Annotated in this window: 54 protein-coding genes (1 of these 54 only partly in view); 24 read left to right on the top strand and 30 right to left on the bottom strand. The window is 72.3% G+C overall.

What is annotated here, in order from left to right:
- From RM540_RS09450 to RM540_RS09405, 10 genes are all read right to left on the bottom strand, one after another.
- A protein-coding gene (locus RM540_RS09450; RefSeq protein ID WP_311663448.1) for a tetratricopeptide repeat protein crosses the window boundary here: on the bottom strand, positions 1-710 show its 5' portion. 613 nt of this gene lie to the left of the window's left edge; the window shows 710 of its 1,323 coding nt (coding positions 1-710); it begins with the start codon at positions 708-710; its stop codon lies off the left edge, out of view.
- Positions 707-1,240 (bottom strand): hypothetical protein, encoded by a 534-nt coding sequence (locus RM540_RS09445; RefSeq protein WP_311663446.1) that lies wholly within the window; start codon positions 1,238-1,240, stop codon positions 707-709. Before RM540_RS09445 ends, RM540_RS09450 begins: the two co-directional genes overlap by 4 nt.
- Positions 1,237-1,629, bottom strand: a complete 393-nt coding sequence (locus RM540_RS09440; RefSeq protein ID WP_311663444.1) for a TIR domain-containing protein — start codon at positions 1,627-1,629, stop codon at positions 1,237-1,239. The genes RM540_RS09445 and RM540_RS09440 overlap by 4 nt, the downstream gene beginning before the upstream one ends.
- Positions 1,630-1,709: 80 nt before the next feature.
- Positions 1,710-2,342 carry a hypothetical protein gene (locus RM540_RS09435; protein WP_311663442.1) on the bottom strand — a complete coding sequence of 211 codons (633 nt, stop codon included), beginning with the start codon at positions 2,340-2,342 and terminating at the stop codon, positions 1,710-1,712.
- Positions 2,343-2,351: 9 nt separating this feature from the next.
- Positions 2,352-2,513 (bottom strand): hypothetical protein, encoded by a 162-nt coding sequence (locus tag RM540_RS09430; protein ID WP_311663440.1) that lies wholly within the window; start codon positions 2,511-2,513, stop codon positions 2,352-2,354.
- A gap of 229 nt (positions 2,514-2,742) precedes the next feature.
- Complete coding sequence (locus tag RM540_RS09425) at positions 2,743-4,374, bottom strand: serine protease (RefSeq protein WP_311663438.1); 1,632 nt, start codon at positions 4,372-4,374, stop codon at positions 2,743-2,745.
- Between the two features lie 3 nt (positions 4,375-4,377).
- The gene (locus tag RM540_RS09420; RefSeq protein WP_311663436.1) at positions 4,378-5,292 is read right to left on the bottom strand and encodes a lipase family protein; all 915 of its coding nucleotides are present in this window, start codon (positions 5,290-5,292) and stop codon (positions 4,378-4,380) included.
- 2 nt (positions 5,293-5,294) lie between these two features.
- The gene (locus RM540_RS09415) at positions 5,295-5,957 is read right to left on the bottom strand and encodes a dCTP deaminase domain-containing protein (RefSeq protein ID WP_311663433.1); all 663 of its coding nucleotides are present in this window, start codon (positions 5,955-5,957) and stop codon (positions 5,295-5,297) included.
- Between the two features lie 31 nt (positions 5,958-5,988).
- A complete protein-coding gene (locus RM540_RS09410) occupies positions 5,989-6,501 on the bottom strand; it encodes a TIR domain-containing protein (protein ID WP_311663431.1) in 513 nt (170 codons plus the stop codon).
- Between the two features lie 18 nt (positions 6,502-6,519).
- Positions 6,520-7,308 (bottom strand): hypothetical protein, encoded by a 789-nt coding sequence (locus RM540_RS09405; RefSeq protein ID WP_311663429.1) that lies wholly within the window; start codon positions 7,306-7,308, stop codon positions 6,520-6,522.
- A 64-nt stretch (positions 7,309-7,372) separates the two neighbouring features.
- On the opposite strand from RM540_RS09405, the gene RM540_RS09400 reads away from it, so the two are divergent.
- From RM540_RS09400 to RM540_RS09375, 6 genes are all read left to right on the top strand, one after another.
- Positions 7,373-7,687: a hypothetical protein gene (locus RM540_RS09400; protein ID WP_311663427.1), complete on the top strand. Its 315-nt coding sequence runs from the start codon at positions 7,373-7,375 to the stop codon at positions 7,685-7,687.
- Entirely contained in the window at positions 7,680-7,991 is a 312-nt protein-coding gene (locus RM540_RS09395; protein WP_311663425.1) for a helix-turn-helix domain-containing protein, read from the top strand. The genes RM540_RS09400 and RM540_RS09395 overlap by 8 nt, the downstream gene beginning before the upstream one ends.
- Positions 7,988-8,860 (top strand): ImmA/IrrE family metallo-endopeptidase, encoded by an 873-nt coding sequence (locus tag RM540_RS09390; protein WP_311663423.1) that lies wholly within the window; start codon positions 7,988-7,990, stop codon positions 8,858-8,860. Before RM540_RS09395 ends, RM540_RS09390 begins: the two co-directional genes overlap by 4 nt.
- Positions 8,857-9,699, top strand: coding sequence for a hypothetical protein (locus tag RM540_RS09385; RefSeq protein ID WP_311663421.1), 843 nt, complete (start codon positions 8,857-8,859; stop codon positions 9,697-9,699). The genes RM540_RS09390 and RM540_RS09385 overlap by 4 nt, the downstream gene beginning before the upstream one ends.
- Before the next feature lie 138 nt (positions 9,700-9,837).
- Positions 9,838-10,815 (top strand): nucleotide kinase domain-containing protein, encoded by a 978-nt coding sequence (locus tag RM540_RS09380; protein WP_311663419.1) that lies wholly within the window; start codon positions 9,838-9,840, stop codon positions 10,813-10,815.
- A 13-nt stretch (positions 10,816-10,828) separates the two neighbouring features.
- Positions 10,829-11,716, top strand: coding sequence for a nucleoside triphosphate pyrophosphohydrolase family protein (locus tag RM540_RS09375; protein WP_311663417.1), 888 nt, complete (start codon positions 10,829-10,831; stop codon positions 11,714-11,716).
- On the opposite strand, the gene acpS is transcribed toward RM540_RS09375, so the two are convergent.
- A complete protein-coding gene (acpS, locus tag RM540_RS09370; protein ID WP_311663488.1) occupies positions 11,680-12,066 on the bottom strand; it encodes a holo-ACP synthase in 387 nt (128 codons plus the stop codon). The two genes, RM540_RS09375 and acpS, sit on opposite strands and share 37 nt — an antisense overlap.
- A gap of 216 nt (positions 12,067-12,282) precedes the next feature.
- On the opposite strand from acpS, the gene RM540_RS09365 reads away from it, so the two are divergent.
- The 5 genes from RM540_RS09365 (at position 12,283) to RM540_RS09345 (ending at position 18,238) form a co-directional block, all read left to right on the top strand.
- Positions 12,283-14,670 carry a DEAD/DEAH box helicase family protein gene (locus RM540_RS09365; RefSeq protein WP_311663415.1) on the top strand — a complete coding sequence of 796 codons (2,388 nt, stop codon included), beginning with the start codon at positions 12,283-12,285 and terminating at the stop codon, positions 14,668-14,670.
- Complete coding sequence (locus RM540_RS09360) at positions 14,667-15,353, top strand: restriction endonuclease subunit S (protein ID WP_311663413.1); 687 nt, start codon at positions 14,667-14,669, stop codon at positions 15,351-15,353. Before RM540_RS09365 ends, RM540_RS09360 begins: the two co-directional genes overlap by 4 nt.
- A gap of 59 nt (positions 15,354-15,412) precedes the next feature.
- Complete coding sequence (locus tag RM540_RS09355) at positions 15,413-15,943, top strand: restriction endonuclease subunit S domain-containing protein (protein ID WP_311663411.1); 531 nt, start codon at positions 15,413-15,415, stop codon at positions 15,941-15,943.
- Positions 15,944-16,002: 59 nt separating this feature from the next.
- Positions 16,003-17,835 (top strand): class I SAM-dependent DNA methyltransferase, encoded by a 1,833-nt coding sequence (locus RM540_RS09350; RefSeq protein WP_311663409.1) that lies wholly within the window; start codon positions 16,003-16,005, stop codon positions 17,833-17,835.
- A gap of 178 nt (positions 17,836-18,013) precedes the next feature.
- Positions 18,014-18,238, top strand: coding sequence for a hypothetical protein (locus RM540_RS09345; protein WP_311663407.1), 225 nt, complete (start codon positions 18,014-18,016; stop codon positions 18,236-18,238).
- A gap of 28 nt (positions 18,239-18,266) precedes the next feature.
- On the opposite strand, the gene RM540_RS09340 is transcribed toward RM540_RS09345, so the two are convergent.
- The 12 genes from RM540_RS09340 to RM540_RS09285 form a co-directional block, all read right to left on the bottom strand.
- Positions 18,267-18,578, bottom strand: coding sequence for a hypothetical protein (locus RM540_RS09340; RefSeq protein WP_311663405.1), 312 nt, complete (start codon positions 18,576-18,578; stop codon positions 18,267-18,269).
- Between the two features lie 108 nt (positions 18,579-18,686).
- The gene (locus RM540_RS09335; RefSeq protein ID WP_311663403.1) at positions 18,687-19,463 is read right to left on the bottom strand and encodes a JAB domain-containing protein; all 777 of its coding nucleotides are present in this window, start codon (positions 19,461-19,463) and stop codon (positions 18,687-18,689) included.
- Between the two features lie 199 nt (positions 19,464-19,662).
- The gene (locus RM540_RS09330) at positions 19,663-20,349 is read right to left on the bottom strand and encodes a hypothetical protein (RefSeq protein WP_311663401.1); all 687 of its coding nucleotides are present in this window, start codon (positions 20,347-20,349) and stop codon (positions 19,663-19,665) included.
- 422 nt (positions 20,350-20,771) lie between these two features.
- Complete coding sequence (locus tag RM540_RS09325; protein ID WP_311663399.1) at positions 20,772-21,953, bottom strand: hypothetical protein; 1,182 nt, start codon at positions 21,951-21,953, stop codon at positions 20,772-20,774.
- A gap of 102 nt (positions 21,954-22,055) precedes the next feature.
- Positions 22,056-23,012 carry a DUF6166 domain-containing protein gene (locus RM540_RS09320; protein ID WP_311663397.1) on the bottom strand — a complete coding sequence of 319 codons (957 nt, stop codon included), beginning with the start codon at positions 23,010-23,012 and terminating at the stop codon, positions 22,056-22,058.
- Between the two features lie 190 nt (positions 23,013-23,202).
- On the bottom strand, positions 23,203-23,700 hold the full coding sequence (locus tag RM540_RS09315) for a hypothetical protein (RefSeq protein ID WP_311663395.1): 498 nt from the start codon (positions 23,698-23,700) through the stop codon (positions 23,203-23,205).
- A 111-nt stretch (positions 23,701-23,811) separates the two neighbouring features.
- Positions 23,812-27,081, bottom strand: coding sequence for a strawberry notch-like NTP hydrolase domain-containing protein (locus RM540_RS09310; RefSeq protein WP_311663393.1), 3,270 nt, complete (start codon positions 27,079-27,081; stop codon positions 23,812-23,814).
- Between the two features lie 332 nt (positions 27,082-27,413).
- Entirely contained in the window at positions 27,414-28,520 is a 1,107-nt protein-coding gene (locus tag RM540_RS09305) for an adenylate/guanylate cyclase domain-containing protein (RefSeq protein ID WP_311663391.1), read from the bottom strand.
- A gap of 7 nt (positions 28,521-28,527) precedes the next feature.
- Entirely contained in the window at positions 28,528-29,277 is a 750-nt protein-coding gene (locus RM540_RS09300; protein ID WP_311663389.1) for a TspO-related membrane protein, read from the bottom strand.
- Between the two features lie 97 nt (positions 29,278-29,374).
- Positions 29,375-30,148, bottom strand: a complete 774-nt coding sequence (locus tag RM540_RS09295) for a SpoIIAA family protein (protein ID WP_311663387.1) — start codon at positions 30,146-30,148, stop codon at positions 29,375-29,377.
- A gap of 121 nt (positions 30,149-30,269) precedes the next feature.
- The gene (locus tag RM540_RS09290) at positions 30,270-30,566 is read right to left on the bottom strand and encodes a hypothetical protein (protein WP_311663385.1); all 297 of its coding nucleotides are present in this window, start codon (positions 30,564-30,566) and stop codon (positions 30,270-30,272) included.
- Positions 30,567-31,931, bottom strand: coding sequence for an alkaline phosphatase family protein (locus RM540_RS09285; protein WP_311663383.1), 1,365 nt, complete (start codon positions 31,929-31,931; stop codon positions 30,567-30,569).
- Positions 31,932-32,225: 294 nt separating this feature from the next.
- On the opposite strand from RM540_RS09285, the gene RM540_RS09280 reads away from it, so the two are divergent.
- Complete coding sequence (locus RM540_RS09280) at positions 32,226-34,559, top strand: TonB-dependent receptor (RefSeq protein ID WP_311663381.1); 2,334 nt, start codon at positions 32,226-32,228, stop codon at positions 34,557-34,559.
- Between the two features lie 17 nt (positions 34,560-34,576).
- On the opposite strand, the gene RM540_RS09275 is transcribed toward RM540_RS09280, so the two are convergent.
- The 6 genes from RM540_RS09275 to RM540_RS09250 all read right to left on the bottom strand — a co-directional run bounded on the left by RM540_RS09275 (position 34,577) and on the right by RM540_RS09250 (position 43,958).
- Entirely contained in the window at positions 34,577-34,942 is a 366-nt protein-coding gene (locus tag RM540_RS09275) for a VOC family protein (protein ID WP_349256312.1), read from the bottom strand.
- 555 nt (positions 34,943-35,497) lie between these two features.
- Positions 35,498-36,139, bottom strand: coding sequence for a TetR/AcrR family transcriptional regulator (locus RM540_RS09270; protein ID WP_311663377.1), 642 nt, complete (start codon positions 36,137-36,139; stop codon positions 35,498-35,500).
- Positions 36,132-36,569: a hypothetical protein gene (locus tag RM540_RS09265; RefSeq protein WP_311663374.1), complete on the bottom strand. Its 438-nt coding sequence runs from the start codon at positions 36,567-36,569 to the stop codon at positions 36,132-36,134. The genes RM540_RS09270 and RM540_RS09265 overlap by 8 nt, the downstream gene beginning before the upstream one ends.
- An 84-nt stretch (positions 36,570-36,653) precedes the next feature.
- A complete protein-coding gene (locus tag RM540_RS09260) occupies positions 36,654-40,541 on the bottom strand; it encodes an efflux RND transporter permease subunit (RefSeq protein ID WP_311663372.1) in 3,888 nt (1,295 codons plus the stop codon).
- 50 nt (positions 40,542-40,591) lie between these two features.
- Positions 40,592-42,022 carry an efflux RND transporter periplasmic adaptor subunit gene (locus RM540_RS09255; RefSeq protein WP_311663370.1) on the bottom strand — a complete coding sequence of 477 codons (1,431 nt, stop codon included), beginning with the start codon at positions 42,020-42,022 and terminating at the stop codon, positions 40,592-40,594.
- An 85-nt stretch (positions 42,023-42,107) separates the two neighbouring features.
- A complete protein-coding gene (locus tag RM540_RS09250) occupies positions 42,108-43,958 on the bottom strand; it encodes a TolC family protein (protein WP_311663368.1) in 1,851 nt (616 codons plus the stop codon).
- A 181-nt stretch (positions 43,959-44,139) separates the two neighbouring features.
- On the opposite strand from RM540_RS09250, the gene RM540_RS09245 reads away from it, so the two are divergent.
- Together RM540_RS09245 and RM540_RS09240 are read left to right on the top strand one after the other, a co-directional pair.
- Complete coding sequence (locus RM540_RS09245) at positions 44,140-44,796, top strand: response regulator (RefSeq protein WP_311663366.1); 657 nt, start codon at positions 44,140-44,142, stop codon at positions 44,794-44,796.
- A complete protein-coding gene (locus RM540_RS09240) occupies positions 44,796-46,109 on the top strand; it encodes a sensor histidine kinase (RefSeq protein ID WP_311663364.1) in 1,314 nt (437 codons plus the stop codon). The genes RM540_RS09245 and RM540_RS09240 overlap by 1 nt, the downstream gene beginning before the upstream one ends.
- On the opposite strand, the gene RM540_RS09235 is transcribed toward RM540_RS09240, so the two are convergent.
- The gene (locus RM540_RS09235) at positions 46,066-47,088 is read right to left on the bottom strand and encodes a class I SAM-dependent methyltransferase (protein WP_311663362.1); all 1,023 of its coding nucleotides are present in this window, start codon (positions 47,086-47,088) and stop codon (positions 46,066-46,068) included. The two genes, RM540_RS09240 and RM540_RS09235, sit on opposite strands and share 44 nt — an antisense overlap.
- 258 nt (positions 47,089-47,346) lie before the next feature.
- On the opposite strand from RM540_RS09235, the gene RM540_RS09230 reads away from it, so the two are divergent.
- From RM540_RS09230 to RM540_RS09185, 10 genes are all read left to right on the top strand, one after another.
- Positions 47,347-47,976 carry a LexA family protein gene (locus tag RM540_RS09230; RefSeq protein ID WP_311663359.1) on the top strand — a complete coding sequence of 210 codons (630 nt, stop codon included), beginning with the start codon at positions 47,347-47,349 and terminating at the stop codon, positions 47,974-47,976.
- Between the two features lie 41 nt (positions 47,977-48,017).
- Complete coding sequence (locus RM540_RS09225; RefSeq protein WP_311663357.1) at positions 48,018-48,614, top strand: ECF-type sigma factor; 597 nt, start codon at positions 48,018-48,020, stop codon at positions 48,612-48,614.
- Between the two features lies 1 nt (position 48,615).
- Positions 48,616-49,908 (top strand): serine/threonine-protein kinase, encoded by a 1,293-nt coding sequence (locus RM540_RS09220; RefSeq protein ID WP_311663355.1) that lies wholly within the window; start codon positions 48,616-48,618, stop codon positions 49,906-49,908.
- Positions 49,909-50,022: 114 nt separating this feature from the next.
- Positions 50,023-50,808: a ParA family protein gene (locus RM540_RS09215; RefSeq protein WP_311663353.1), complete on the top strand. Its 786-nt coding sequence runs from the start codon at positions 50,023-50,025 to the stop codon at positions 50,806-50,808.
- 28 nt (positions 50,809-50,836) lie between these two features.
- Entirely contained in the window at positions 50,837-51,178 is a 342-nt protein-coding gene (locus tag RM540_RS09210) for a hypothetical protein (protein ID WP_311663351.1), read from the top strand.
- Positions 51,179-51,226: 48 nt separating this feature from the next.
- Positions 51,227-51,751, top strand: coding sequence for a S26 family signal peptidase (locus RM540_RS09205; protein ID WP_311663349.1), 525 nt, complete (start codon positions 51,227-51,229; stop codon positions 51,749-51,751).
- Between the two features lie 224 nt (positions 51,752-51,975).
- Complete coding sequence (gene trbB / locus RM540_RS09200; RefSeq protein ID WP_311663347.1) at positions 51,976-52,941, top strand: P-type conjugative transfer ATPase TrbB; 966 nt, start codon at positions 51,976-51,978, stop codon at positions 52,939-52,941.
- Positions 52,942-53,043: 102 nt separating this feature from the next.
- A complete protein-coding gene (locus RM540_RS09195; RefSeq protein WP_311663345.1) occupies positions 53,044-53,406 on the top strand; it encodes a TrbC/VirB2 family type IV secretion system protein in 363 nt (120 codons plus the stop codon).
- Positions 53,403-53,768: a VirB3 family type IV secretion system protein gene (locus RM540_RS09190; protein ID WP_311663343.1), complete on the top strand. Its 366-nt coding sequence runs from the start codon at positions 53,403-53,405 to the stop codon at positions 53,766-53,768. The genes RM540_RS09195 and RM540_RS09190 overlap by 4 nt, the downstream gene beginning before the upstream one ends.
- Positions 53,769-53,799: 31 nt before the next feature.
- The coding region (locus RM540_RS09185) for a VirB4 family type IV secretion/conjugal transfer ATPase (protein ID WP_311663341.1) at positions 53,800-56,025 on the top strand (2,226 nt) is incomplete at its 3' end.

Raw genomic sequence — 56,025 nt, 5'->3', positions numbered from 1 at the left:
TGGGCCTCAACCGCGCCGGGCCAGTCGCCAGTGTCTCGGAGGAGAATGCCCGCCTCGAGGTGGAGGGTAAAGTTCTCGGGGTCCAGCCTGATCGCCCGACGGTACGCCTGCACAGCGCGGGGCCGGTCCTCAGCGCGAATCGCGTTCTCGGCCTCCATGAGCGCCCGGTCGAGAAGTCTGTCGGCGCCCTGCCCCTCTCGCTGCGCCCGGAGCGCGGCGGCCACGGGACTGTCGAGGCGGTTCCGCCGGAGGGATTCGGTGACGACACGTTCGATGAGCGAGCGAGCCTCGGCATCGGCGGCGTCCGACCCCTGTGTGTATGGGAAGACGCGGACGTGGCTTACGTCGAACGGAATGGGATCGCCGATCTGCTGGAAGATGGCCGTCCCCGACTCTCGGGACCTGTGGCGGACGCCGAGTTCGTAGAACACGTTCGGGTTCTGGCCCGAGATGTCGGCGAGTACGAACCGCGAGTACTCGAGGTATCGGTACATGTCCTCGTCGATCACGCCAGCGTAGAAGTCCCTGTCGGCCCGGTGGGGGACGAGCCGACCGCCCTCCGGGAGGGAGACCCCAGAGAGCGCAGGTTCGAACACGGCGTCGTAGAGCCGGTCGAAGTCGACCGGTTGGCCACCAACGTCTTTCACCCCGAAGGGCATCGCGACGAAGCAGAGCTGCTCGTAGAGGGCGGGGCCAGACGATCCCGTCATAGCGTCGGCACCTCCACGACATCGGCCCCGGACGCGGCGGACGTGTGGATCAAGTGCCGGGTGAGATCGCCGTCTCCACGTGGCTCGCCGTCCCAAACGGCCACGGCCAAGATGTCGAGACCGAGCGCCTCGGCGACGGATTGTAGCTGGTCGTTTGTAGCCGCGTAGGCCGCGTCGTCGCCAGGGCTTTCGTTGAGGATGGTCAAGTCAGCCCTGGCTTCGACCTCCGACACGAGCCGGTCGAAGAGCGGACCCCAATGCCCGGGCCGGTCGGTCACTGACATCTCCCGGAACGTGGCGATGGAGAATGGGAGGACGACGTGACGACGGATATCGAGGTCTCCGGCAATATCAAGGGCGAGGAGGTCGGCCCCGCACGCGGCCGAGCACACGAGATGGTCTGGCTGGCGCTCGGCGAACAGGTCGCGGAGCCGCTCGCGGACGAGGAGGACGTTCTCTATGGGGAACCGACGTGCGTCGGAATCTGGAGGGTCCGGCCGGCGGCCGGCGAGGAGGACCGTGGTGCTCACTGGGTCGCGAGGCTCTGGAGCGTGGCTTCGCTCCAAGCGTGGAGCGCGATCCCTTTGTCTGTCAGAGCCTTTGGCTTGGGTCCGGCCGTGCCGTTGAGACGGACAGCGAAGAGCTTCTTCCCGTTCGCGAGCGTCTTCTCTACCTCCTCGGCGACCCAGTTGCTCTTGTACGTGCTCTCCCCGACGAACACGATGGTCCGCGACGTCCCTTGCATGGCCTGCGTGATCGCCTGTCTGATTCGCCCCTCGTCTTCCGTTTTCCAGCGCTTCAGCAGATCCTTGACGCGGAAGCTGAGCCCGGAATAGTTGGGGTTCACGGCCTTCCCTTTGATCGTCGCGACGACGCCGTGGTCGGGAATGGTGAAGCTGAAGAAGCTAACGTTGGCCATGACGTGTAGAGAAGGTGAGAGCGGCTCAACTTAGGGCGAGGAGGCTGACACCTCTCCGTCATACCTTCACACATATACTTCTAGCGGTTCTCCAAGATCCACTCGACGACGATCGTGGTGTAGTCGTTGTAGGGGAGCTTGGCCGGGTTGAGTTCGAGCTCTTCGCAGATGGCGGGGAGGTCCGTGAGGAAGCGCCGGTACCGCTCGTAGACCTTCTCGCCCCCGCGCATCCGGACGCCCTTCTCCCCCCTCGCGACGAGCGCGCTCCGCAGCCAGTCCCGAACCGTCTCGACGGCTTCGGCGACGGAGCCCCCGTGGCCGTGGACGTCCTGGCCCGAGATGTCCGAAATGAACCGCTGGTACCGATGCTCCTCCGTGTCCAGGATGAGGGCGTTTTTCTGCTTCTGTCGGCGCCCCCCGAAGCGGGACGCTCCGAGAAACAGCCCGAGCTCGAGCGGCATGTTGAACCGGGGCAGCCCGTGCTCGACGTCGAGCTCGGTCCGCGAGAGGTCGTGGACCCCGTAGCGGCAGCCCTGGATGATGCCGACGATCTTCTCGAAGCGGACCTGGGTGCCGTCGTCGGCTTCGAGGGCGCACCGGGCGCGGAAGCCGCAATCATGGACGGCGAAGACGATGGCGTCGAAGAGGTCTCGGTACTCGTCGTCGAACGGGCAGTTGACGAAGACGTCCTGGTCGTACTGGGCGACGGGCACCGGCCGCCTCTACTTTTTCGGGTGGAGCTGGGGGGCCACCCCGTCGCGCCGCTGGCGGGACTCGTCGGCGAGCACCTTCTTGACGGCCTTCCGGACCTTTGAGCGCGAGACCGTCCCGGTCGAGTACGACCGCTTCACGGCGGTGGCGGACTGGAGGGCGGTGGCGGGCATGGTGAGGAGCGGAGAGTGTGAGTCCGAGTATACGGGTGGTGTAAGACGTTCTTACGGGGTGTATTGTTTTCTTGCCTCTGCGTGAGGAGGTGAGCTCCTGCGCAGTCTGCGGAGAGGGGTGGGACCTACGGGACGCTTGGCAAACGACGTGCCCGGTGCTCCGTGCCCATCATGGGGCCTCCGCTGCCCCGCGGTGGACGGGAGCGTCGAGGCCGTCAGGGGAGATTCGTCACGCCGCGATCAGTCCTGCGACGGCCTGGATGAGCACCCCCTCGTTGGCCGGGTAGTGGCCGTCGCCAGTGAGGCGGCGGAGCCGCCCGCCCGCGCGGTGGATGCCGACGACGGTCCAGTCGTGATTGAGGACGGGGCTCCCTGAGCTCCCCTTATCTGTCGGCGTGCGGTAGTGGAGGACGGGCGCGCGAACGTCGAGGAGGAGGTTGTCCTGGATAGAGAAGGCGAGCCCGCCCCCGCGCGGGTGGCCGATGGAGTAGAGGCGGACGGCGGCGGGGTCGTTGAGGGGGACGGTGATGGCAGGCCGGAGGGGTTCGACGCCGGGAGGGAGGTCATGGAGGACCGCAATGGAAACGTCGAGTCCGGGCGAGGGCGGGTCCTCGAAGGCGACGTGTTCGACGCCCGTCGCGAAGCGGCCGTCGGGAGCCGCCTCGAAGACGACCTCGGCGTAGTCGGGCGAGGCGGAGTGGGCGACCGCCGTGCGCTCGGAGAGGACGTGGTTGTTGGTGACGAGGACGGGGCGGCGGGGGGCGGGGAGGCCGAGGGCGTCGCTCCACATAAGGAAGCCGGTCCCGAGCGGGTCGGTGCCGACCCGGACCTTGGCGACGGCCTGGGCGGTCGTGAGGCCCCGGCGGTACCACTCGATGGTGACGTAGGCGTCGCGGCCGAGGACCGCTTCGAGGCGGCGGTCCTCGGCGTCGGGGGCGTGGGCGCCCTCCTGGGTCTCGGCCGGGGAGATCTGGAGCCCGCCGCGCTCCATGTCGAGGAGGTGGGCGCGGAGGAGGTCGACGATTTCCTGTCGGGGTCCGCCGTCGTCGCGGTCGAGGTCCCAGACCTCGATCATCTGGCGGAGCGTGCCCGCGAGCATGAAGGCGTCGGTGGCGGGGTGCCGGACGTAGCGGTAGGCGAGGCCGAGCGCTCGGTCGAGGTCGCCAAGCCCGACGGCCGCCTCCATCGCCGTGGCGAGGTCCCACGGGGCGGTCGGATCAGACGAGAGCGCGGCGTCGAGGAGGTCGGCGGCGAGGGCCGCCCGGTCTGGGTAGCCCTCGACCGCCACCGCGTCACGGTTGGCCCGGCAGAGCAGGGCGAGGGCGTTGACGCCCTGCCATTGGTGCTGCTGGGGGGCCTGCTGGTAGATGCCGAAGTAGGCGCCGACGGACTGTCGGAGCCGGTCCTGGTACCGGGGAAGCGTGGGGTCGGGGGCGGCGAGGTACGCTTGTTTGTGGACGCGGCCGATGAGACCCTGGGCCTGCGCGTGCTCGTCAGGGTGGGACCGGGCAGTGTCGACGGCGAGGGCCTGGAGGACGCTGAGCGCGGCCGTCAGCTCCCCGGCCTCGATGAGCGCCTGGCCGTACTGGCGGCGGGCCTCGGGGAGATCGGGGGTGGCCTCGATGGTCGCCTCTGCGAGGTCTCGCATGGCGTCGAAGAGGCGGAGCCGCCGGAGGCCCCGGAGGACGGGGCCGAGTCCGGGGCTCGGGTGGAGCGCCGGGGCGGAGCGGACGGCGTCCGCCAGCGCGGCGGCGAGGTCGTAGGCCGCCGGGCGGTCAAGGGCCTCGATGGCGACGTCGAGGCGGGCGACGTGGGCATCGGCGACGCGGCCGTCGAGCGTGAGCGGGGCGTGCGTGTCCACGGGTCAGTCCCGGAGGAGGTCGGCGAGGCGGGCCGTGAGCGCTGGTTGGCCCGCGTACTTCTCGTAGCTGTGACGCCACGACCCGGCATTCGTGACGGAGAGGTCCTCGACCACGGCGGCCCCGTCGCGGCGGAAGTCGTTGGAGAGGCGGGGGTCGAGGAGGCAGACGAGGTCGATCGGGTCGAACACGTTGACCCAGCGCGTGCGGACGGTGCGGGTGGGGAACCCGTCGGCGCGGGTCCACCCGGGCTGGAGTCGGTCTTGGACCTCGTCGATGCCGAGCGGGCTACCGAGCGTGAGGAGCGCGTCAATGGCCGGGGCGTCGGCGACGCGCTGGAGGACGTCGTAGGCGATGACGGAGCCGAGGCTGTGGGCGACGACGACGTGGGGGCCGGAGGCCGGGGCACTTTGGAGGGCGTCGAGGGTCCGGCGGCGGATCTCGGTCTGGACACGGTAGCGGGTGCCGGGGCGCGGCTCGTGCTCAGCGTCAAAGAGGTAGTGGTGGGCGTCGCGAAGGAGCACTCGCATCATCCGCTGTTTGAGGAGCCAAGGGATGGGGATGCGCTCCAGCGCCGGGTCGGCGGGGACGAATGCTGGGGCGTCCTCGTCGTCGGCGAGCGCCAGCTTGGCGGCCAGCCCCTCGACGAACGCGCGCTCCTCGGCCGAGTCGAACTCGTGTGGGATCTCTGGGCCGTGGGTCCCCTCGCCCAACTCCGTCTCCGAGAGCGATTCATCGGTGGGCGCGAACGGGTCGCGCGGGGCGGCGTGGAGGACGTCGGCCCAGTAGACCATCGTTGAGGTGACTCCCTGGCCGGGGAGGTTGAGCCCGCCGAGCGAAAGGCCCCGGAGCCAGAGGTCGTGGAGGGCCCCAGCGGGCGGTTTGTTGGCGATGCCATGGATGAACGTGACGTGAGGCATCGTCAACCGAGCAAGATCCTGAGCAACACGACGAGAACCGCTGTTGCCACAGTGATGATGATGGGGGCGTACAAGAGAAGCCGGTTGAGCTTCTTTTCTAGATCTATTGGAGAGGGTAGCCGCTTCGTCAGCTTCTGTGCGTCGTCTGCCCCTATCTGAGTCTGACCGTAGTGAGCCCCCCCCTTTCCGTAAGGGTCACTAACCTCTCGGTCGAACTCAGAAAACCATATCATGAACAGAGGCTCGCCTATTCTTACAACGTACTCTTCTGACCCCGCATTGTATACTGAGAACTTCAGCCTGCCAAACCACCCGGGGTCCACGTGAAATCCGGAAACGTTGACCAGTCCCTCTAGCTTAGATCCAGCTTTTACAGATATGAAACCAATCCTATTGCTGGGCATTCGGATGATTTCTTCAGTGATCATTATGGCTAACTGACCTGGCTTCACGACGAAGGACTCGCCGAGCGGCCATCCCTCCTTCGCGCTCCGGTGGCTGAGTGTCTTGATGCCTTGGTCTCCGGTAGACACCATCTCAGGCCCTACTGCTAGTTCGTAAGCCCCGTGCTTGACCTTCTCCTCCCTAAAGGGAGAGATCCACCAGTTATCACTGGAGTTCGCTCTGTGAGCGGCTTTAATCGTCTGTGACGAGGCGAATGCCATATGGAGGAGGCTGAGAGTTCAGAGCGTGAGTCTACCGATTGCACCCTTGCCCGCCGCCGCCAGCGAGGGCACCTCCGGACCGGGCGGTGCGCGAGGAGCGGTTGGCGATGGCGCTCGCGCGGCCGGAGGCGCGGAAGGCCCGCTCGATGGCGCGGTCGACGCCGTGGGGGTTCCACGGGAGGACCTCGGCCCCCGCTTGGCGGAGGAGTCGCGAGACCTCGGAGTTCGAGGGGAGCGGGGCGTGCTGGTCCTTGAGCCGCATGGCGACGACGCCGTTGCCGCGCTTGATGCTCTGGGCGATCTCCCAGGCGACCCAGTTGCTTTGATGCGTTTTCTCGCCGAGGAGGACGACCGTGACGGAAGTCCCGTGCATCTGCTTGTTGACGCAGCTCTTGATGTAGCTGGGGTTCCGGGAGTTGACCGGGGTGAGGAGGTGTCGGCCTCGGAAGTTGACGTCGACGTACTGGCTGTGCTTCATGAGGTTGAAGCCGCGCGCGCGGTTGACGTCCTGGCGCTGGTAGGAGATGAAGATGCCTCGGGCCATCGGTGTGTGTGGGGGGGGTTAGGAGTCGGGAGCCTCTTCGAGCGGGGCGAGAGTGCCCGCGGCGTCGCACGAGGGGCAGACGCGGAGGCGGGAGCGGTTCTCGAAGGCGTGGGCGCAGTTCGAGGCGGTGCAAGCCCACCAGCCCGAGGGCGAGGCGTTCGAGACCGTGCTGGCTCCAGTCGGGGGACCGTCGGCCAGGCGGGCGTCGGCGGCGGCCCAGGTGAAGGGCTCGTCGCGGCCCCAGCCGTTGTAGCGGTGGCCGCCGTAGCAGCGGTTGAACCGTTCGAGCCGGTCGATCTCATCGAGGTAGTGGTCGGTGCCGTCGGGGCGGCCGTCGAGGAGGTCGGCGAGGCGGGCGGCCTCGTCGCCGGAGAGGGTGCGCGTGCTCCGGAAGAAGCGGTTGTAATCCGTGCCGAGCCGGTCGTCGATGGTGGCGAGGGAGAGCGGGTCGGCATCGAACCGAACGGTCTCAGCCGCGAGGGCGTAGTCGCGCGTTGCCTGCGACGTGGTGTAGGCGTACCAGCCGAGGCGGTAGTACCCGGCCAGCACGCGCCCGCCGCCCCAGGCGGAGGTAAAGAAGAGGAAGCGGCGGCGGTCGCGGACGATGCCTGAGCGTGGGCGACGCCCGCAGGTCGAGAAGAGGCCGTAGGTGCCCGTCTCGATATTCGGGTCGGCCTTGTTGTCGCCGAGGCGGGTGATCTCGCGGACGGGGACGGCCGCGAGGGCGTCGGCGTAGTAGACCGAGAGCGTGCCGCCCGCGTCGGGAGCGGGTGCGAGGGGGAGCCAGCGGGCGTCGTCGGGGGGCATGGGCTTGACAGGGGCGTTGACTGCGCGTAATATAATCTGACCAGATGGTAAGACAAGTCATCCCGTGACCCGTTCCACGATCCGCGCATGTGTAGCCGACGTCGTCGGCGAGGTGGCCGAGGCCAACGGGGCCTCGGTGCCCTCGTCGGGCTCGGTGCGGCCTGCGACGGACCTCGCGGGCGTGACGAGCGCCCAGCTCCTGTTCTCGACGAGCGAGCTGGCGTACCGGTTGGGCCTGCCGATCCCGACGTCCGAGAACGTGTTCGTTCGGGGGCGGCGCGGAGCGACCCTGGACGAGGTCGCCGAACGGCTCTTCGAGATCGCTCAGTTGCCCAGCACGAACGGCACCGCTTCCCCTTCTCTCCTCCCCAATGCCTGACACCTCCCCTCTCCCCACTCAGCTCCGCACGGCACGAAAGAGGGCCGGGCTGACCCAGAAGCAGGCCGCTGAGCGGCTCGACATGCACCGGCCGACGATCTCCGAGATCGAGGCGGGGCGTCGGCGGGTCTCGGCCGAGGAGCTTCGACGGTTTGCCGAGGCCTACGATGTGAGCACGTCGTGGCTGCTCGGGGAGGAGGCCGACGAGCGCGTCCAGCTTGCGGCGCGGGCGCTGGGCAAGCTGGACTCGGACGACCTGGACCGGGTGATCGCCGTCCTCACGAGCATGCGCGCGGGGACGTGAACCGGACTGCCCTCGCCCGCCAGGCCCTCGAGGCCGCTGTCCAGGTCCGCCGCGACGCCCGAGTGGGGGCCTGGGACCCGGTGTGCCCGTTCGACGTGGCCGCCGCGCCGGATGTCGGCGTCAAGGTCCGGTACCTCGCAATGCAGGCGGAGGGCTTGTACTCGCCAAACAGAGGGGTCCCGTCGGTGCTGGTCAACGCCGAGCGTCCGGGGCCGCGTCAGCGGTACACGTGCGCGCACGAGCTGGGGCACCACGCCTTCGGCCATGGCGTGCGCGCCGACGACGTGGTGGGGCGGCGGCCGTTCGACGACCCGGACGAGTTCCTGGCCGACGTGTTTGCCGGGCACCTGTTGATGCCTGAGGTCGGGGTGCTCCAGGCGTTCCGGGCGCTGGGGGCCGATCCGGCGGAGCCGACGGTCTTTGAGGTCTACGCGGTCGCGAGCGAGTTCGGGGTGGGGTACCGGACGCTCCTGACGCACCTCGTCTACTCGGCCGGGGTGCTTTCGCGGGACCGTGCGGATGGGCTCGCGCGGCATACCCCGAAGCGCATCCGGGGACAGATCGCGCCTGGACACCCCGCCCCTGAGCTGACCGTGGTCTCGGAGAGCGGGCGGAAGCGGGCGTACGACGTGGTCGCGGGCGGACTAGTGTTGACGTTGGGCGAGGCGGAAACCGAGGCCGACGGGCTGGACGTCGAGGGGCGGACCGTGCACGGGCCGCTGGTCCGGGCGCTGTACCCCGGAGAGTGGCCGCTGGCGGTGGGAGGGTGCGAGGTGTCGGTCCGCGTGACCGCGCCGGGGTACGAGGGTCTGGCCGCCGACCGGCACGGCCCGAAGGGCGAGCGGGCTCCGGCCGGGGTGATCCGATGACCGGGTCTGATTTCGCTGAGGGCCACGTGTTTACGGGGGGCACCGTCGGGGCCGTGTGGGGCCGGGCGCTCCTGGCGCTGTCCGAGCCGGGGACCGGGGGAGAGCGGTCGCCGCTCTTGTTCGTGGTGGATGGGGGCGCGGGCGAGGACCCCGCGATCCGAGAGGCCCTCGACGACTTTCTTCGAGCAGAGAAACAGACGAGCGTCGAGGACGTGGCGTGGACCGTATTTCCCGAGTCGATCTGGCGGATCTACGGGTCCAAGGGAAGGACTGCCTTCTTCGCTGGGTACCGGCGGGCGCTGCCGCGGTTTGTCAAGGCGAGCCCAGCGAACCGGCGGGGGATCTACTTTGCCCGCATGGTCGGGTTCGACCTCGATCCCGCGACGGGCGAGCCGACTGTCGGGGGCCTCCCCGACGAGGGGAACCAGCTCGAGACCGTGCTGCGGCTGTACGAGCGGGGCCTGGAGGTCCGCGACGGGCGACGTCAGGGGGTCCAACGGATCAAGCTCCAGGTTGGGATCTTCGACCCGGTGCGGGACCACACGCCGGGTCCGTACCTGCCGTTTCCGTGCTTGCAGCACATGACGTTCGAGCCGGACGTTCGGGCGGGGGTGCTCCACACGAGCGCGTTCTACGCGACGCAGCAGCTTGTTCGGAAGGCGTATGGCAACCTGCTGGGGCTCCGCCAGCTCGCGGCGTTCATGGCCGGGGAGATGGGGCTGGACGTGGGACGGCTCTCCGTGTTCGTCGGAGTCGAGAAGCTGGGGAACACGACGAAAACGCGCCTGCGGCCCCTTGTGGAAGCGGTCGGATCGGCCCTGGGCGAGGTGACGACATGACGCGCGCGCATCTTGAGCCGGGCGTCGGCGGGGACTGGCTACCTTGGGGAGCCCTTGCCGTCCCCCCCTGTGCAGACTGCCCTCGACCTGTCCTCTCGCCCCGTTCTCTGCTCCGCCGAGCGGGGGGCACCTACGGTCATGGTGTTTTCCGAGGCCCCTCGGCCGACGGAGGTGTTCAGGACGTACTGGCAGTTCGCGGCGGAGCGCCAGGCCGTGTTTTTCAGGCGCTGGCGGGGCGAGACGGCCCCGTGGACGGCCGACGCCGTCTTGCGCACGTACAAGTTCACGAACGCCTACCGCGCGTCGGACCGGACGAGCCAATACCTCATCCGCCACGTGATTTACCGGGGCGACCTGCCGGAGAGCGCCGAGGAGGTGGTGTTCCGGGTGCTCCTGTTCAAGCTGTTCAACAAGATCGAGACGTGGGAGGCGCTAGAGGGCGCGCTCGGGGCGGTCACGTACGCGGGGTTCTCAGCCGAGCGCTACGACCGCGTGCTCACGGAGGCCTCGGCCCGGGGGAGCATCTACAACGGGGCGTACATCATGCCGCCGGGGGGCCGGTCGTTCGGCTACGTCCGGAAGCACCGGAACCACCTCGCGCTCTTGGAGGCGATGATGGACGACGGGATCGCGCGGAAGCTCCAGGAGGCACCGGACCTGGGAGCGGCGTACGCCCTGCTCCGCGGGTACCCGACGATCGGGGACTTTCTCGCGTACCAGTTTGTGACCGACGTGAACTACAGCGAGGTCGTGGACTTCAACGAGATGGAGTTCGTGGTGCCCGGTCCAGGCGCGCGGAGCGGGCTCCGGAAGTGTTTTGCCGACGCGGGCGACTGGGACGGGGCCGACCTCATTCGGTGGACGGCCGATATGCAGGAGGAGGCGTTCGAGCGGGCGGGCGTCGCGTTCGAGAGCCTGTGGGGCCGTCGGCTCCAGCTTATCGACTGCCAGAACCTGTACTGCGAGGTGGACAAGTACGCCCGGGTGGTCCACCCCCGCGCCGAGGGCGTTGGGGGGCGGACCCGGATCAAGCAGAAGTACGCCCCGACCCCGGCCCCCCTCGACTACTTCTTCCCCCCGAAGTGGGACCTCAACGAGCGGATCGCGTCCGCCTAGACCCCGACGAGCGATGACCCTCTCTGACTACCAGCGGCGAGCCGCCGAGACCGACTTCGTGGACGACGACGAGCGCGGCCTGTTGGTGGCGCTCCTCGGCCTGGCCGGGGAGGTGGGCGAGCTCGTGACCGAGCAGAAGAAGCGGCTCCGCGACGGCGAAGCGTACGGGGCGTTCGAGGGCCGCGTGGCCGAGGAGCTGGGGGACCTCCTGTGGTACGTGGCCGGGGTGGCGCGTCGCCACGGCCTCGACCTGGGTGAGGTGGCGGCGCAGAACCTGGAGAAGAACCGGGCGCGGTGGTCCGAGAGGCGGGTGCCGCCGTCGCCGCTCGACGAGGGATACGAGGAACACGAGCGGCTCCCGGCCGTGGTGGAGGCGGTGCTGGAGGACGTCGAGACGCCGGACGGCCCCGCGATGATGGCGCACGTGGACGGGGAGCAGATGGGCGCGACGCTGACCGACAACGCCCGCGATGATGACGGGTACCGTTTCCACGACGTGTTCCACCTTGCGAACGCGGCCGTGCTGGGGTGGTCGCCGTGCATCCGGGCGATCCTGGGCCGGAAGCGGAAGAGCGACACGCTCGCCGACGAGGTCGAGGACGGCGGGCGGGCCGCGGCCATCGAGGAGGGCGTCGTGGCACTCGTGTGGTCGCACGCCCGCGACCGCAACTTCTACGAGGGCGTCGAGAGCGTGGACGACGACCTGCTTCGGACGGTCCGGGCGATGACGGCGCACCTGGAGGTGGCCGACCGGACGGCGGCCGACTGGGAGCGGACGATCCTGTCGGGGTTCGCGGTGTGGCGACAGGTCCGGGCCGCGGGTGGCGGCGTGGTTACGGCTGACCGTCGCCGGGGGACGATCTCTTACTCTCCGCTCCCCGAGGCTGAGCTCGCCGCCTGAGCCGGGCCGAGCGCGATGGCTGTCGCGGTCGCGTAGTCGCCGTCGTGGGAGAGGCTGAGGAGCCAGCGCGCGACCCCGCGCTCGGCGGCGACCTCGTGGGCGCGGCCGGAGAGGGCGACCGTGGGGGCGCCGGAGGGGGCGTGGACAATCTCGACCTCAATCCAGGCGACGCCGTCGCTCCAGCCCGTCCCGAGCGCCTTGAGGACGGCCTCTTTGGCTGCAAAGCACCCTGCCAGGCGGACGGCGAGGTCCGGCCCCCGCCGGGCGTCGATCTCACTCGGCGTGAAGGCACGGCGCTTGAACTCGTCGGTCAGCATGGGCTCGAACCGCGAGACCTGGACAAGGTCAATGCCGAGAGAGAGGGGGACGGTAGAAATCAGGATGGGTCAAAGGTCGCTCAGTCCCTGATGAGTGTACCAGAAAGGACAGGCGTCGGAGAACGAGGCGTCGGAGAGCTCTCAGGAGGGGCTGGCGGACTCGGGACGGGACCCGCTAGTGAGGCGTTCGAAGTGGACTGTGTCGACAGCGCGAGCAAGCCTCCCGACTCGGCGGCATAGTTTAGGACGATGAACGAGGCTGAGACCCGGGCGAAGCTGATCGACCCGGCCCTGCACGCGCGGGGCTGGGACGAGGACCTCATCCGCCGTGAGGTCACGGCGGGGCGCATCACGATCCACGGCGACTCGGCACGCCAGTCACGCAAGGGACGGGCGGACTACGTGCTCCGCGTCAAGGCAGAGGGCGGACCGCAGCCGGTGGCCGTCGCGCTCATCGAGGCCAAGAAGGACACACTGCCGCCAGGGCACGGGCTCGACCAGGGCAAGGCGTACGCGAGAGCCAAGCGGATGAACGTCCCGTTCGTGTTTTCGTCCAACGGTCACCTCTTCGTCGAGTACGACCGGACGACGGGCGTGACGAGCGAAGCCCGCCCGATGGACGAGTTCCCGACGCCCGACGCGCTCCGAGCACGGTACGAGGAGGCCGTCGGGTTCGGGCTGGACGACGCCGTCGCCAAGCCGCTCCTCGTTCCCTACGCGGGCGGTGAGACGAGCCGACGGTACTACCAGGACGCCGCGATCCGCTCGGTCCTGGAGCAGGTGGCCCGGCAGCAGACCGAGGGCGAGCCGCCGCGCGCGCTGCTCTCGATGGCGACGGGCTCGGGGAAGACTCGGATTGCGGTCAACCTGCTCCGCCGATTGGCCGACGGCGGCCAGCTCCGACGGGCGCTGTTCGTCGTCGACCGCGACGAGCTCCGGACGCAGGCACTCGGCGCGTTGCAGGCCGCGTTCGGGTCGGACGTGCGGATGGTGACGGCGCAGAAGCCGGAGACGAACGCGCGCGTACTGGTGGCGACGTACCAGACGCTCGGGATCACGCGCGACGAGGCCCAGGAGATCACGTTCCTGCGCGAGCACTACGGCCAGGACTACTTCTCCCACATCGTGATCGACGAGTGCCACCGCTCGGCATGGGGGGCGTGGAGCGAGGTGCTGGAGCTGAACGCGGGGGCCGTCCAGGTCGGGCTCACGGCGACGCCCCGGCGGCTCGTCGAGGAGGGCGACGCAGCGGGGGACGTGCCCGCCGAGGACCGCCAGATCACGGCCGACAACCGGGCCTACTTCGGCGAGGCCGCCTACGAGTACACCATCGGCCAGGCCATCGCCGACGGGTACCTCGCCGCGTGCGACATCCGCAAGGGCCGCGTGGACCTCGACGAGACCGGCGTGACGGTCGAGCAGGTGATGGAGCTCGGGCCGAGGGACGCCGTGACGGGCCGCGAGCTGACTACGACCGAGGTCCGCGACCTCTACGAGGCGAGGCAGTTCGAGGACCAGCTCCTGCTCCCCGACCGCGTCGCCGCGATGACCCGGGACCTGTTCCGCTACCTCGTCGAGACGGGCGGGGCGGAGCAAAAGACGGTCGTGTTCTGCGTCCGCGACCACCACGCCGACCAGGTGGCCGTCGCGATGAACAACCTGTACGCCGCGTGGTGCGCCGAGCACGGGCTGGAGCGGAAGGAGGCGTACGCCTTCAAGTGCACGGCGGCGGGCGGCAAGGACGACCTGGCCTCGCTCCGGGGCTCGCGGACAAGCCACTTCGTCGCGACGACCGTGGACCTGCTCTCGACCGGCGTGGACCTCCCGTCGCTCCGGAACGTGGCGTTCTTCCGCTACCTCAAGAGCCCGATCCTGTTCTACCAGATGGTCGGCCGGGGGACACGACTGGACCCAACGACGGGGAAGCTGATGTTTCGGGTCTACGACTACACGAACGCGACGCGGCTGTTCGGGCAGGACTTCGTGACGGAGCTGCGCGGGACGACGGGCGGGGACGGCGGGATGGGGACCGACGACGGCGGAGGCGGCGACGAGCCAGACGAGGCCGCGCCGCTGGTCTCCGTCGAGGGGTTCGATGTCGAGATCCGCGACGAGGGCCGGTTCGTGCTGGCGGAGGTGGACGGCGAGGAGCGCCCGGTCTCGCTGGAGGACTACAAGGCGCTGGTGGCGAAGGCGCTCGTGGAGGAGGCGCCGACGGCCGAGGCGCTCCGCACGGCGTGGGTGGACCCGCGCGCCCGAGCGGAGCTGCTGCGCGGGCTGCCGCAGGAGGGCCAGAGCGCCCGGCTGGTGCAGCGGATGGATGAGCTCGAGGCGTGCGACCTGTTCGACGTGCTGGCCGAGCTGGGCTACGGGCTCGCGCCCAGGACGCGGCGCTACCGCTCGGGGGCCTTCGAGTTCAAGCACGGCGAGTGGCTCGACGCGCTCCCGGCCAAGACGGCGGCGACGCTTCGGGCGCTGACGGGCCAGTTCACCGACGGCGGAATCGAGGCGCTGGAGACGGCGTCGGTGTTCCAGTCCCCGGCGGTGGTCCAGGCAGGCGGGCTCCCTGCGCTCCAACTGGCGGACACCCCGGCCGCGCTCCTCACCGAAATGAAATCCCGGATCTTCGCTCCATGAATCCCCTCCTCTCTGTCGAAACCGCCGAGCCGCCGGTCGAGTGGCCGCGCGTCGCTCTCGGCGACGTGTGTACCGTCGTGAGCGGCGCGACGCCCAAGACAAAGGTGCCCGAGTTCTGGGACGGCGACATCGTGTGGATCACGCCGACGGACCTCGGGAAGCTCGACGGGCGCGACATTGTCGAGTCCGAGCGGGTCATCACGGAGGCCGGGTTCGCCAGTTGCAGCACGACGCTCATGGAGCCGGGCGCCGTTGTCATGTCGAGCCGCGCACCCATCGGCCATCTCGGGGTCGCCCGCGTCCCCCTCTGCACCAACCAGGGCTGCAAGAGCTTCGTGCCGGGACCCAACGTGGACACCGACTACCTCTACTACGCGCTCCGCTTCTCCGTACCGGCGATCCAGGACCTCGGAACGGGCGCCACGTTCAAGGAGGTCTCGAAGTCGAAGTTGAGCCGGTTCCAGATCCCGCTCCCGTCTCTCGACACACAGCGCGAGGTAGCCGCTACGCTCCGGTCTCAACTCGAACTGGCGACGGAGGCGCGCACGAACCTGGAAGCTCAACTCGCGGCGGCTCAGTCCCTGCCGGAAGCGTATCTTACGCAGGCCTTTAGAGGCGTCGAGGCGTCGAGGCGTCGAGGCGTCGAGGCGTCGAGGCGTCGAGGCGGCCGACGGTCCGCCTGAGCGAGATCGCTGATCTGATCCCCGCACGGTCGCTGAGCAAGAGCGGCGACACCGAGGTGGTGGCCGCGACGTCGGCCTGCCTGACCGAGTCAGGGTTCAGCGCCAACGGGTTGAAGGCGGCCCAGATGGACGCGGCGGACGCGGTCCAGGCGACGCTCGAGCCCGGCGAGGTCTTGATCGCCCGGAGCAACACGCCGGACCTCGTGGGGCGGGCCTCGGTGTACGAGGGCGGTCCGCCGGGTGTGGTCGCGTCGGACCTGCTGATCCGGGTCCGGGTCGGCCCCCGCGCTGAGCCCGCGTACGTCGGCTACTACCTCTCCCACCTCTACCTCTCGGGCTACTGGGCCGAGCGGGCGGGCGGGGCGAGCGGGACGATGAAGAAGGTCCGGCGGACACAGGTCCGGGCCGTCGAGATGACCCTCCCCCCTCTCGACGTGCAGCGCCGGGTGGCAAGCGAGCTCCGCCAGCGCCAGGCCGACGTGCGCTCGCTCGTCGGCGGGCTCCGGGCGCAGGAGGACGCAGCGGGGTCGCTGCCGGGGGCACTGTTGCAGGCAGCGTTCGAGGGCGCGGCGGCGCCGGTCGCGGCCTGACGGGGAGGCGGTCGGTACCTTTCGGAGCCGTCTCCGAACCCGTACTGACCTCGTCGCTCATGCCCTCCTCGTCCCCGACCCTCGCCACCCAAAGCGCCGTCAACGGTGCCGTCGAGGCCGTGGCGAAGGTGCTCCGCCGGAGCAACTGCCAGAGCGTGCTCCGCTACGTCCCGGAGATGACGTGGATGCTGTTCCTCCGCATCCTCGACGAGCGCGAGCAGATCGAGGCAGCCGAGAGCGCCGTGCTCGGCGTCCCGTTCGAGCCCTCGCTGGCGGCCCCGTACCGCTGGCGGGACTGGGCCGCTCCGCCCGAGGAGGGAGCGGACGGCGAGTTGGTTCGAGGCGCGAAGCGAGCAGAGCTGGACGCGAAGGCCGGTGCGTTCATGGCGTTCGTGAACGGGGAGCTCCTGCCGCACCTCCAGTCGTTCGCCGGGTCCGCCTCGGCCACACCGCGCCAGAAGGTGATCGCCGAGGTCGTGAGCTCGACCGAGGAGACGCGCGTGGACACCGAGGCCAACCTCAAGGACGCGCTCGACCTCGTCGACGGGATCACGGCGGGCGGGATCGACCAGACCCACGTGTTCCCGATCAGCCAGGCCTACGAGGGCCTCCTGCTCACGATGGGCCAGGCCAACCGCGACGGCGGCCAGTTCTACACCCCGCGCGACACGGTCCGCGCCATGATCCGCGTCGTCGACCCCGCCCTCGACGCGACCGTCTACGACCCGTGCTGCGGGACGGGCGGGTTCTTGGCCGAGGCGTTCACGCACCTCAAGGCCAAGTGGGAGACCGAGGGCGCCTCGGGTGAGGTGCTCGACCGACTCAAGACCGAGGCCATCTACGGCCGCGAGAAGGACGACCTCGCCTACCCGCTCGCGCTCGCGAACCTGGTCCTCCACGGCGTCGACGTCCCCCGCGTGTGGCACGGGAACACGCTGACCGGCGACGCGACCTACGCCGACCTCTTCCTCTACGAGAGCGCCGAGGAGCCCGGCCCGTTCGACGTCGTGCTCACGAACCCGCCGTTCGGCGGGAAGGAGGGGGCAGCGGCCCAGGGCCGGTTTGCATTCAAGACTGGGGCCACCCAGATCCTCTTCCTCCAGCACGTCGTCGATAGCCTGAAGGACGGGGGCCGCGCGGGCGTCGTGATCGACGAGGGCGCCCTGTTCCGGACGACCGAGAAGGCGTTCGTCCAGACCAAGAAGAAGCTCGTCGGCGAGTGCGACCTGTTCTGCGTCGTGAGCCTGCCCGGCGGCGTGTTCTCGGCGGCCGGGGCCGGGGTGAAGACGAGCCTCCTGTTCTTCGACAAGGGGCGGCCGACCGACCGGGTCTGGTACTACGACCTGTCCGACGTCAAGGTCACGAAGACGAGGCCGCTCACGCTGGCCCACTTCGACGACTTCTTCGCTTTGCTCCCCCACGCCGGGACCGAGGCGGGCGACTCGGCCCTGAGCTGGACCGTGGACCTGGGCGCCCGGAAGAAGGCGGCGGCCGAGAAGGCCAAGGGGCTCCGGCAGAAGGCGCAGGCGCCGAGCGCCGAGGCGTCGCGGCTCGACGACCAGCTTACCGCGATGCGGAAGGCGGCCAAGACCGACGCCAGCCTTAAGGCGAGCATCGCTGAGGTCGAGGAGCGGCTGGCGGCCAAGCGCGAGGAGGCCAAGCGGCTGCTAGACCGGGCGCAGAGGGTCGAGGAGGCCGTCTACGATTTGAAGGCCGTGAACCCGAACGCGCCCGAGGGCGGGGACACGCGGACACCGGACGACCTGCTCGACGAGATCGAGGCGGCGGGCGAGCGGGTCGCGAGCGCGCTCGACCGGCTCCGCGCACTGACGGCCAGCGGGGACGGCGTGGCGGACGGCTTCCCCGTCGCGGGCGTGTCCGTCGACGACTGACGCGGAGGACGGAACGGCAGTCCCTGAGGTCGGGGAGGCGGTCCGGGAGTGGAAGGTGTGACAGAGACTCGTCGCGCCGCCAGGCGACGTTCGGGCGACACCCTCGCCCGCCTACCACACCGACGCTCGAATCGGCGTCCCCCGAGGTCGCAGCGCCGACGGCCACCTCCTGATGGAGATGGCCCCGTTCGTTGTCGCCGTCGTCCAGGCCGAGATGACGGCGCAGGAGGACCGACCGTGGGACCTCGGCGGCGCCTACGTCCTCCCGCTCCCGAAGGGCTGGCGACCCGCGCAGTGGCGGCGGACGGGCATCCGGCCGACGTGCGCGTTCATGCCCGCCGATGTCCGGCCCGACGGATCGGCGCGGGGTCCGCTCGTCGTCGCCCTGTTCAGTCTGAACTGAGCCTGGGCGAGCGGGCTTCCGGCTGGGCTCAGTACTCGGAGGGCAGGAGCACCGTCGTCGCCGAGCGGTCGGCCTCGGTGATGATCCAGAGACGACCCCCGGCGGTCTCGTAGGCCGAGAGCACGCGGGCGCCGTGGGCGGCGGCGTGGTCGTTGGCCTGGGCGTCGTGGTCAGAGACGGCGCCCCAGTCCCCGTCTCGGTGGCGGTGGAGGAGCCCGACGACATCGAGCCCGTGGTCGCGGACGACTTCGAGGGCGCCCGGCGTGGCGACCACGTGCCCGAGCGAGAGGTGAATGGGGCGGGTCTGGCGACGTTCGGTCTTGGCAGCGGTCGTGCTCATGGCAGCGGTGGTCGAAACGGAAGGATCCCCCGGCATGGGGGCGTTCGCCACGCTTGGCGCCCCCACGCCGGGAGACACCGTCTTCGCTCTGCTGCGGCCCGCGCCCTGCTACATCAGCCCGCGTTCCGCGAGGCTCGTGTGCCCGTGGTCGGTCAGGATGAGGTGGTCGTGGACCGGGATGCCCATGACCTTCCCCGCCTCGACGAGTTGGCGCGTGACGGCAACGTCCTCGCGGCTCGGCTCCGGGTTGCCCGACGGGTGGTTGTGCGCGAGCAGCACGGCTGCCGCGTTCGCGAGCACCGCCGCCTTGAACACCTGCCTCGGCTCGACGATGGAGGCCGCCAGTCCCCCGACCGAGGCCACGTGGAGCCCGGTCAGGGTGTTGGCGGTATCGAGAAACGCGACGACGAACTCCTCCCTATCGCGGTCCGAGAAGTACTCGGCGAGCACGACGGCCGCGTCGGCGGGCGAGCGGACCTGGTCCCGCGTGGGGAAGGTGAACGTCCGCTCACGGACGAGGCGGGTGGTGTAGAGCGGGACGCCGGAGAACAGGGCGGCCCGATAGGCCACATGGACTTCGGGCTGTCGGGGGACGTGGACGGGCTCCCGAACGACGGATTGAGGGTCGTCTGCCGCCTCGGCCACGGAGCCATAGAGCACGGTCCGCCGAGCGAACCACGGCGCGTCGGTCTCGACGCGGCGGAGTCTGCCGCGCACGGCGAGCCGCCGGGCGTGGTACCGCTCGCGGCGGTCGAGCGCGGGCTGGGGGACGGCGGGCTCGCCGTCCACGCGGTCGCCGCCCTCGGGCATCTTGGCCTCGATGTCGCGGAGCACGCGGAGGTTGAGCGACGTGAGACGTGGGTTCTTGGTGTTCTGGATTGCCACGAGAGATCAGACATCGCTCCGCACAGACACACGTCAGCCGTGGTGGGAGCGCCCCCGTCGGCCGACGCGCTCTGCGGTCGGCGGGGGCGCTCCCCCTCCTCGTGTCTCTGGCTTCCCCCTGCCTCACACTCCCGGTCGTTGCGGCAAAAAAGAAGCCCGGTGACCCCGTGGGCCACCGGGCTGATCGTCTCAGCTTGGGCTACTCGTCGTCCCAGTCGGTCTCGCCGTAGGCGTCGGTGCCGTAGAGGAACTCGCCGTAGCTCGCACCCGGCGCCACCGTGTCTCGGTAGCTCGCCCGGTAGGCGTACGGGCTCTCCTCGGCCACCGCGTGCGCCTCGGCCCAGGCCTTGCGGTCGTCGGCCCAGTCGAGCCAGGCCGCCGCCGCTTGGTGCGCCCGGCTGATTGCGACGTGGACTTGCGTGTCCTGGCCTCCGGTCACGTGGTACCGGAGAACGGTGCCGGTGCCGTAGGCGTCGGACTCCAGCCGGATCAGGGGGGCGACCCACAGGGCGTCCTCCGGCGGGAGCTTGCCCAAGAGGTGCTTCTCCGTGTGCGTCCCGGTCCGGTCGGCGACTTCGAGGAAGAGATGAACCTCGTCGGCCGTCGAGTCGTCGGGATCGACCTGGGCGATCCGGGCCACGAGCTCCGGGTACTTGTCCCCGGCCTCGGCCCGAGCGGCGAGCCGGGCGAGCCCGGCGGCTTCGCAGTCTTGCAAGAGCGACGGGAGGATGAGGCTCTTCGCGCGGAGCCCGAAGCTGGTCCTCAAGGCGTCCTCCTTCATGAGGTGCGGATGGAACTGGGGGCACGACGTGCGCCGGAGCCAGCACGCGAAACGGTACCAGGTCCGGGCCTGAGCGTAGTGCGGACGGTTGTAAGTGCGGATCATAACAGGGCCTCAAAGGGGCTCGTGAGAGCCACTGCACCCAGGGGACCCGAGTGGTCCCCGCAGCCAGCGGCTAAAAAGCCAGCAGGCGTAAGGCCGGACTACAGGGTCAACAGGGCCGTGGTCGGTAATCCGTCCTCGGCCCGAGGTGGAGCGCCCCCGCGCGGAGCGACCGTCGTGGAAATCGGTCCTCAGATTTCCTCGTCGCAGCGCGAGCACGGGGCGAACGACCTTGACGCTGTCCGGCCGTCGCCTAGATTGCTAGAAACCGCTGCCAACACCCCGCCCCCTTCCTCCCGACGCCGCCCGGTCGGCGTCGGGAGGGGCACACGTCGGAGCCCCCGCTCCGTCCATCCTCGGCATCCTTTCGTTGCGTCCGAATCACACCGCCAGCGGGAATACCCGCTGACGGCGCGAACTCAGACTCAGGCGTCACCCTGGCTCTGAGCGCAGCGGTCTTCGTAGAAGTGGTGGTAGCAGAACGACGCGATCCGCCGGAGCTCGGCGTCGCGGTACCGGTTCCAGGCGTCGGGCGAGAGCCCGGACCCGGCCGCGCTCAGCGCCGTGCTCGCCTGGAAGTCGCCGAAGAGCCGCGCCGCGATGTGGAGGTCCGCATCTCTCTGGTATCGCTCGGCGATGGCGCCCCGCATCCAGTCGTAGAGGTCTTCCACCTGGGGTTCGGTCAACCGCTGGGCGGCGTCGAGGCAGGCGTGGTGGCGCACGACGCGCCGGGTGTGGTCCAGCATCTCGGCCTTTCGCATCGACGAGTAGAACCGGTCCCCGAACTGCGCCCACAGCCCGATCCCGAAGCGGTCGACGACCGCGCCCAGCTTCGCCTTGGTGAGCCCAGGCAGCAGGGTCCACACGGAGTCGAGACGGACGTCCGGGAGATCACACGTCGCCTCCTCTGCCTCGGGCACCTCATCGTCCGGCGTGGAGACCAGGACGACGGCCTCCTCTGGCGTCACGGCGCCGTCTCCGTCGTGCTGGCTGGCGTCGGCCTCCGGTTCGTCGAGAGCGGGCACGACCTCGGCACATGACTCCTCCACGCTCGGGTCGTCGTCCAGGAGCCCGATCTCGGCCGCGAGACGCCGGGCTTCGGCCCAGATGTGCCGGTGGGAGATCCCGCGTTTCGAGAGCACGCGCCGCTGGCGCTCGCCGTAGCCCGCCGCTGACGAATCGGCCTCACGGTCACAGAGCGCGAGGAAGTCGGCCTTGGCGCGGAGACGGTGGAAGATGCCGGGGCATCGGTGCGCTTCGTGCAACTGGCGGAAGGCTTTGAGGACGCGCCACTCTCGCGCGAGACGCCGGAGGCGCGTGCTCGTGCGATCTGGGATGCGCGCGTCGTCGGGCTTCTCGCGGAGCCGTTCCACGAGCGACTCCGCCGCTTCGCGCGTCTCGTCCGTCCACGCCGCGAGGCGCTCGGCCGTCTGCGCGTTTCGGCCCGTGACGCGCTCCGGAAACGGGTCGTCCGGGAGCACCGGCGTCTGGAAGGCGAGGGCGACCTCGGCCCGGAGACGATGCTTCGCCTCGGCTCTCTGCTCGGGGGTGGGACGCGAGACGTGAGAGCTCGCGTCCGCTGCTGGGTTTGCTTGGAGAGTGGGCATGGGAATCGTGGAGTTGGGGTTCATTGCGGCGTCCGACCGAGTGCCGGGGCCGCTCCTCGCCTTCTGGGGAGCGTCCACCGGCACCGAGCGCCGGTCGCGGTCTCAGCGAGCCCGCTGGACCCACCGCCGGACGTCAGCCGCTCGGAGCACGCCGCCCTCGTCGGGGACCGCGGCCACGACCTCGTGCTTAAAGCGGTGGTAGAGCGTGTTCGCTGTCTGCTCGTCGGTGAGTGCGAGCAGCACGCTCAGCGCGAGGTCCGCCGGGCCGGACCCGCCGTAGCCCCATTCGATGCCCGTCGGTGAATGTCTCGCGGCGTGGGGCACCGAGGCGTGGGCCTTGCCCTCCAGCGTTCGCCACAAGACCACGTCCTCCGCGTCTCCGGTGAGCGCCTCGTACTCGGGCCGTACGGGCACGCCGATGGGCCGAGCCTCGCTTGGCACGACGAGCCGGAGCGGGCTCCGGCCGTCTACCGACGGCGCCGTCGAGGCACCATCTCCGCCGCTGGCGCCATCCGCCAGTCGGCGGAGTGCCTCGCCGACGTGGCCGAAGGCGACGTTGCACCCGAGCCGGTAGCTCCCGCCGCCAGCGGCGGCGGGATTGCCCGTGCCCGTGACGCGGGACAGGTACACCGTGAGCCCGAACGGGATGAGCGGCCGGACCCACCCGAGGTGCTTGGTCTGGACGAGCCCGAGCGGTGCCCCGCCGTGGCTGGCCCGCAGGCCGTCCTCGACTGCGTCGAGGTCGAGCGCGGCCCACCGGGCCTCGGGGTCGTTTGCCAGCGCGCGGAGCCTGGGCTGGTGCCGCGAGGTGCCGGTGAGCTTCGAGGGCACGGCCAGGCTCGAGGCCTGCTTCTGAACGCTGAACGCGCAGGCGCCGAGGGCCTTGGCCGTGAGGGTGCCGGGCTTCATCCGGGTCCGCTCGGTCGCGAACGCGAGCCAGCGCTCGGCCTCGCGCGCGATCTGTCGCGCGTGGACGTCGGCCGCGGGGATGTGCGTCCCGGCCTGGGTTTGGATACCGCTGGTGCGGCTCGGACGATGGGCGAGTGCATGAGTCGTCATGGTGATCGGGGCGGGGGTCTCGGTGGTGCGCCGCGCTCAGGGGAGCGCGGTCGCGATGGATGAGCGGACGGAGCCGTCCCCAAAGGGGCGCTCCCGTCTGCTCGCGACGAGACTTGGCTGTCAGGTCTCGCGTGTGATGGCATCGGGTCGGCCCTGAAGCCACACCCGCAGTAGCGGGCTAGGGCGACGCCTAGAACGGCATCCAGTCGTCGGCCTCGACCGCCTCGGGCGGCGACTGGATCGCCTCGGGTTCGGGCTCTGGGATCGGGCCGTAGGCGTCGAGGGCCACCTCGCACCGGGCGTGGTGCTCGGACTCTTCGACCGCAGACGGCAAGCCTGATCCCGCGTCGTCGTAGCCCGCGAGGTAGCTCTCCAGCTCGTAGCCGTATTGCCGCTCGAACCACCGACCGTAGGCGTGGACGCTCGCGTGGTGGCTCCGCCAAGTGAGCTCGGCGAACCGGAGCGGCGCCATGTGGTGGCGCAGGCGCTTCGCCTCGCCGTCCCACGTGACACGCGAGCCCGTCCGGTAGACCCACTCGGTCAGCGGGCGCTCGCAGTAGCCGTCGGCGAGGCAAGCGCCGTAGCCCGCCTGGTACGACGCCTGGTAGGTTGCGTCGAAGTCAGGCTCCGGTTGGCACCGGCAGCTGAGTCGGTTGCACCCGTGGCAGAAGTCGCTGGGGCCGGGCATGGATCTCGACATGAATCTTGGAGCGATGGATTTCCGAGCGACTTCCAGCCGAGTGCCGGGGCCGCTCCTCACCGAAGGGGAGCGGCCTTGGGCGCAGGCTCACCCCGCCGTTCAGGCGGCTCGGCGGTAGCTGTCCCTTCCTCGGATCTCGACCACGGGCCGGTGCTCCGTCACCGCCCGCAGCACTCCCGCCGCCCGCTCGCCCGTCGGGACGAAGAACCGGGTGCGGAAGGCGTGGACCTCGGCGAAGACCCCGTCGGCCTCCAGCTCGCGCATGGCCGCGAAGTCCGGCCCCACGAGCTCGATTCGGGGCTCGTTCGCCACCCGACGCCGTCGGAGTTGCCAGCCGCCCGCGAGGTCGGCCTCGGCCCCGGCCATCAGGCGCTCCGCCAGCGTGTCCGGCGTGATGTCCACGCGGTCGCCTGCGGCGCCCAAGGCTTTAAGCGTGCTGCCCAAGTGCTCCGGCATCACGGCCCGCCCGATCATGCGCTCGCCGCCGTCGGTCTGCGCGCGGTAGATCCGGGGGTGCCCCGCGATCCGGTCCCAGATGGGCAGGATCGTCCCGGTCACCAAGTGGACCGGCTCGACGAAGAACTCCGGCGCCTGCTGCACGCCCGCATCCCAGAGCGCCCTCGCCTCGACCGTCTGGATGGGACGGTGCCCTCCCTCCTCCCCTGCCCCGCTCCGACCACCGGAGCGATGGATCTCGGTCTCGTCCATGAGCCGGTTGGACCGCACGCCGACCCGGCGCAGTCTCTGAACGACTCGGCCCGTCTCCGTCGTCCGGCTCCCAGCGCGGAAGAGTGCGTAGGGCTGCTCGCTCCGGCGGTTCTGCACGAACCCGACCCAGGTGCCCAGGCCCTGTGCCTCCTTCGCCCACCGCCAGATCGCGTCCCAGTCCACGATCTCCGTCCGGCGGGTCAGCTCCAGCGTCACGACCTGCGTCGTGGCCCCGGACCGCTCGTGCGTGTAGACGAGCCGCTCGTCGGTCTTGACCGTGCGCTCGGCCCGGATCGTCTCGACGCCCACGTCGAGCGTCCCGGCCTCTCGGGCCGCTTCGGTCGCCTCCTCCAGGTAGCCGTACCACGAGTCGAACACGGCGTCCATCGCGCCCGTCTGGAGCGAGAGCAGCCGGTTCAAGAACTTCGGCACCTCCGGCACGGACCCGACGTTGAGTTGCCCGTCGGCGTCCAGGACCTTGATCCCCATCTGCTCCTCCACGAGCGTGGGCGTGACGCCTGCGCGTGCCGCCCGACCCTCGCCCCGGTACAGGTCCACGAACCAGTTGTGCAGGCTGGCACGCGAGAGCGGGGTCTCCAGGTTGAACTCGGACGACAAGAGCCCCTGGCTCGCGGTCTGCCGCTGGCCCTTCGTGAGCGCGCCGAGTTGGTCCAGCCGCCGCGCGATGGTGGACAGAAAGCGGCGCTGGGCTTTGAGGTTCGTGGTCACGAGCACCAACTCCGGCGGGCACGCCTGGTTGGCCCGGTGGACCCGTCCCATGCCCTGCACGCACCGCGCGCTGCTCCAGCCCGGCTCGACGCAGTAGAGGACGCGCCGCTCTTGGTTGTCGGCCGCGAGATCGGAGTGGTAGCTCCGGCCGGTGCCTCCGGCCTGGCTGAACACGAGCACCCGGCGCTTGCCTGCCATGAACTCGTCGGCTTCGGCGTTGCACGTGCGTCTCGTGCGGCGCTCCTCGACGGTCTGCTCCACCCCGTCCACCGTCTTGGTGACGAACCGCCGTCCTCGGCCGGTTACCTCGGCCACGGCGTCGGGTCCAAAGTGAGCCACGACCTGATCGAGCACACCGTGCGGGACGGACACGGCCCCCACCTCCAGCATCAGCCGGTTGCGCGCCGCCACGGCCTCTGGCGATTGGACGAAGTCCCCGGCCGCGTTCTTGACGGGACGCGAGCGCACGCGCCCATCATCGTCCTCGTACTCCTCGTAGAGGGTCGTCGGGAAGCTGGCCTCGACGAACTGCAAGAGCTGGTCGCGCGGAGTCACGTCGAGGTCCCGGAGGTCATCGCCACGCTTGACCGCCTTCGCGTAGGCTCTTTCGGTGGCCGCCTCCATCGTGGACACCAGTTGCACCACGCAGGACTCCTCTGCTGCCAGCCGCGCCTCCATGTCCCGGATCAGGCTCGGCGCCGACATCGACACCAACACATGAAGGAAGAACCGCTGGTGGGCGCCCCAGAACTGGCTGTAGGCTGCAGCACGCGCCCGGCCGCACTTGTCGGCCTTCGTGACTTCGAGCGCGGACTGGATGTTGCGGAGCACGACCTGCCACGCCTGAGCGCAGCGGTCGTAGGTCTGAGCCTGATGGGATTCGAGGTCGTGAACGAGGGTCCGGTAGTCGACGCCGTCGTAGGAGACGGACCGCGCGAGGTAGAGGCCCATCGACTTGAGGTCTTTCGCCACCAACTCCATGGCCGCGATGCCTCCGGCACTGACTTTCTCGACGAACGCCTCGACGCTCGGGAATGGGGTCCCCCGGCCCCAGAGGCCGAGCCGCGCCGCGTAGGCGAGGTTGGCGACCTCGGTGGCGCCGGTCGCGCTCGCGTAGACGATGCGGGCGTTGGGGAGCCTCGCCTGGAGGTCCACTCCGACGAGCGCTCGCTGGGAGGCCTTCTGGATGCCCCGGCTGCCCTGGCGGTCGAGGGCCGAGGCCATGTTGTGGCTCTCGTCGAAGACCACGACGCCTTGGAAGTCTGCCTCCTCTCCCCCACCGGCGAGCCAGGCGACGACCTGCTCCAGTCGGTCGATGCCGGACTCCACGCCGTCTTTCTCACGAGGCTTGCCCTTGAGCGTGTCGTAGCTCGCGAAGCAGACGCCGTCGGCGCGCGGGATCGGCCCCTTGCACGCGCCCAGGTCGAAGACGAAGTCCGCCGGACCGCCCAAAGCGGTCCAGTCGCGGACGGCGTCGCGCATCAAGTTGCGGTTCTCGGACACCCAGAGGGCGCGGCGCCGCCCCTGGAGCACGTTGTCGAGGATGATCGCGGCCGACTGGCGCCCCTTGCCGACGCCTGTCCCGTCCCCCAGGAAGAACCCCTGACGCGGTCCCACCTCTTCGCCGGTCCCCGGCAGATGCTCCTCGTGCACGGAGCCCGCCCGGCAGACGGTCTCCAACTGGGCGTCCGAGAGGATGCCCTGGGTCACGAGGTGATCGGGCAGCACCGGCTGGTAGTCGCACTCAGGCGCCGTGGCCGCGGCCATCGCGGCTGACTCGACGAGGCGCGTCGGGTGGGGACGCGCGCCGGGCACCCGGACGCTCGGGCGGTAGGCGTCGAACACGGAGGCCGTGAGCGCGCCGGTCTGGGCGATCTTCTCGGCGGCCTCGACCGCCAGCGGAAGGGCGTCCGCGAAGGGCCACGCAGCCACGGATTCTCGGCGCGGTGTCACCGTCGTCCTCGGGCGGGGTGGTGCGGCGCCCAGGCTGGCAATGCGGGGCGCGAGGAGAGCGAAGAGGTCGAGCTGCTCGACCGGGGTGTTGGTCGCGCTTCGGGCGACGTGAGATGCAGAGGGGGCCACGGGATTTCCGGTTGGCTGGACGTGCGGAGCCTCAGTCCAGGACTTTCCCCCGGTGGGCTCCGGCCCGCCGCGTTGACGGGCTCGCCCATCGGCCCGGCATCGCGGCCGGCCGCGTCCCGCCCCTCTACCGTCTCCGCCAGACCGTCCTCGCGACTGACCGCCGCGTTACCGACGTGGCCCTGTTACGCGGCCACCGTCGGGGCCTCGTCGGAGGGATCGGCCGGGGTCCGCGGCGCGTCAGCGGAGCCCGCCGTGACGCGGAGCAGGCGGACGGCTCCGTCGCGGCCCCGGAGGTCGATCTCGCCGACCGGCTCGGCCTCCGCGTCGTCGGGGAGCGGGGCGAGCCCGAGCGCGGCCTCCGACACCAGCAGCCGCGCGCCCAACGCGTGGCACCGGCCCTCGATCCGGGCCGTCACGTTGACGGCGTCGCCCGAGTGGACGATGTCCTTCTTCAGCTCGCCCACCTCGGCCGTCGCGACGGCCCCGCAGTGGACGCCCGCCTTGTAGACCGGGACCTCGCCGTAGCGCTGGCGGTAGCGGTCGGCGTTGCGGTCGATGGCCCGGTCCAGGAGCAGGAACGTCTCGACGGGGCTCCGGGGCAGGCGGCCGTCCCGGACCCGCCACGTGACCACGACCTCGTCGCCGACGTACTGGTAGATCTGGCCGCCCGTCGCCAGGATCGGCCGGGCGACGTCGCGGAAGAAGTCGTTCTTGAAGTCGTTGAACCGGGCCGGGCCGAGCCGCTGGGCCGCGCCCGTCGAGCCGGTGAGGTCCAGGAACATGAACGCGCGCTCCTCCGCGACCGGCAGGCGGTAGCGCCCCACGAGCAGCGCCCACAGCGTGCCCGGCCCGAGCACGAGCCGGACCTGGCGCACGAAGTTGATCGCGAACGAGGTCAGCGTGAGCCCCGCCAGCCCGCCGATGAAGCGCGGGCCGACGAAGAACGCCTGCACCTCCGGGACGCCCAGGGCCGCGAGGGGGCCGATCCCGAGTCGGTCGTGGGTCGCCCACGCGACCAGCGCGACCAGCGAGACCGCGCCCGCGACGGTGTAGAACGCCGTCCGCGCCGCGATCACCGCCAGCGCCGTCAGGCGGCGGCCGTAGCGCGGCAGGAAGCTCAGCTCGAACCAGACGCTGTTCGCCCCCATCGCCACGCCCAGGACCAGGCTGAGGCCGAGGTTGGCGGGCTGGTCGGCGGGCGCGGAGACCAGCGACAGCAGGAGCGTCGCCGCGACCCACCCGGACACGAGCGCGGTGGCGGCCTGGAGCGGTCGGGTACGGAGGCGCACGGGGCGGTCAGCGGGCGACGGGGAGCGGCGAGGCGCCGCCCCGGAGCGCGAGGGCCGTCGCGACGGCGAACGCGGCCACGCCCAGCGCGAGCACGGACGTGAGCGCGGGGGCGCCCGCCCCGTTCTCGGCGTAGACCGCAGCGAAGGCCCACGTGAGCACCAAGGCGAAGGCGACGTCGCCCGTCCGCCGGAGGAGCCCGGCGCCGACGGCGGCCACGAGCCCCACGACGACCGGCGGCCAGGCGGCCCCGCCGGTCCACCCCGCCGCCGCGAGCGCGACCGACACGTTGAGGGCCGTCGCGACGGAGACCCAGGCGAGGAACAGCGACGTCGGCACGCCGAGCGCCCACCGCTCGGCCGTCGTCAGGTCGAGCCGGTCGAGGCGGACGTAGAGCCACGCCAGGCTCGCCAGGATGCCGACGATGACGACGGCCGCGACCCCGGGCAGGCCCGCCAGCCACGGGACCTGCCACAGCCCGTTGAGCACGTTGGCCGCGACGAACGGGGCCGCGAGCCGGTCGTAGCGCGGCTCGCGCGCCGACGGCCGCGCCTGGTACCCGGCGAAGACGACGGCGCCGACGAAGATGACCGACCAGACGGAGAACGCCCACCCGGCCGGCGTGACCCCGGTCGGGACGGCGTCGGAGACGGCCCCGGTCGTCGTCCCGAACAGGAGGCCCGCGCCGGCGAGCGCGTTCATGCCGACGTTGAACAGGGCCGCGGCGACGACGGCGATTTGGCGAGGGAGTCCGGTCATGTCAGGGTTTGAGGAGGGGACTGTGGCGAGGGTCGGGCCGCCGAACGGACCGGTCGGGCGCTCGGGGGCCGAGAGGCCCCGGGCCTACGGACGGGGCTCAGGCCGAGGCGTCGCCGAGCCAGGCGCGCGCCGGCGCCTCGTCCTCGAACGTATCGACCTCGACGGGGACCAGCTTGCCGACCGTGTCGGCGACGGCCGTGAGCCATCCCGGCGCGCCGACGAGGGCCATCTTGCGGAACCGGCCGAGGTGCGCCGCCAGCGCCGCGTCTTGGCGCGCCGCGCCCATGCTGAGCCCGTCGAGGTGGCCGATGCGGACGAGGAGGTCCACGGCGTCGTGCTCGGCGAGGGCGGACCGGACGGCGGGGTCCACGACGGACTTGTAGTCGGCCGCGGTTAGGGTGCCGTCCACGTGCAAGGCGACCAGGTCCGAGCGGTGCGTGGGCAAGAGCGCGACGGCGGGCTCGGCTTTCTGGGCAGCGTCAGCGCGGTCTTCGATCTCGTCGGCGGTGGCGGGGCCGGAGAGCCAGCCGCGGGCGGCGTCCTCGCCCTCGAAATGTCGGACCGGGAACGGCGCCAGCGCGCCGACGGTGGAGGCCATGCGGGCAATCCAGGCTGGACCGCCGACGACAGCGTAGCGCTCGACCTTGCCCAGCGCGCCCGCCTTCATCGACACGAACCGCCGGGTGAACGTGCTGGCCTCGGGCATCTCGACGTCGTCGACGCGGACCAGCAGGCGGACGCGGTCGTGGCCGTCGAGGTCGGACTGGATGGCGTCGACGTCGGCGGACGTGAGCGCGCCGTCGAGGGCGTAGGCGAGGACGGGGACGCCGTCGGCGGCGGGGGCGTCGAGGCGGGTGAGGGCGGAGGTCATGGGGATCGGGGAGAGCGGGGGGCGGCGCCCCACGTCGGGCGTCTAGGGGAGTACGGCGCCGACGCCCGCCGGTTTGTGCCGGGGGCCACCCCGCGCGCGTGGTGGCCCCCACCACGGCCCGTCAGCCGCCGCCGGGGAGCGGGCCGCCCTCGGCCAGGAGCGCCAGCACCAGGGCCGTCACGTCGAGCTGGGTCGGCGTCTCGCCGACGGCCGCGCGCACCCGCTGGCGGAGGTCGGCGCCGGTGCGTTCGGCGTGGGCGACGACGAGCGGGATCAGGCTGTCGAGCGGGCCGGCGCCGCCGTGGCCCGAGGGGCCGGGGTCCGCGAAGTAGAACCGGCCCTCGATGGGCACGCCCGAGTTGGCCGTCGAGAGGAGCAGGACGTCGCCGGCGCGGTGGCCGAGCGGGCCGCTCGTCATCTAGTCCAGCCGCTCCGCCAGCCGCACCAGGTCGGGCCGCGGCGTGTCCGCGAGGTAGTCGGCGATGGGCACCAAACGGTCGTCGCGGAGCACCTGGAACGGGACGGCCGCGTCGGTGCGCGAGGCCCGGGCCAGGACGAGGTCGATGGTCGGGCCGCCGGGCGCGTCGTCGGAGGCCCGGCGGAACAGGCGCGCGATGGGGAGCACGTCGCCGTCCAGGCGCGGCGGGCGTGACCAGTCGCAGGCGTCGCCCAGCTCGGGGCACGTCGATCGGTCGGCGAGGGTTACGAAGGCGGCGACCTCGTTGTAGCCCAGGACGGCCTGGTAGGTCGCGGGTCCGTCGTCGGCGCCGATGGAGACGTCGCGCGTGCGGATGCCGAGCGCGTTGAGGGCGGCGGCGAACTCGGCCTCGGCCTCCATCGCGTGCTCGTCGTCGGCCAGCCGCGGCGTGTGGCCGTGGTCGGCCACGACGACGACGTAGGTCGAGTCCAGCAGGCCCGCTTGCCGGTAGAGGTCCATGATCTGACCGACGCGGCCGTCCACCTCGTCGCGGAGGTAGTCGCGGGCGGCGTCGGCGCCGTAGCGGTGCGCCGTCAGGTCGGCGCCGGGGAAGTAGGCGACCTGGAGGTCGGGGAGCCCGTAGCGTCGGGCGGCGGCGCGGACGCCCTCCTCGGTGTCCTCGTCCAGCTCCGCCAGCAGCGCGCGCGGCCCTTCCAAGACCGAGTCGAACAGGCCGTCGAGCAGCTCGCCGGCGTCGTTCGCGTCGGGCGGCGCGAACACGTCGGCGCCGCGGTGGACGAAGCCGAGCGAGACGTGGGAGCGGAGCCCGGCCCGCTCGAACAGCGTCGGCGTCTGGATCACGTCGCCCAGGAAGTCGCGGCTGAACACGCGGACCGTCTGCTCGATGGACGACACCGAGCCCGGCACGGGGGCGTAGAGCGCGAGCGAGTCGCGGTCGAACCACTCGTTGCCGACGACGCCGGTGTCGGACGGCCGGCGGCCGGTGAAGACGGCGGCCCACCCGGCGGCGGTCTCGGACGGGAGCACGGCCGTGACGCCGGGCGCGGCGTAGGCGTGGGCGAACACGTCGGGGTCGCCGGTCGGCGCGCCCAGGAGCGCCGCGAGGTGGGGCGCGTCGCCGCCGGCGACGGCCTGGCGCAGGGCGCCGTCGCCCAGGCCGTCGATGGCGATCACGAGCACGCGCGTCGTGCCCCGGACGGGGCGGAGCGGGTCGCGGAGCGCCTCGGTCTCGCCCATCATGGCGACGTCCCAAACGCCATCGACGGTCCGGCCGAACGAGCCGCAGCCGGCGAGCACGACGGCTGCTAACGCGGCGGCCAGGGCGGGGCGGGGGGTCGGGGTCATGGGCGGGCGGGGGCCGCGTCGGGGAGCGGGCGCATGGATCAGAGCGGGCGCCCGGTGCGCAGACGGCGGACGGCCGAACGGCGGGGCCGGCGGAAGGGGACGGTGAGCGCGAGCGTGATGAGGGCGGACATGGGGCGCGGGGGCACTACCCGAGTCAACGGGCGGCCGCGCCGACGGGTCGTAGCGCTGCCCACCCAGGCGCCGTGGTGGGCTCCACCACCGGCGTCCGGTGGGGCGGGTGACGGTCCGCGACGGTCCGGCCGCGTAGCCTGCCCGCACACGTCCCCCCCTCCGATGTCCGTCTCCTCCCTGGCGCGCGCGAGCGCCCTCCTCGCCCTCGTCGTCGCCAGCGCCCCGCTCTCGGCCCAGTCGGTCACCGGCCGCGTCGTCGACGCTGTGACGCAGGAGACCCTGCCCAGTGCCACCGTCGCCGTGCTCGGCCCCGGCGACGCCCTCGTGACCGGCGCCGCCACCGACGCCGACGGCGCGTTCACGGTCTCGGGGCTGGACGCGGGGACGTACCGCGTCCGCGCGAGCTTCGTCGGCTACGACGCCCGCCTCCTGGCCGACGTCGTCGTGCAAGGGAGCCGACCTACGTTCCTGCTCTTCGAGCTGCGGCCGTCGGCCGTCGTCGGCGACGAGGTCGTGGTGACGGGCGGGCTCTTCGAGGACGCGCCCGACGCGCCGGTCTCGGTCGCGACGCTGGGTCCGGAGGAGATCCGCCGCACGCCCGGCGGCCAGAACGACATCTCGCGCTCCCTGCTGGCGCTGCCCGGCGTGACCGGCGCCGTCGACAACCGGAACGACCTGCTGGTGCGGGGCGGGGGTCCGAGCGAGAACGCCTACTTCGTGGACGGCATCGAGATCCCCCAGATCAACCACTTCGCCACGCAGGGCGCCGCCGGCGGCGCGCTCGGCCTGCTCAACGTCGACTTTATCCGCGAGGCCACGTTCTACACCGGCGGGTTCCCCGTCCGCTACGGCGACGCGGCCTCGAGCGTGCTGGTCGTCGAGAACCGGCCGGGCAGCCCCGGCGTGCTCTCCGGCGACGTGACGGTCGGCGCGAGCGAGGCCGGCGTCTCGCTCGACGGCTCGTCCGGCCCGGACTTCAACTGGACGTTCTCGGCGCGGCGGAGCTACCTCCAGCTCTTGTTCGAGCTCATCGACCTCCCCATCCGCCCGGCCTACTGGGACTTCCAGAGCCGCGTCGAGTACACGCCGACCGACGACGACCGCCTGGTCTACTTCGGGCTCTGGGCCGTCGACGACTTCGACATCGCCCAGCCCGACGACCCCGACGACTTCGAGGGGATCGAGACGGCGTCCCGCGTGCTCGACAACGACCAGCGGAGCTACACCCAGGGCGTCTCGTGGCGCCGCCTGTTTCCGAACGGCGTCGTCACGACGGCGGTGTCGCGGAGCTACCAGGAGTTCTTCTTCGACGACCTCGACGAGGCCGGCGCCCCGCTCCTGTCCAACGACGCCGAGGAGGCCGCGTGGCGGCTCCGCTCCGACGCCGACTTCCGGGTGTCGCCGACGCTGACGCTGGGGGTAGGCGGCGGGGCCTCGCGCGAGACCGTCGCGTCGGAGTTCTTCCAGCGCGCCACGCCCGGCACGCCGTTCGACCAGGACCTGCGGTTCGACACCGACCTCGGGCTGTGGAAGGGGTTCGGCTACGCCCAGCTCACCGCCCGCGCCGTCGGCGGGCGGCTGGCGGTGACGGCGGGCGTCCGGGCGGACGCGACGGACTTCCTGGACCAGGCGGCCGTCGCCTCGCCCCGGCTCAGCGCCTCGTTCGACGTCACCGACGCCGTCGAGGTCTCGGCCGCCGTCGGCCGGTTCACGCAGTCGCCCGAGCTGGTGTCGCTGGCGGTGCAGCAGGACGGCGCCTACGTCAACCGGTCGCTCGACTGGATCGACGTGGGGCAGCTCGTCGGCGGCGTCGCCGTCACGCCGACGGCGAGCGTCCGGCTCTCCGCGGAGGGGTACTACAAGAGCTACGGGAGCTACCCCGTCTCGGCGAGCGACCCGCGCGTGTCGCTCGCCAACCAGGGCGGCGACTTCGGGACGGTCGGCGCCGAGCCGCTGGTCTCCGTCGGCGGCGGCCGGGCGTACGGCGTCGAGGTGTCGGCGCAGAAGCGGCTGACGTCGCGGTTCTACGGGCTGGGCAGCTACACGCTGGGGTGGAGCGAGTTCAGCGGCGCCGACGGGGTGTTCCGGCCGAGCGCGTGGGACGTCCGCCACAACGTGTCGCTGACCGGCGGCGTGCGCCTGGGCGGGTGGGAGGTCGGGACCCGGCTGGCGGTGCTGTCGGGCCGGCCGTTCACGCCGTTCGACCTCGCGGCGTCCCGAGAGGAGTACGCGCTGTCGCGGCGCGGCGTCCGCGACCTCGACCGGCTGAACGCCGAGCGGACCGGGGCCTACGCCCGCCTCGACCTCCGCGTGGACCGCCGGTTCGCGCTCGGCCGCCGGGTCAACGGCGTCGTCTACGTCGACGTGCAGAACGTGCTGGACCGCGAGAACGTGTTCTCGGTCCAGTACACCGAGGACCCGGCCGAGCCCGACTTCCTGCGAGACCAGACCAACGTCGGCCGCCTCCCGACGGTCGGGTTCAGCGTCGAGTTTTAGGCGCCCTTCGTCGGCCGTCAGAGCTCCCAGAGCCCGACGTCGATACCGCCTTGGACCACGATGGCGCACGTCCCGTGCCCCTCCAGTTTCATCGGGGGGACCGCGACCTCGGCTCCCGATTCGGCTGCGGCGTCGACCGCCGCCTTGATGTCCTGAACCCGCACGTAGGGCCGAACGACAGGCTCCTCCGTGTCCCGGAGGGGAGGACGGACCCCGACCATCCCACCACCGGCCAACCCTGCCGTGCGAGCGCCTCCCAGAGCTGGATCGCCGGTGCCGAAGGTGACCCCGTGCGTCCGCTCGTAGGTGGCACACACGGCGTCCACGTCGGGGGTTACGATCTCCAGGTAGTGAACGGTCGTGGCATCCGGGACGAGTGGCAGGAGCTCAGAAGCTAGCGGGACCGTGGGTACAGGGCCGACCCGTCCCGCTGGCGGCCCGCGTCGGCGGGGCGGTCCGAGGGGTGGCGGCGGTCCTCCTCGCGGTCACGCGAGCGCCCACGCCACGCCCAGCAGGAGGTACACGCTCGCGGCCCCGGCCAGCTCCTCGGCCGTCACGCCCCGCGACGGGGCGAGGTGGCGGAGCACGGCGACCGCGGCGTAGCCGTAGAACGCGACGCCCGCCCCCAGCCCGACGTGGAGGAAGACGTCGGCCGCGCCCGACGTCCAGGCCCAGACGGGGACGAGGTGGGCGGCGGCGAGCGCGAGCGCGGCGGCCTGCTCGCCCCGGTTCTGGCCGGCACGGCGCGGACCACGCCGAGCACGACGAGCGAGAGGAACAGCCCCAGCCCCCCGCTGGCGTCGGCCGCGAGCGGGTACACGAACAGGAGCCCGACGAGGGCCGCCAGCAGGACCGAGAGCCGGAGTCTGGGCACGCTCACTGGGGCCGGCCCCCCGCGAGGCCGAGCGCGCGGAGGGCGGCCGGAGGCGCGGGCGTCGTCATGGGCGAACGGCGATGCCGTCGAAGACGAGCGCCGTGAGGGCGTCGGCGACGGCGGGCGGGTCGGCGTCGAGGGCGAGCGCGCCGGCCTCGGTGTCGGGCTGGAGCCCGAGCGTCGTGAGGTGGCCGAACAGCGTCGCGAGGAGGTGGTGGGCCGCGACCGCGCTCGGGACCCCGCCCCCGCCCAGGGCCGGGGCCACGACGCCCACCAGTTCGTTGGTCAGGCGGCCCAAGCGGGCGGCGGCCTCCCCGCCCTCGCCGCTGGCGAGCAGCCGGGGCAGCTCGCGCGCGTGGATGCGCAGCAGGTCGGGTTGGCGGCGGAAGTAGCTCGCCGCCGAGAGCGCCAGCACCCAGAACCGGTACCGCGCGGGCCCCTCGCTGCACGTGAACGCCTCGACCACGAGCGCCTGGAGGGCGCGGAGGTGGTCGTCGAGGACGGCCTGGAGGAGGCCCGCCTTGCCCCCCGCGAAGTGGAGGTAGACGGTCCCCTTACCGACCTCGGCCCGGGCGGCGATGCCCTCGACCGTGGCCCCGGCGTAGCCGTGGGCCGCGAACTCGGCCCGGGCGGCGTCGAGGAGGTCGGCGCGGCGAGCCGTGCGCTCGCGGACGCGCCAGGCGGGGGGGGCGGCGGCGTCAGGCATTGGGGCGGAGGGCGGGGCGGGGGCGGTCGGGAGAGGCGCCGAGGGCGGCACGCGCCCCCGGCGTCGGCGCCGGGGGCGGAGCGGCGGCGGGCGGGCGGGGCGCGCGGAGCCAGCGCTGGGCGCCGTGCCAGTCGTCGCCGAAGTGGCGGACGTCGAGGGCGCCGGCCGACGCGCAGGGCCGTCCGGCGCCGGCCACGGCCACGCGGTCCACGACCGCCGCCAGCCCGCCGAGCGCGGTCCGCACCCGGCCCCGGACGGCGTCGGTCACCCCGACCACCGACTCGTCGGCGACGACGAGCAGGCGGAACGGGCCGCCCTCGGCCCACGCCTGCAGGTCGCGGACGAACGCGGCCCCGTGCTCCGGCCCGACGACGCGGGCGAAGTAGGCCGTGAAGATGCGGGGGCTGGGCTCGGCGGTCGAGGCGTACATGGCGGTGGGGGGTGGGGGCTCCGAGGCCCGGAGGGGCGGGGCCGTGAAGGGCGGAGCCCCCACCGTGGGGGTAGCGTGCGGGGGTCAGCGGGCGTCGGAGGGGAGCGGCTCGCCCTGGGCGCCGTCGCCGCCGGCGGTCGCGAACGACGGGAGCCCCGGCCGGCCCCGCGCGCCGCCGGCCGTCCTCTTGCGCTTGGCGAACACCTCGCCCGCGCGCACGCCGAGCGAGTCGAACACGCTGTACAGGACCGGCACGATGACGAGCGTCAGGAACGTGGCGAACGTGAGCCCCGAGATGATCGTGGACCCCATCGGCCCCCAGAACTGGGTGTTCTCCGAGCCGAAGGCGAGGTTCGGGTCCAGCTCCGTCACCAGGCCGACGAAGTCGATGTTGATCCCGAGCGTGAGCGGGATGAGCCCGATCACGGTCGTGAGCGCCGTCAGCAGGACGGGGCGCAGGCGCGTCGCGCCGGCCTCCAGGATGGCCTCGGTCTTCTCCAGGCCGCGGTCGCGGAGCTGGATCGCGTAGTCCACCAACACGATGTTGTTGTTGACCACGATTCCCGCGAGGGATATCAGCCCGATGAAGGTCATCAGCCCGAACGGCGTCCGGAGCAGCACGAGGCCCAGGAGCACGCCGATGAGCGACAACCCGAGCGCGACCATGATCAGGAACGGCGGCGCGACCGAGTTGAACTGGGCGATCAGGACCAGGAAGATCAGGGCCACCCCCAGGAGCAGCGCCGTCGTCAGGAAGCCGAAGCTCTCGGCCTGGTCCTGGGCCTCGCCCGTGTAGCTCACCTCGTAGCCGGCCGGGAGCGCCGCGATGCGCTCGCCCAGGAGCGCCTGGACCCCGGCGAGCACCTCGCCGCCGGCGAAGCCCGACGCCGCCTGGCCCTCGATGGTCACGACGGGGTCGAGGTCGATCCGGGTGATCGAGCCCAGCCCGGCGCCGGTCTCGAAGCTGGCGACGGAGACGAGCGGGATCTGCTCGCCCTCGTGGGGGATCGTCAGGCTGCGGAGGGCGTCGAGGCTGCCGCGGTCGTCCTCTTCGAGGCGGACGCGGACGTCGTACTCGTCCTTGCCCTCGCGGTAGGTGGTCACGACCTGGCCGGCGATGGCGGTCCGGATCACGCTCGCCACCAGCTGGGTCGAGAGCCCGAACGCCGCGGCGCGCTCGCGGTCGATGACCACGCGCTCCTCGGGGCGGCCCGCGTTGAGCGTGCTCGTCACGTCGACGAGTCCGGCGACGGCCCCGGTCTCGGCGGCCTGCTTGAGCGCGGCCTCGAACTCGCGTGCGATCTCGCCCAGCCGGTCGAAGTCGGGGCCGCTGACCTCGAGGTTGACCGGCGGGCCGGTCGCCGGGCCGGTCGTGGTCTGGTCGATCTCGACCTCGACGCCGGTAAAGCGCCCGAAGGCCTCGCGGACGCGGCGGAGCGTCGCCGCCGACGACTCCTCGCGGGCGGCGTAGTCGACCATGTTGAGCGTGACGCGCGAGCGCTCGGCGCTGGCCTGGCCGCCGCCGAAGTCGCCGCCGCCGCCCACGCCGACGCCCACGAGCACGTTCTGGACGTTGCCCGCCACGTCGGCCTGGTCGGTGAGCAGGGCGTCGACGCGGGCCTGGGCCTCACGCGCGAAGTCGTCGGAGGCCTCGACGTTCGTCCCCAGCGGGGCCTCGAGCGTGATCTGGATCTGGCTCGGGTCGCTCTCGGGGAAGAACTCGACGCCCGTCGGCGCGACGGCGAACATCACGATGACGCCGAAGAAGGCGCCGAGCGTGCCCGCGAGCAACCGCGCCCGGTTGTCGGTCAGGATGAGCGTCCGGCGGCCCCGCCCGAAGACGGCGCCGAGCGCGCCGAGCGCGACGATGGCCCCGGGGAAGGCCATCAGCACCGCGATGGTCCCGAAGGTCTTGTTGCCGGCGGCCAAGACCGCGAGCTGGATCCCCAGCATCACGGCGCCGAAGGCGAGCCCGGCCTTGACCGTCGTCCACCCGCCCAGGAACAGGCTCTCGCCCGTCAGCACGAACACGCCGACGACGCCGAGCGCGAGCAGGACCCCGCCGGGCACGACGAGCGCCAGCCCGGCCGTCCCGGCGAGCGCGAACGCGAGCCCGCCCAGGACCAGGAGCACCAGGCCGGCCGTGAGCGCGAAGAAGACGCCCGTGTTGCGCAGGAACGCCCGCTCGACGGTGTAGTCGCGCTCGAGCATCCAGGCCAGGAAGCGGCGGTACGCCGCCGTCAGGCGCGGCAGGCCCGACGACACGAACCGCGTGGCGACGGGCTTGAAGGCGTAGCGGTAGAGCACGACCGAGCCGACGACGGCGACGGCCAGCACGAGCAGCGAGACCGGGTTGACGATCCCGACGAAGACGCAGAGCAGCACGACCACGGCCGCGGCGGCGCGGCGCGTCCACGGGCTGGGCTCCCACTGCTCGGCCCCGTCGCCTGGGTCGCCCTCGACCTGGACGAAGTAGCCCGTGATCACGGGGTTGATGACGAGGGCCACGAACAGGCTCGACGTGAGCGTCACGATGAGCGTGAGCGGGAGGTAGCTCATGAACTCGCCGATCAGGCCGGGCCAGAACAGCATCGGCCCGAACACGCCCAGCGTGGTCGCGGTCGAGGCCACGACGGCGCCGCCGACCTCGCCGACGCCCAGCCGGACGGCCTCCCACCGCTCGTAGCCCTCCTCGACGAAGCGGTAGATGTTCTCGACGACCACGACGGCGTTGTCGACCAGCATCCCGAGCGCGATGATGAGGCTGAACAGGACGACCATGTTCAGCGTCGTCCCCATGACCAAGAAGACGAGGAACGAGACGAGCATCGAGAGCGGGATGGCGATGCCCACGAGCGCCGCCGTCCGCACGCCCAGGAAGAACAGGAGCACCAGGACCACGAAGAGGATGCCCGCGATGATGTTGTTCTCGAGGTCCTTGACCAACGTTTCGACCTGCTCCGACTGGTCGCCGGTGATGAGCACCTGGGTCCCGCTCGGGATCGGGGCGTCGTCGAGCAAGGCCCGGACGCCGTCGGCGACCTCGATGACGTTGCCGCCCTGCTTCTTCTTGACGCTGAGCGAGACGACCTGGCCGAAGCCGGTGTCCTCGACGGCGGCGAACTCGCCGCTCTCGACCTCGCGCTGGAGCACCTGGAGGCGGCTGTAGCTCTCGGGGTCCTCGAACCCGAACGTGACGGTCGCCACGTCGCGGACGTAGACGGGCGTCCCGCCGGGCGCCTTGAGCACGAGGTCCTCGATGAGGGCGGGGTCGGTGATCTGGCCGTCGACGCGGACGAGGTAGTTCTCGCGCCCGACGTCGATGGAGCCGCCGGGGAGGTTGACGTCCTCGCCCTGGATCGTGCTCGTGAGGTCGCTGAGCGTGAGGTTGTAGGCCTGGAGCGCCGTCCGGTCGACGTCGACCTGGACCTCGCGCTCGAGCCCGCCCACCAGGTCGACCTCGAGGACGCCGGGGACCGTCTCGATCTCCTCCTGCAGGTCCTCGGCGACGGCCTTGAGGCGCGAGACCGGGTACTCGGCCGCCAGGTTGATCGTCATGATCGGGAAGGCGTCGAGGTCGATCTCGGTGATGACCGGGTCCTCGGCGTCGGCCGGCAGCTCGCTCTGGGCGGCGTCGACGCGCTCGCGGAGGTCCTGCTTGGCGTCGTCGATCTCGGTGTCGGTCGTGAACTCGGCGACGACCGACGAGACGCCCTCCGACGAGGTGGACCGGATCTCGTCGATGCCCGAGATCCCCTGGAGCTCCTGCTCGACGGGCCGGGTCACCAGCTCGGCCACGTCCTCGGGGCTCGCGCCGGGGTAGACGGTCGTGACGATGAGCTGGGGGATCGAGATCGACGGGTTCGACTCCTTGGGGAGCGCGACGTAGGCGTAGAGCCCGCCCGCGAACAGGAGCAGCGTCAGGACGACGACGGCCGTGCGGTAGGCGACGGCGGTGTTGGTGATGGTCATGCCGGGGGGCGGAAGCGGGGGGCGCGGGGGGGGGAGGGCGGGGCTCCGGTCTATCGTTGGGGCTCGACGGCGGCCGTGGCGTCGGCCACGAGGCCGGCGGGGGCGTCAGGCGCGGCCGGGGCGCGGCGGCGGGCGACGCGCGCCTCGACCTGGAGCGCGTCGCCGTCGGCCAGGCTGCTCTGGCCGCTCACGACGACGCGGTCGCCGACGCGCAGGCCCTCGGCCACGACGACCTCGCCGCCCGAGGACGCCCCCAATCGGACGGCCCGGCGCTCGGCCACGAAGACGTCCGCGGTGTCGGCCGGGACGGCGACGAACACGCTCGTCCCGCGCTCGTCGCGGACGACGGCGTCCTGGGGCAGCACGAGGGCGTCCTGGATGAGCGCGCGCGTGACGGTCAGCTCGACGACCATCTCGGACCGGAGCGCGCCGTCGGCGTTGTCGACGGCGACCTCGATGGGGAACGTCCGGCTCCCGGCGTCGACGGCCGTGCCGACGAAGACGACGCGGCCCCCGCGCGGCTCGGCGCTGTAGGCCGTCGGGCGGACGGTGACCTGGGTGCCGACCTCGATCTCGCCGCTGTAGCGCTCGGGCACGCCGGCCTCGACGCGGAGGCCGCCGCCGCCGACGAGGCGGACGACGGCCTGGCCGGGGCTCGCCAGCTCGCCGGGCTCCGCGAGCTGGGCCTCGACGACGCCGCCGAACGGGGCGCGGACGGTCGTGTTGGAGAGCTGGGCCTGGGCGCTCTGGACGCCGGCCTGGCCCGCCTCGGCGCCGGCGCGCGCGGCTTGGACCCCCTCCTGGGCCGCGGCGAGCTGGCCGCGCGCCTGGGCGATCTGGGCGTCGGCCTGGGCCACCTGGGCCTGGGCGGACGCGAGCTGGCCCTCGACCTGCTCGAACTCGAGCGGCGAGATGATCTGCTGCTGCAAGAGCGGCCGCTGGCGCTCGACCTGCTGCTGGGCCAGGCGGAGCTGGGCCGTCGCCGCGCGGCGCTGGGCCTGGCCGGCCTCGATGCCGGCGCGCGCCTGGGCCACCTGGGCCTGGGCCTGGTTGATCCCGGCCCGGCTCTGCGACGCCTGCGCGCGGGCCTGGGCCACGCCCGCCCGCTGCGTCCCGGCGTCGACGCGCGCGACCACGCCGCCGCGGCCGACGCGCGCGCCGACCGGGGCCACGTAGGTGAGCACGCCCGAGGCGCTGGGCGAGAGTTGGGCGTCCTCGCCCGCGTCGACGGTCCCGGTCAGCTCGATCACGTCCTCGAACGTGGTCCCGCTCACGGCGACGACCTCGACGAGCGCGGCGTCGGGCTGGAGGATCTCGAAGTCCTGGGCGGCCTCCGGCTCGCCGCCGCAGCCCGCCAGCGCGACGGCTCCGAGGAGCAGGCCGAGCACGGCGAGGGCGATCCCGAGGAGCCTCGGGACTGCGGAGGGAAACGGGTGGCCCGCGCGTTTGCGCGGCCGGGGGGCGAAGTCGGGGTGCATCATGGGTCTCGAGGTCGGGGCCGGGTCGGCGTCGGGGCAAGGGGGTGGGGCGGCCCGCCATGCGCGGTCAGGCCGCCCCGGCGCGGTGTCAGCGGGTGGTGGACTGGCTGACGACCACGGTCTCGGGGTCGGCGGGCGTCTGGGCCGGCGGGTCGAGGGCGGGGAAGGGCTCGGCCGGGCGGATCGCGCCGGGCTCGATGGCGCCCGTGGCCCGCTCGTAGTCGCTCCGGGCGACGAGCGCGTCGTAGGCCGCCTGCAGGAGCGCGAGCCGGGACTGCTCGAGGTTGTCCGAGGCGCGGCGGACGTCGATGAGCGGGGCGGCGCCCACGTCGAGCCGCTCGGTGGCGAAGTAGTAGGCGACCTCGGCGGTCTCGACCGTCTCGGTCTGGGCGCGGAGGCGCTCGCGCGCGCTCTGGAGCTGGCGGGCCGCAGCCGTCACCTCGAGCGAGGCGGCGTTCCGGGCCTGCTCGAGCTGGACCTCGGCCCGGTCGATGGCGATCTGGTCCTGCTGCGCGCGGCGGCGCGTCTGGAAGCCGTCGAACAGCGTCCAGTTGAGGCGGAGCCCGACGGCGAGCGCCGGCTGCCAGTAGTCGTCGGAGAAGAAGCCCGGCGTGCTCTCCTGGAACGTGAACGGGTCGCCGGGCGCGGCGAACACGCTCGTCCGGTCGTCGGGGACGTTGCCGGAGTAGCTGAGGTTGGCGAAGGCGTTCAGGCCCGGCCGCGTGGCCGCCTCGGTGATCCCCTTCTGGACCTCCTGGAGCCGGACGGCCAGCGCCGCCTGGCGGATGTCGGGGCGCTCGTCGAGCGCCAACCCGGAGAGGTCGACCTCGGCCAGCTCGCCCGGGACCGGCCCCTGGTCCACGGACTCGAGCGCGGCGACGCGGAACACGTCGTCGCTGGGGACGGCGAGCGCCGTCGTGAGCTGGACCGGCGTCTCGACCGGGAGCCCGAGCGCGACCAGGAGCCGGTCGGTGGCCGTGGCCGCCTCGGTCCGCGCCGTCGCCAGCTGGGTGCGGACGTTGGCGACGTCGACGCGGGCGTTGAGCTCTTCCAACCGGGGCCGGACGCCTTGGGCGACCAGGAGCACGGCGTCGTCGTAGGTCGAGCCCGTCCGCTCGAGCGACCCTTCGAGCACGCCGACCTGGGCGAGCGCGAGGGCCGCCTGGTAGTACGCCTGCCGGACCTGGTGGATGGTCTCGTCGCGCTGCTGCTCCAGCCCGGCCTCGTTGACCTCGACGAGCGCGCGGGCGCCCCGGACGGCTGCGAACGCGGTCGGGGAGTAGAGCGGCTGGGTGACCGAGAGCGTGTTCGTGAACTGGTTGTCGGTCCCGAACGGGTTGCCCTGGTCGGTCGCCGGGTTGAACCCGATGGCGTCCTGGCCCGCGCCCACGCGCCGGTTGTACTCGGTGAGCGTGATGGGCTGGGTCGCCGGGTCGCCGTCGGTCCGGGCGACCTCGTTGAACTGGAGCCAGCCCGTCGCGGCCCCGCCCGAGAACAACGACGCGGCCGAGGAGCCGGCAAAGGGGTTGGCCTGAGCCACGTTCCGGGTGTAGCTCGACGAGCCCTCGACGCGCGGGAACAGCCCGCCGTAGGCCTCGCGGACCTGGGCCTGGGCCGTCTCGACGTCGAGCGCCGCGAGGCGGGCGCTGTACCCGCTCTCGAGCGCGATCTGGACGGCCTCGTCCAGGCTCATCGGGAGTGCGCCGGGCCGGGCCGGCGGCGTGTACGGCAGCGACGCCGCCGACCGCCGGACGTCGGCGGGGATGTCGGGCAGCGGGGGGAGCACGGAATCGGACACCACGACGGGGGCCGCGTCCTGGAGCACGAACGCCGAGTCCGCGCGCTGGGGCGGCCCGGGGACCTGGGCGGCGGCCACGAGCGGGAGCGCGGCGATCGTCGCCAGCGCGGCGAGGTCGAGGAGGCGGGCGAGAGGGCGCATGGGCGGCGGGGCCGGTCCGGGTGGGTGCCCAGTAAACCCGCCCGGCGGCCGTGTTGGTCGTACCGGGGGCCACCCCCCGGGCGTGGTGGACCGGTCCCGCGGCGCGTGGTGACCCCCACCACAGAGGCGGGCTCCCCCGGCCCGCGTGTCTATCCTTGGGGTCCCCCCCCCGCCCCGCTCCGTGTCCCTCACCCGCCGCGTCTTCGTCGTCGACGACCACGCCGTCACCCGCAAGGGCTACGTGTTCCTGATCGGCGAGGAGCCCGGCCTCGAGGTCTGCGGCGAGGCCGAGAGCGCCGAGCACGCGCTGGCGACGTTGCCCGACGACTGCGACGTGGTCGTGACCGACGTGTCGATGGACGGGATGAACGGGGTGGAGCTGGTGAAGTCGCTCCAGGCCGCGCGCCCCGAGCTCCCGGTCCTCGTGGTGTCGATGCACGACGAGAGCCTGTACGCCGAGCGCGTGCTCAAGGCGGGCGCGCGGGGCTACCTCATGAAGAGCGAGGCCGGCGACCAGATCGTCGAGGCCGTCCGCCGGGTCCTGCGCGGCGGGACCTACGTGAGCCCGTCGATGGCCGAGGCCATCGTGCGCCAGTTCTCCGGCGGCGCCGCGGCCACCCCTGAGACGGGCGTCGACGCGCTCTCAGACCGCGAGCTGGAGGCGCTCGAGCACCTGGGCCGCGGGCTCAAGACGTCGGAGATCGCCCGAGCGATGGTCGTGAGCCCGAACACGGTCGAGAGCTACCGGGCGCGGATCAAGAAGAAGCTGGGGCTCGCGTCCGGCGGCGACCTCACGCGGTACGCCATCCGCCACGCCCAGGAGCGGGGGCTGATGTAGTGGCCGCCCGCACGTCCACCGCGCCCCGGTCCGACGCCCAGGCGGCGCTCGACGCCGTCCTGCTCCGGGCCGAGCGGACGCGGTCGGGCCTGGTCGGCGCCTTCTTCGGGGTCCTGACAGTAGCGCTGGCGGTCCGCATCGGCGTCGGGGCGCTGGCGGGACGGCTGGCGGAGCCCGGCGCGGCGGGGCTCGGGGCGGCGGTGGCCGTGGTCACCTTCCTGGCCGTCATGACCGCCATCGAGTGGGCGATCCGGCGCGACGCCGAGTCCCGGTTGCGCGACGGCCGCGCGCCGTCGGACCTCGCCGCCTACGGCGTCGTCGTGGTCGAGGTCGGCGCGTTCGCGCTGGGGGCCGGCCTGGTCACCCGGGGGGGCGACGGGGTGGTCGTGGTCCTGATGGCCCTCGTCGGCCTGTCGTCGTTCCGGATGGTGCCCGGCGCGACGGCGCTGGCCGGCGCCGCGGCCGGCGCGGCCTACCTCGCGCTCGCCTGGGGCCGCCCGGCGCCGAGCGCCGAGAGCGTGGTCTGGACGGCGGCCCTGTTCCCCAGCGTCGGCGTCGCGTTCGCGCTCCTGGCCCGGGCCGTCCGCCGGGCCGCCGTCCGGCTCGCCGTCGGCGTCGCCGAGCGCCAGCGGTTGGAGGCCGACCTGCTCGCGTCGGTCGAGGCGACGCAGGCGCTCGTCGGCCGCGAGCTCCACGACGGCGTGGGCTCGCACCTGACCGGGCTCGCGCTCTACGCCCGGGGCCTGGTCCGGCGGCTGGAGCGGGGCGAGCCCGTCGAGGTCGCCGAGATGGCCGACGCGGCCGGGATGGCGGACGACGCCGTGGGCCAGGTCCGGCGGTTGTCGCGCGGGCTGACGCTCTCGGTGATGGAGCCGGGCGAGCTGGCCTCGGCGCTGGCCGACCTGGCGCGGACGGCGACGAAGGCGTCGGGCGTGACGGTCACGTTCCGGGCCGACGCCGACCTCGCGCCGCTGGCGGCCCAAGCCGAGCGGCACCTGTACCGGATCGCCCAGGAGGCCGTCACGAACGCGCTCCGGCACGCCGCGCCGGGGCGCGTCGAGGTCGACCTCTCCGTCGAGGGCGCCGCCGTCGTGCTGTCCGTCGAGGACGACGGGGCCGGGCTGGTGGACGGCGCCCGTCGGGAGGGGGCCGGGCTGCGGACGATGGCCCACCGGGCGCGCCTGGCGGGCGGCGCCTTCGAGGTCGGGCCGGGGATCGAGCGGGGGACGGCGGTCCGGGCCGTGGTGCCGGCGGGGGGGGACGGGCCGCTCAGAGAGGCCGGGGGGCACGGGTCGCCGCGCGGAGGGGGGTGAGGGCGTCGAGGGCGGCGGCCACGCCCTGGGCGACGGCCTCCACGCGCTCGCTGGCGGTGCCCGTCCCCAGGGGGAGCGCCCGGTCCACGACGAGCAGCCGCGTGCGGACGGAGGTCCCGTAGGGGCGGTAGACGGCGCCGCCGACCTCGACGTCGGCCCGGAGCTGGTAGGGGGCCGCGTCCAGCGCTTGGAAGAACGGCCGGTGCGTGGGCCTCCCCCGCCGCACGCCCGCGCTCAGGATGGCGACCAGCCGCCCGCCGGGCTCCAGGCGTTTGAGGGCCTGGAGCACGTGGTTCGTCCCGACGGTCACGACGCGGCGGCGGCCCAGGCGCCCGGCGGTCTGGGAGAACGGGGGGTTCATCAAGACCACGTCGGCGCGCACCGACGGCGCCAGGATGGCGTCGAGGTGGTCGGCGTTCTCGCGCGTGAGCGTCTGCGACGGGTCCTGGCCGGCCTCGTCCAGAAGGACCGCCAGCGTGTCGGCGCGGCGGCCGGAGAGCTCGTTGGCGTAGACCGTAGCACCGGCCGCGAGCGCGAACGCGCACAGCGCGCCGGTCCCGGCCGAGGGCTCGATCACCCGGTGCCCCTCCCCCACCCCGCTCACCCACGCACAGAGGCCCGCGTAAGCGGCCGGCGTCGAGAACTGCTGGTAGTCGTTCTGCTCCGCCGTCCGACGCGTCTGGCTGGGCAGGAGCGCCGAGAGCCGCTCGACCTCGGCGAGGGCCTCGCGGGCCGCCCCGGGGTCAGACGGGAGCGGCCCGACGGCGCGGAGCAGGTGGAGGTGGAGCCCGAGCTCGGCGGCGTCGTAGGCGTCGCGGGGCGTGAAGGCGCCCTCGGCAAGCGTGCCGCCCCAGGCGTCGGCCGCCAGCGCGAAGAGGTCGGCGGACGACAGGGGGCGGGAGCGCTCGACGGAGCGTTCGACCGCTCGGGCAAGGTCGAGGCTGGCTGTGGCGTCGGGCGTGGTTGGAGCGGAAATCATCGGGGGAGCGGGCGGGGTCCGGTTCGTGGGGGGGCGACGACGGCGTGTCACCGGGGGTCACGCCGTCGGCGCCCCCCACGGGGTCCGAGGCCGCGGAGTCCGACTTTTTTCCTGGGCTCCATCCCTCTGTCCACGTTCGGCTTACGCGGCGCCGAGCGTCCCCCTCGGGACCGGGCAACGGGCTTTTCTGGGCGCCCGGGTCGCATATTGACACCAGAAGGTGTAAACTGACAGTCTCCCTGTCACACCCTCCCTACAATGCTCTACCCCCGACAGAAAGAGCTCCTCGGGATCATCCACGACGCCCTCCGCCGGACGGGTGAGGTCCCCAACGGGCTCGAGCTCGCCGGGCGGATGGGGCTCAAGGGCGTCTCCGCCGTCTACGCCCACCTCCGCAAGCTGGAGGCGGCCGGGTTCGTCCGGCTCACGTCCGGCGGCCGGGGCGTCCCGCTCCAGATCGAGCTGACGGCGGAGGGCGAGCGGCACGGCCGGGCGCGGCCGTGGCCCCGGCTCGGGACGATCCCCGCGGGACCCATCACCGACGTCCAGGCCCAGGCCGACGACTTCGTCGCGACGCTCCCCGACCTCGTCCCGGTCATGCGCCGGGGCGACTACCTCCTGGTCGTCGACGGGGAGTCGATGACCGGCGCCGGGCTCCTGCCGGGGATGACGCTCGTGATGCGGCCGGACGTGGACCCGACCGAGGCCGACGTGTGCTCGGTCTACGTCGAGGGCGAGGGGAACACGCTCAAGCACGTGGTCGAGGACGGCTCGCACGTCCGGCTGGTGGCTCGGAACCCGGAGTACCCCGACCAGCGCGTGCCCAAGAGCGCGGTCTGCATCCAGGGCGTCTTGGTCGCCGCGCTCGCCATCGAAACCTTCCGTTGAGCGTCCCGGCGCGCTCACCGTCCACCCTCCCACCACGACCCATGACCAACGTCCCATCCCCCTCCGCCACCGGCACATCCTCAGAGGCCGACCAGGCCCTCGCCGAACGGGCCGTCTACGCCGAGCTCCGCCGGGCGGCCCGTTGGCTCCGGGCACGCGAGCGCCCGGAGCTCACGGTGCGGACGACCGGGCTGGTCCACGAGGCGTATCTCGCGCTCCGGCGGACGGGGACCCCGTTCGCCAGCGCGTCCCCGGACCTCTACGTCCGGGCCATGCGGCGCGCGCTCGTCGACGCCGCGCGCCGACGGGGCCGGGACAAGCGCGGCGGGGGCGTCCGCCCCCTGTCGCTCTCAGACCGAGACGTGCCCGCTGGCGATCGAGCGCGCGAGGCCGAAGACCGAGTTCACCTGTCGCTCGACCTCGACGACGCCATCGAGCGACTCCGCCGCGTAGACGCGCGGGCTTGCCGGGTAGTCGAGCTCAAGTTCTACGGCGGTCTGGAGGACACCCAGATCTCCGAGACCCTCGGCGTGACCACGAGAACGGTCCGGCGGGACTGGGTCAAGGCGCAGGCCCACCTCCGCGTGTACGTCGGAGAGCGGGAAGCCGCCACCATCTCTCGCCCACTCGCCGCGTGACATGGCCCTCCCCTCCCCCACCGGTCACGGCGGTCCGGCCCGAACCGGGCGGCCCCCGTCCGACGCCGACGGCTGGCTCGTCGAGCGCCTGGTAGACCTCGACCCCGCCGGCCGTGCCCGGTTCGCCGAGCGGCTCCGGGCCGAGGGACACCGCCTGGCCACGCGCGCCGAGCGCTACGTCCGGGCCTTCGACGGGAACGTCGGCGCGGGCGTTTCTATGCTCCTCAGCCGACCGGCGGCCGTCGCCGCCGCCCGCCTCGACGCGCCGGACCACCCCGCCCTCGCACCCGGCGACGTGGTCGGCGCGTACCGGGTCGTCCGTGAGATCGGCCGTGGGGGGATGGGCGTCGTCTACCTCGCGGAGCGGGACGACCTCGGGCTCCGCGCGGCGCTCAAAGTGCTCGGCGAGCACGAAGGGTCGGTCCCCGACGCGAGCGAGGCCCCGCAGTTGGACGCCGCGTCAGAGGAAGTCCAGCGTTTCTACGTAGAGCGGCGGCACCTCGCGCAGCTCTCGCACCCCGGCGTCCCTCGGATCTACGACGCGGGGTGGACGGGGGCCGGGGTCCCGTTCTACGCGATGGAGCTCGTCGAGGGCCTCCCGCTCGACGAGTATGCGAACGAGCGCGGGCTCGGGCTCGTCGCGCGGACCCGGCTGTTCGCCCAGCTCTGTGAGGTCGTGCGCCACGTCCACGACCGGGGCCTCGCGCACGGCGACCTCAAGCCCGCCAACGTCCTCGTCCAAGACGGCGAGCCACCGGTCGAGAATCGGGGGTCCCGGCCCGTCGTCCGGCTCGTGGACTTCGGGGTATCGGAGGAGATCGCCAGCGGCTCGCTGGGTGACGGCCCCCGCCCGTTCACGCCCGCTTTCGCCGCCCCCGAGATCTACGTCGGCGGCGCACCCTCCGTCGCCGCCGACGTGTTCGCGCTCGGCGCGGTCCTGGGCGACCTCGTCGCGTCGTGCCCCGAGGGTCCCTGCAGCGGCGGCCTCCGGCGGTCCCAACCCCGGGAGGTGGCCGCGGTGCCCCTGCTGGACGTGGTGGCCCGGGCGACCCGCCCGGACGCGTCCGAGCGCTACGGGTCCGTCGGCGACCTGCTCGCCGACGTCCGCCGGGCGGCGGTTGCCGTGGCGTGGGCGACGCTCCCGGTCGTCCGAGGGGACGTCCCCGCGGTCCGGGCAGGAGCCGACGCCGCGGGTCGCCCGGTCCCCCCGCGTCCCAAGGCGACGCCTCCGTTGTGGGCCGTGGCAGCCGGCGCGGCAGTGGGCGCGGCCGTCGGCTGGTGGGGCGCGAGGTAGCGCGGGCTAGACCCCCAGGTCCCCCGACCGCTCGGCACGACGGTTGCGCGAGCGGACGCATCGAGCTAGTCTATACGCCTAGGCACCTAGGCCTAGGCCCCTAGACACCCCACCATGCGCATCGTCACGTTCTCCAACCTCAAAGGCGGCTCGGCCAAGACCACTTCGACGCTCGCCGTCGCGGCCGAGCTCGCGCGGCGCGGCCGGGCGGTGCTCGCCGTCGACCTGGACCCGCAAGCGACGCTGACCACGTCGGCCGGGCTCGAGCCAGGACCGGCCGCAGCCTCCCTCCTATCGGGCGACGGCTCGCCCGAGGACGCTCGCGCCGCGCTAGTGGACGCTTCGGGCGGCGCCGATCTCGCAGACGGCGGTGCGCTCCACGTTCTCCCAGCCGACCGCCGCCTCCTCCGGCTCGAACGGACGGCGCCGGTCCAACTCTCGCGCCGCCTGCTCTCTTTCATCGACGTGGTCGAGGGCAACTACGACGTGGCCGTCGTCGACACGCCGCCTCAGGCCTCCGCGCTCGTGACGGCCGCGCTGGCCTCGACGGACCTCGTTCTGGTCCCGGTCGCCAGCGGCCGGGGCGCCCTCGACGGGCTGGGCGACGTCGTCGAGTTGACCGAGCGGTTCGGGACGGCTCCGGTGACGGGCGCGTTCGTCACCCGCGTCAACACGTCCAGCCTCCACGACCGCGAGCTCGTCGAGTACGTGGCGAGCCAGATCGCCGGTCCAGACGGGGAGCCTGCGATCCGGGCGTTCGTCCGCGAGACGGTCCGGGTGCGAGAGGCCGAGATGGCCCGCGTCCCGGTTCCGCTCTACGCCCCCCGCTCCACGGCGGCCCAAGACTACGCCGCGCTGGTGGACGAGGTCGAAGTCCTCCTGGAACAACATGGCAGTTAGACGCCTAGCACCCTAGACTACTAGAACGATGAGCAAGCGCAAGCCCCGCATCACTCCGGCCCGTCAAGGCGGTGCCTTCGATGGCGTGTTCGACCCACCCGCTCCTGAGACGGATGCCCCGAGCACCAAAGCGGCGAAACCATCCGCCAAGCGGACAGGAGTCCCCCAACCGGGCGACCTCGCCCACGACAGGACGGTCCAGGCCAACTGGAACGTGCCTGCGTGGCTCCGCGCGAAGGTGCGGGCCGTCAAGGACTTCGACGGGACGAGCCAGAACGAGGTCGTCGCCGCCGCGCTCGAACGGTACGTGGCCGAGTTGGAGCAGGGGAGGGGGGCGCCCTACCCCGTCCAGTCTCGGCACTTCGAGTAGGACGACGTGACGCCCGGCGCGACGCGGAGGTGGCGGACGACGGCGCGCGTGGCCGTCGGCACAGGCGTCGGGCTCGCCGTGCTGGCGGTGGCCGCGTGGGCGTTCGGCGTGCGCGTCAACTACACGTCAAGCCTGCCGCGCGGGCTCTACCTCGCCTCGGCGTTCGACCCCGCCAGCGCGGAGCCGGGTCAGATCGTCGCGGCCTGCCCGAGCGCGGATGCCGCTGCGGCGCTCGCGCCCTACCTCGCGAACGGCCCGTGCCCTGGGGGCGTCGTCGAGCTGGGGAAGCCGCTCGCGGGCCTGCCCGGCGACACGGTCGTCGTGGACAGCGCGGGCGTCCGAGTCGGGGGGACGCCGCTCCCGAACAGCGCCCCGCTCTTCCGCGACCGGGCCGGGACCCCGCTCCGGCCCCGTCTCGGTCGGCACGTGCTGGGGAAGGGGGAGTATTGGCTCCACTCCGGGCGGGTGCCCACCTCGGTGGACTCCCGCTACGCCGGGCCGGTGAGCGACGTTCGAGGAGTTCTCCAGCCGCTCTGGATTGAGGGCGGAGTGCGCGACGCGACAGACAACTAGGGGTCTAACCGTCTAGACATCTAGGAGCATCGGGGCTGCTGAGGCTGCACGAGCGACCTCTTGGGAGCCGCCGTGTCCGGTGTCCGGGCGATTTCGCGCCTCTTCGGGTCGCCGGGGGAGAGCCCCGGCCCGACCCCGACCCGATGGAGGCCACGCCCACCCCGACCGCTCCGACCGCCACCGCCGAGCCCGCCAAGCATCCCGCTGGCGGCGCTCGCCGCGACGTGCCCCGCCAGCCCGTCAGCGGGCGCGAGGCGCGATACCGCGAGCTCATGGAGCGGTACCTCGGCCCCCGCGTGCTCGACGCCTTCGCCAACGATGACGTGACCGAGGTCTACGTCAACCCCCACGACGGCTGGCTCCGGCTCGACACGCGCTCCCAGGGCAAGGTGCGGACGGACACTCGCCTCCGGGCCTCGCGCGTCGAGCAGTTCCTGGGTGCCGTGGCGGCCTTCCATGGAGACGCGCTCGGCCCCGCCGCGCCGTCGGTCCAGGCCGAACTGCCAAACGGCACGTTCGGAGGTGCCCGACTTCAGGGGTTCATCCCGCCGCTCGTTCCCCGCGCCTGCTTCGTCGTTCGGAAACCGGCCCGCGTCGTCTACGATCTCGACAGCTACGTCCGCACGGGCGTGATGACAGCCCGGCACCGGTTCGCGCTCCGCGACGCCATTGACGCCCACGAGAACATCCTTGTCTGTGGCGGGACAGGATCGGGCAAGACGACGCTCTGCAACGCGCTCCTGCTGGAGATGACCGAGCGGTTCCCCGAGGAGCGGATCGTGGTCCTGGAGGACACCGGCGAGCTCCAGTGCGCGGCCGACGACCACCTCCAACTCCAAACCTCCGACGACGTGTCGCTCGCCGACCTCGTCCGGCACACGCTCCGCTGTACGCCCGACCGGATCGTGGTCGGCGAGGTCCGCGACGCAGCCGCGCTCGACCTCCTGGACGCCTGGGCGACAGGCCACCCCGGAGGCTGCGCGACGCTCCACGCCACGACGGCGCTGGGCGCGCTCCACCGCCTTGACCGGCTGGCGCAGCGCGCCAACGTGCCCCCACAACACTCGCTCGTTGCTGAGGCCGTCGGCATCGCCCTCATCGTCGAGGGCGGCAACGCAGGCCGACGTGTCCGCGAGCTCGTGCGCGTCATCGGCCACGACGGCACCGACTACCAGCTGGAGCCGGTGTGACCCACTCGGGGACGCCCAGACCGACCGCCGCACGCCTGCTGGCGGTCGTCCACACTAGCCGGGGACGCCCGGCCCACTCTTCCGGCCGCGAGGCCCACGACCATGACCCGCCATCCCCTCCACGTCATCCGCAAGCCGTCCGGTCCGCCGCGACGCCTCACCACGCTCGCCTTGCGCGCCGTCGGGCTCTGCGCTCTCGTCCTCGTCCTGGCCGACCCAGCGTCGGCGTCCGGCGGCGCGGCGATGCCGTGGGACGGCCCGCTCCAGACCATCGCCGACGCGCTGACCGGCAACACGATCCGGCTCGTCGCCGTGATCGCGCTCGCCGCGGGCGGCATCATCTGGGCGTTCACCCGGAACGAGGAGGGCGTCAAGCGGATCGCGCAGGCCGTGATGGGCCTGGGCGTCGCCATCGGCGCGGCCTCGTTCGCGGCCACGCTCGGGATCTCCGGGGCCACGCTGTGAGCGTGCGCCAGCGGAACGGGGGAGGGGAGAGGTCGCCCGCCGCCGGGCGCCTCCCTGAGCGGCTCGTCCACCAGTCGCTCGTCCGCGTCCCGCGCTACGCGGGCGTCGACCGGAGCTTCCTGGTCCTCGAAGTCACGCTCGTCGTGTGCTTGGGCTACCTCATGGGGCTCTCCTGGGCGACGGCCGCCGTCGTGGTGGTCGTCGTCGGCGTCGTCCACCCGCTCATGGTCCGCCTCTCGGACGCCGACGATCTGCTGCCCCAGCTCCTGGCGCGGACGCTCATGCAGGCCGACGCCTACGGCCCGCTCCCGCCCGTGAGCGCGTCCCCCCGCCGCCCGTCTCGCTCTGTCCCGACGGCCTAGTCGTCTAGGCACATAGACCCCTATCTTCACGATGAGCTTTCTCGCCACCGCTGTCGGCGTCACCACGGGCGCCCTCGGGGCCGCCGGTCTCAGCCGACTCCGCGAGCACCGCAAGTCCACGGGCCTCGGCTCGCGCGCCCTCTCGGACCTCCTGGGCTGGGGGTTCCTGGTGGGGGAGGGGGTCGTGCTGATGAAGGACGGCTCGTTCCTGGCCGCCTGGCGGTTCCGAGGACGCGACCTCGCCTCCTCGACCGTAGGCGAGGTCGCGGCCCTGGCCGAGCACGTCAACACCGCAATCGCGTCCTACGGCGACGGGTGGATGGTCCACGTGGACGCCGTGCGCCGCGAGTCCATCGGCTACGCGGATCGCGCGCGGTGCCACTTCCCGGACCCCGTGAGCGCGCTCGTCGACGAGACGCGCCGGGCGCGGTACACGGCGACGGCCGAGCACTACGAGACCGATGCCGTCCTCACGCTCACGTACACGCCTCCCGGCGCGCTCACCAAGCGGATGGAGCGAGCGGTCGTGCAGGGCCGGGAGAGCGAAGGCCCCGACTGGGACCGGCTCCTGAGCCGGTTCGAGCGCGAGGCGCGGGACCTGGAAGGGCGCCTGGCCTCGGCGCTCCGCCTGGAACGGTTCGGGAGCGCAGACCTCCTGCGTCACCTCCACGAGTGCCTGACGGGGTTGAGCCACAACGTCGGCGTGCCCGGCCACGGGGCCTACCTCAACTACGCCCTGGCCGATCAGCCCTTCGTCGGCGGCTTCGAGCCCCGGATGGGTGACCAGCACGTCCGGGTCGTCGCCGTGCAGGGCTACCCGAACGCGACGCGGCCCGGCCTCGCCGACCCGCTCACGCGACTCCCGTTCCCGTACCGCTGGTCCGTCCGGTTCCTGCCGTTCTCGCCCACGACGGCGTCGAAGGTGATCGGAAAGAGTCAGCTCGGGTGGTTCCAAAAGCGGCGCGGCGCGGGCGACTGGGCCAAGGACATGGCGTCGAAGAAGAAGCGTGAGACGACGGATCTCGACCTCGCCTTTCAGGATGGCAACGCGACGGCGATGGTCCACGACGCGGGCGCCGCCCGGTCTGCCAACTCGGGCGGCGAGGTCCGCTTCGGGTACCTCACCGTCTGCGCCGTCGTGATGGCGGACGACGCGCGAGAGGCCGACGACCGCGCGCAGGCCGTCCTGAAAGCCATCCGCGACCTCGGGTTCACTGGCCGCGTCGAGGATGTGAACGCCGTCGACGCCTTCGTCGGCTCGCTACCGGGCCACGGCCACGCCAACCTCCGCCGCCCCGTCCTGTCGACCGAGAACGTCGTCGACGTGCTCCCGCTGACGGCGCCCTGGGGCGGGCACCGCGAGGTCCCGAGCGGGCTGTTCCCTGAGGGCTCGCCGCCGCTCCTGTGGGCGCGGACGGACGGCTCGACCCCATTCCGTCTCTGCTTGCACGAGGGCGACGTGGGCCACACCCTCGTCGTCGGCGCGACGGGCGCGGGCAAGTCGGTTCTTGTGGGCCTGATCCTCGCGCAATGGCGCCGCTACGCCGGATCGCGGACAGTGACGTTCGACGTCGGGTACAGCCACTACGTCTCGGGCCGTGCGATGGGCGCGGCGCATTACGACCTCGCCGGGACGGTCGCTCACGACGCGGGCGACACGGAGCCCGTGGCGATGCAGCCGCTCCGGGGCGTCGACCGACCCGACGTGCGGCTCTGGGCCGTCGACTGGCTGGAAGGGCTGGTCGAGGTCCAGGGCGAGCGGCTCTCGCCCGACGAGCGCGGCCGACTGGCGCACGCGGTCGGACTGCTAGCGGAGAGCCCCGCGGGGGACCGGACGTTGACGGCGCTCCTGGTCGGGCTCGGCGACGAGCGGCTCCGAGCGCTCGTGCGGCCGTACACCCTGGAAGGGCCGTACGGCCAGCTCTTCGACGCCGATCAAGACTCGTTCGCCGGGGGAGAGGACGCCGTCCGGCACCAAGTCGTCGAGCTCTCGCACCTGGTCGGGATGTCGGACCGTGTGCTCGTGCCTGCGCTGACGTACCTCTTCCGCCGCGTCGAGGAGTCGCTCGACGGCTCGCCCACGCTCATCGTGATCGAGGAGGCGTGGGCGGCGCTCATGCACGGGCGCTTCGCCGACCGGCTCCGCCAGTGGCTCCTGACCCTCCGCAAGCGGAACGCGGCCGTCGTGGTCGTGGCCCACAGCCCAGCCCAGTTTCGCGACGGGGTCAAGGGGGCGCAGCTTCTGGTCGAGAGCTGC

Source organism: Rubrivirga litoralis (genome assembly GCF_031846415.1).
Classification (GTDB): domain Bacteria; phylum Bacteroidota; class Rhodothermia; order Rhodothermales; family Rubricoccaceae; genus Rubrivirga; species Rubrivirga litoralis.
The sequence above is the reverse complement of the archived record's forward strand: the minus strand, read 5'-3'. Positions and strand labels throughout refer to the sequence as shown.

Excerpts from the sequence above, each read along its gene's own strand:
- RM540_RS09270 (WP_311663377.1), bottom strand. The coding sequence starts at position 36,139 with ATGCCTGACGCCGCCGCCCCCCCCGCCTGGCGCGTCCGCGAGCGCACG.
- RM540_RS09300 (WP_311663389.1), bottom strand. The coding sequence starts at position 29,277 with ATGACCGGACTCCCTCGCCAAATCGCCGTCGTCGCCGCGGCCCTGTTC.
- RM540_RS09260 (WP_311663372.1), bottom strand. The coding sequence starts at position 40,541 with ATGACCATCACCAACACCGCCGTCGCCTACCGCACGGCCGTCGTCGTC.
- RM540_RS09380 (WP_311663419.1), top strand. The coding sequence starts at position 9,838 with ATGGTGTTTTCCGAGGCCCCTCGGCCGACGGAGGTGTTCAGGACGTAC.
- RM540_RS09210 (WP_311663351.1), top strand. The coding sequence starts at position 50,837 with ATGAGCAAGCGCAAGCCCCGCATCACTCCGGCCCGTCAAGGCGGTGCC.
- RM540_RS09360 (WP_311663413.1), top strand. The coding sequence starts at position 14,667 with ATGAATCCCCTCCTCTCTGTCGAAACCGCCGAGCCGCCGGTCGAGTGG.
- RM540_RS09430 (WP_311663440.1), bottom strand. The coding sequence starts at position 2,513 with ATGCCCGCCACCGCCCTCCAGTCCGCCACCGCCGTGAAGCGGTCGTAC.
- RM540_RS09340 (WP_311663405.1), bottom strand. The coding sequence starts at position 18,578 with ATGAGCACGACCGCTGCCAAGACCGAACGTCGCCAGACCCGCCCCATT.
- RM540_RS09215 (WP_311663353.1), top strand. The coding sequence starts at position 50,023 with ATGCGCATCGTCACGTTCTCCAACCTCAAAGGCGGCTCGGCCAAGACC.
- RM540_RS09405 (WP_311663429.1), bottom strand. The coding sequence starts at position 7,308 with ATGCCCCCCGACGACGCCCGCTGGCTCCCCCTCGCACCCGCTCCCGAC.
- RM540_RS09415 (WP_311663433.1), bottom strand. The coding sequence starts at position 5,957 with ATGGCATTCGCCTCGTCACAGACGATTAAAGCCGCTCACAGAGCGAAC.
- RM540_RS09290 (WP_311663385.1), bottom strand. The coding sequence starts at position 30,566 with ATGACGAGCGGCCCGCTCGGCCACCGCGCCGGCGACGTCCTGCTCCTC.
- RM540_RS09320 (WP_311663397.1), bottom strand. The coding sequence starts at position 23,012 with ATGACGACTCATGCACTCGCCCATCGTCCGAGCCGCACCAGCGGTATC.
- RM540_RS09330 (WP_311663401.1), bottom strand. The coding sequence starts at position 20,349 with ATGATCCGCACTTACAACCGTCCGCACTACGCTCAGGCCCGGACCTGG.
- RM540_RS09350 (WP_311663409.1), top strand. The coding sequence starts at position 16,003 with ATGCCCTCCTCGTCCCCGACCCTCGCCACCCAAAGCGCCGTCAACGGT.
- RM540_RS09385 (WP_311663421.1), top strand. The coding sequence starts at position 8,857 with ATGACCGGGTCTGATTTCGCTGAGGGCCACGTGTTTACGGGGGGCACC.
- RM540_RS09420 (WP_311663436.1), bottom strand. The coding sequence starts at position 5,292 with ATGCCTCACGTCACGTTCATCCATGGCATCGCCAACAAACCGCCCGCT.
- RM540_RS09285 (WP_311663383.1), bottom strand. The coding sequence starts at position 31,931 with ATGACCCCGACCCCCCGCCCCGCCCTGGCCGCCGCGTTAGCAGCCGTC.
- RM540_RS09325 (WP_311663399.1), bottom strand. The coding sequence starts at position 21,953 with ATGCCCACTCTCCAAGCAAACCCAGCAGCGGACGCGAGCTCTCACGTC.
- RM540_RS09230 (WP_311663359.1), top strand. The coding sequence starts at position 47,347 with ATGCTCTACCCCCGACAGAAAGAGCTCCTCGGGATCATCCACGACGCC.
- RM540_RS09255 (WP_311663370.1), bottom strand. The coding sequence starts at position 42,022 with ATGATGCACCCCGACTTCGCCCCCCGGCCGCGCAAACGCGCGGGCCAC.
- RM540_RS09295 (WP_311663387.1), bottom strand. The coding sequence starts at position 30,148 with ATGACCTCCGCCCTCACCCGCCTCGACGCCCCCGCCGCCGACGGCGTC.
- RM540_RS09235 (WP_311663362.1), bottom strand. The coding sequence starts at position 47,088 with ATGATTTCCGCTCCAACCACGCCCGACGCCACAGCCAGCCTCGACCTT.
- RM540_RS09315 (WP_311663395.1), bottom strand. The coding sequence starts at position 23,700 with ATGCCCGGCCCCAGCGACTTCTGCCACGGGTGCAACCGACTCAGCTGC.
- RM540_RS09265 (WP_311663374.1), bottom strand. The coding sequence starts at position 36,569 with ATGTACGCCTCGACCGCCGAGCCCAGCCCCCGCATCTTCACGGCCTAC.
- RM540_RS09220 (WP_311663355.1), top strand. The coding sequence starts at position 48,616 with ATGGCCCTCCCCTCCCCCACCGGTCACGGCGGTCCGGCCCGAACCGGG.
- RM540_RS09375 (WP_311663417.1), top strand. The coding sequence starts at position 10,829 with ATGACCCTCTCTGACTACCAGCGGCGAGCCGCCGAGACCGACTTCGTG.
- RM540_RS09345 (WP_311663407.1), top strand. The coding sequence starts at position 18,014 with ATGGCCCCGTTCGTTGTCGCCGTCGTCCAGGCCGAGATGACGGCGCAG.
- RM540_RS09395 (WP_311663425.1), top strand. The coding sequence starts at position 7,680 with ATGCCTGACACCTCCCCTCTCCCCACTCAGCTCCGCACGGCACGAAAG.
- RM540_RS09440 (WP_311663444.1), bottom strand. The coding sequence starts at position 1,629 with ATGGCCAACGTTAGCTTCTTCAGCTTCACCATTCCCGACCACGGCGTC.
- RM540_RS09195 (WP_311663345.1), top strand. The coding sequence starts at position 53,044 with ATGACCCGCCATCCCCTCCACGTCATCCGCAAGCCGTCCGGTCCGCCG.
- RM540_RS09365 (WP_311663415.1), top strand. The coding sequence starts at position 12,283 with ATGAACGAGGCTGAGACCCGGGCGAAGCTGATCGACCCGGCCCTGCAC.
- RM540_RS09225 (WP_311663357.1), top strand. The coding sequence starts at position 48,018 with ATGACCAACGTCCCATCCCCCTCCGCCACCGGCACATCCTCAGAGGCC.
- RM540_RS09410 (WP_311663431.1), bottom strand. The coding sequence starts at position 6,501 with ATGGCCCGAGGCATCTTCATCTCCTACCAGCGCCAGGACGTCAACCGC.
- RM540_RS09280 (WP_311663381.1), top strand. The coding sequence starts at position 32,226 with ATGTCCGTCTCCTCCCTGGCGCGCGCGAGCGCCCTCCTCGCCCTCGTC.
- RM540_RS09250 (WP_311663368.1), bottom strand. The coding sequence starts at position 43,958 with ATGCGCCCTCTCGCCCGCCTCCTCGACCTCGCCGCGCTGGCGACGATC.